The 57,671-nt window shown below is 39.6% G+C and carries 37 protein-coding genes, 3 tRNA genes and 1 other RNA gene (2 of these 41 cut by a window edge); 14 read left to right on the forward strand and 27 right to left on the reverse strand.

Features of this window, described 5'->3' with window-relative positions; translation table 11 throughout:
* From NYP65_RS02330 to epsC, 3 genes are all read left to right on the forward strand, one after another.
* Positions 1-605: the 3' portion of an energy-coupling factor ABC transporter ATP-binding protein gene (locus tag NYP65_RS02330; protein ID WP_415702661.1), read on the forward strand. 199 nt of this gene lie to the left of the window's left edge; 605 of the gene's 804 nt are visible here — the last part of the coding sequence; the start codon falls outside the window, past its left edge; it ends in the stop codon at positions 603-605.
* Between the two features lie 565 nt (positions 606-1,170).
* Positions 1,171-2,103 carry a cysteine synthase A gene (gene cysK, locus NYP65_RS02335; RefSeq protein WP_115793855.1) on the forward strand — a complete coding sequence of 311 codons (933 nt, stop codon included), beginning with the start codon at positions 1,171-1,173 and terminating at the stop codon, positions 2,101-2,103.
* Positions 2,104-2,243: 140 nt separating this feature from the next.
* Positions 2,244-3,101, forward strand: coding sequence for a serine O-acetyltransferase EpsC (epsC, locus tag NYP65_RS02340; RefSeq protein WP_473410548.1), 858 nt, complete (start codon positions 2,244-2,246; stop codon positions 3,099-3,101).
* A 7-nt stretch (positions 3,102-3,108) separates the two neighbouring features.
* Here epsC and NYP65_RS02345 read toward each other — a convergent pair whose 3' ends face one another.
* The 5 genes from NYP65_RS02345 to NYP65_RS02365 form a co-directional block, all read right to left on the reverse strand.
* Positions 3,109-3,531 (reverse strand): GNAT family N-acetyltransferase, encoded by a 423-nt coding sequence (locus tag NYP65_RS02345; RefSeq protein ID WP_018638233.1) that lies wholly within the window; start codon positions 3,529-3,531, stop codon positions 3,109-3,111.
* Positions 3,532-3,674: 143 nt separating this feature from the next.
* Positions 3,675-4,931, reverse strand: a complete 1,257-nt coding sequence (gene sstT, locus NYP65_RS02350; RefSeq protein ID WP_473410549.1) for a serine/threonine transporter SstT — start codon at positions 4,929-4,931, stop codon at positions 3,675-3,677.
* Positions 4,932-5,361: 430 nt separating this feature from the next.
* Complete coding sequence (locus NYP65_RS02355; protein WP_473410550.1) at positions 5,362-11,148, reverse strand: MiiA motif-containing surface protein; 5,787 nt, start codon at positions 11,146-11,148, stop codon at positions 5,362-5,364.
* Between the two features lie 186 nt (positions 11,149-11,334).
* Positions 11,335-12,639: an MFS transporter gene (locus NYP65_RS02360; protein ID WP_032816638.1), complete on the reverse strand. Its 1,305-nt coding sequence runs from the start codon at positions 12,637-12,639 to the stop codon at positions 11,335-11,337.
* A 560-nt stretch (positions 12,640-13,199) separates the two neighbouring features.
* On the reverse strand, positions 13,200-14,327 hold the full coding sequence (locus tag NYP65_RS02365; protein ID WP_050543289.1) for a hypothetical protein: 1,128 nt from the start codon (positions 14,325-14,327) through the stop codon (positions 13,200-13,202).
* Between the two features lie 627 nt (positions 14,328-14,954).
* Here NYP65_RS02365 and NYP65_RS02370 point away from each other — a divergent pair.
* On the forward strand, positions 14,955-16,049 hold the full coding sequence (locus NYP65_RS02370) for a Panacea domain-containing protein (protein WP_473410551.1): 1,095 nt from the start codon (positions 14,955-14,957) through the stop codon (positions 16,047-16,049).
* Positions 16,050-16,149: 100 nt separating this feature from the next.
* On the opposite strand, the gene ssrA is transcribed toward NYP65_RS02370, so the two are convergent.
* From ssrA to guaA, 7 genes are all read right to left on the reverse strand, one after another.
* Positions 16,150-16,546: a transfer-messenger RNA gene (gene ssrA, locus NYP65_RS02375) on the reverse strand.
* A gap of 155 nt (positions 16,547-16,701) precedes the next feature.
* Entirely contained in the window at positions 16,702-18,384 is a 1,683-nt protein-coding gene (locus tag NYP65_RS02380) for an alpha-amylase (protein WP_004132506.1), read from the reverse strand.
* Between the two features lie 240 nt (positions 18,385-18,624).
* A complete protein-coding gene (locus NYP65_RS02385) occupies positions 18,625-19,308 on the reverse strand; it encodes a Type 1 glutamine amidotransferase-like domain-containing protein (RefSeq protein ID WP_004132507.1) in 684 nt (227 codons plus the stop codon).
* A 268-nt stretch (positions 19,309-19,576) separates the two neighbouring features.
* Positions 19,577-20,620: a hypothetical protein gene (locus tag NYP65_RS02390; RefSeq protein ID WP_004132508.1), complete on the reverse strand. Its 1,044-nt coding sequence runs from the start codon at positions 20,618-20,620 to the stop codon at positions 19,577-19,579.
* Positions 20,620-21,696, reverse strand: a complete 1,077-nt coding sequence (locus tag NYP65_RS02395) for a YaaC family protein (protein ID WP_004132509.1) — start codon at positions 21,694-21,696, stop codon at positions 20,620-20,622. Before NYP65_RS02395 ends, NYP65_RS02390 begins: the two co-directional genes overlap by 1 nt.
* Positions 21,697-22,110: 414 nt before the next feature.
* Entirely contained in the window at positions 22,111-22,320 is a 210-nt protein-coding gene (gene mobC / locus NYP65_RS02400; protein ID WP_032842998.1) for a plasmid mobilization relaxosome protein MobC, read from the reverse strand.
* A 179-nt stretch (positions 22,321-22,499) separates the two neighbouring features.
* A complete protein-coding gene (gene guaA / locus NYP65_RS02405) occupies positions 22,500-24,062 on the reverse strand; it encodes a glutamine-hydrolyzing GMP synthase (RefSeq protein WP_473410552.1) in 1,563 nt (520 codons plus the stop codon).
* A gap of 373 nt (positions 24,063-24,435) precedes the next feature.
* On the opposite strand from guaA, the gene NYP65_RS02410 reads away from it, so the two are divergent.
* The 3 genes from NYP65_RS02410 (at position 24,436) to NYP65_RS02420 (ending at position 30,252) form a co-directional block, all read left to right on the forward strand.
* Complete coding sequence (locus NYP65_RS02410) at positions 24,436-26,913, forward strand: phosphoketolase (protein WP_473410553.1); 2,478 nt, start codon at positions 24,436-24,438, stop codon at positions 26,911-26,913.
* Positions 26,914-27,196: 283 nt separating this feature from the next.
* Positions 27,197-28,855 carry a phosphate acetyltransferase gene (gene pta / locus NYP65_RS02415; RefSeq protein WP_473410554.1) on the forward strand — a complete coding sequence of 553 codons (1,659 nt, stop codon included), beginning with the start codon at positions 27,197-27,199 and terminating at the stop codon, positions 28,853-28,855.
* Between the two features lie 167 nt (positions 28,856-29,022).
* Positions 29,023-30,252 (forward strand): acetate/propionate family kinase, encoded by a 1,230-nt coding sequence (locus NYP65_RS02420; protein WP_004574964.1) that lies wholly within the window; start codon positions 29,023-29,025, stop codon positions 30,250-30,252.
* 115 nt (positions 30,253-30,367) lie between these two features.
* Here the strand turns inward: NYP65_RS02420 and aroA are convergent, their stop codons facing one another.
* The 5 genes from aroA to NYP65_RS02445 all read right to left on the reverse strand — a co-directional run bounded on the left by aroA (position 30,368) and on the right by NYP65_RS02445 (position 35,416).
* Complete coding sequence (gene aroA, locus NYP65_RS02425; RefSeq protein WP_473410555.1) at positions 30,368-31,735, reverse strand: 3-phosphoshikimate 1-carboxyvinyltransferase; 1,368 nt, start codon at positions 31,733-31,735, stop codon at positions 30,368-30,370.
* A 62-nt stretch (positions 31,736-31,797) separates the two neighbouring features.
* Entirely contained in the window at positions 31,798-32,691 is an 894-nt protein-coding gene (locus NYP65_RS02430; RefSeq protein ID WP_473410556.1) for an energy-coupling factor transporter transmembrane component T family protein, read from the reverse strand.
* Between the two features lie 2 nt (positions 32,692-32,693).
* Entirely contained in the window at positions 32,694-34,283 is a 1,590-nt protein-coding gene (locus NYP65_RS02435; protein WP_116438550.1) for an ABC transporter ATP-binding protein, read from the reverse strand.
* A gap of 199 nt (positions 34,284-34,482) precedes the next feature.
* The gene (locus NYP65_RS02440) at positions 34,483-35,085 is read right to left on the reverse strand and encodes an ECF transporter S component (protein ID WP_016635674.1); all 603 of its coding nucleotides are present in this window, start codon (positions 35,083-35,085) and stop codon (positions 34,483-34,485) included.
* Positions 35,086-35,342: 257 nt separating this feature from the next.
* Positions 35,343-35,416 (reverse strand) — tRNA-Pro (locus NYP65_RS02445).
* A gap of 135 nt (positions 35,417-35,551) precedes the next feature.
* On the opposite strand from NYP65_RS02445, the gene NYP65_RS02450 reads away from it, so the two are divergent.
* Complete coding sequence (locus NYP65_RS02450; RefSeq protein ID WP_422112972.1) at positions 35,552-36,604, forward strand: ABC transporter permease; 1,053 nt, start codon at positions 35,552-35,554, stop codon at positions 36,602-36,604.
* 137 nt (positions 36,605-36,741) lie between these two features.
* On the opposite strand, the gene glgX is transcribed toward NYP65_RS02450, so the two are convergent.
* The gene (gene glgX, locus NYP65_RS02455; protein ID WP_016831856.1) at positions 36,742-38,865 is read right to left on the reverse strand and encodes a glycogen debranching protein GlgX; all 2,124 of its coding nucleotides are present in this window, start codon (positions 38,863-38,865) and stop codon (positions 36,742-36,744) included.
* A gap of 224 nt (positions 38,866-39,089) precedes the next feature.
* Here glgX and NYP65_RS02460 point away from each other — a divergent pair, with 224 nt between their 5' ends.
* The 5 genes from NYP65_RS02460 to NYP65_RS02480 all read left to right on the forward strand — a co-directional run bounded on the left by NYP65_RS02460 (position 39,090) and on the right by NYP65_RS02480 (position 44,940).
* Positions 39,090-39,557, forward strand: a complete 468-nt coding sequence (locus tag NYP65_RS02460) for a YraN family protein (RefSeq protein WP_016831858.1) — start codon at positions 39,090-39,092, stop codon at positions 39,555-39,557.
* Positions 39,557-41,242 carry a YifB family Mg chelatase-like AAA ATPase gene (locus NYP65_RS02465; protein ID WP_473410557.1) on the forward strand — a complete coding sequence of 562 codons (1,686 nt, stop codon included), beginning with the start codon at positions 39,557-39,559 and terminating at the stop codon, positions 41,240-41,242. The genes NYP65_RS02460 and NYP65_RS02465 overlap by 1 nt, the downstream gene beginning before the upstream one ends.
* Positions 41,239-42,774 (forward strand): DNA-processing protein DprA, encoded by a 1,536-nt coding sequence (locus NYP65_RS02470; protein ID WP_473410558.1) that lies wholly within the window; start codon positions 41,239-41,241, stop codon positions 42,772-42,774. The genes NYP65_RS02465 and NYP65_RS02470 overlap by 4 nt, the downstream gene beginning before the upstream one ends.
* A gap of 69 nt (positions 42,775-42,843) precedes the next feature.
* On the forward strand, positions 42,844-44,787 hold the full coding sequence (locus NYP65_RS02475; RefSeq protein WP_473410559.1) for an FAD-binding protein: 1,944 nt from the start codon (positions 42,844-42,846) through the stop codon (positions 44,785-44,787).
* Positions 44,788-44,853: 66 nt separating this feature from the next.
* Positions 44,854-44,940, forward strand: a tRNA-Leu gene (locus NYP65_RS02480).
* Between the two features lie 78 nt (positions 44,941-45,018).
* Here NYP65_RS02480 and NYP65_RS02485 read toward each other — a convergent pair.
* The 8 genes from NYP65_RS02485 to NYP65_RS02520 all read right to left on the reverse strand — a co-directional run bounded on the left by NYP65_RS02485 (position 45,019) and on the right by NYP65_RS02520 (position 55,373).
* A complete protein-coding gene (locus NYP65_RS02485; protein WP_473410560.1) occupies positions 45,019-45,876 on the reverse strand; it encodes a Nif3-like dinuclear metal center hexameric protein in 858 nt (285 codons plus the stop codon).
* A 58-nt stretch (positions 45,877-45,934) separates the two neighbouring features.
* Positions 45,935-48,961 carry a DNA polymerase I gene (gene polA / locus NYP65_RS02490; RefSeq protein ID WP_473410561.1) on the reverse strand — a complete coding sequence of 1,009 codons (3,027 nt, stop codon included), beginning with the start codon at positions 48,959-48,961 and terminating at the stop codon, positions 45,935-45,937.
* Between the two features lie 96 nt (positions 48,962-49,057).
* Entirely contained in the window at positions 49,058-49,846 is a 789-nt protein-coding gene (locus tag NYP65_RS02495; RefSeq protein WP_016799039.1) for an ANTAR domain-containing response regulator, read from the reverse strand.
* A 214-nt stretch (positions 49,847-50,060) separates the two neighbouring features.
* A complete protein-coding gene (menA, locus tag NYP65_RS02500; protein WP_473410562.1) occupies positions 50,061-51,161 on the reverse strand; it encodes a 1,4-dihydroxy-2-naphthoate octaprenyltransferase in 1,101 nt (366 codons plus the stop codon).
* 56 nt (positions 51,162-51,217) lie between these two features.
* A complete protein-coding gene (locus tag NYP65_RS02505; RefSeq protein ID WP_116286013.1) occupies positions 51,218-51,991 on the reverse strand; it encodes an energy-coupling factor transporter transmembrane component T family protein in 774 nt (257 codons plus the stop codon).
* 14 nt (positions 51,992-52,005) lie between these two features.
* Positions 52,006-53,886 (reverse strand): ABC transporter ATP-binding protein, encoded by a 1,881-nt coding sequence (locus NYP65_RS02510; RefSeq protein WP_473410563.1) that lies wholly within the window; start codon positions 53,884-53,886, stop codon positions 52,006-52,008.
* Positions 53,887-54,011: 125 nt separating this feature from the next.
* Entirely contained in the window at positions 54,012-54,593 is a 582-nt protein-coding gene (locus NYP65_RS02515) for a tryptophan transporter (protein WP_115757228.1), read from the reverse strand.
* 150 nt (positions 54,594-54,743) lie between these two features.
* A complete protein-coding gene (locus NYP65_RS02520; protein ID WP_115757230.1) occupies positions 54,744-55,373 on the reverse strand; it encodes a tryptophan transporter in 630 nt (209 codons plus the stop codon).
* A gap of 609 nt (positions 55,374-55,982) precedes the next feature.
* Here NYP65_RS02520 and NYP65_RS02525 point away from each other — a divergent pair.
* Positions 55,983-56,055: transfer RNA gene (locus tag NYP65_RS02525), tRNA-Arg, on the forward strand.
* A gap of 29 nt (positions 56,056-56,084) precedes the next feature.
* Here NYP65_RS02525 and NYP65_RS02530 read toward each other — a convergent pair.
* Positions 56,085-57,671: the 3' portion of an ATP-binding cassette domain-containing protein gene (locus tag NYP65_RS02530; RefSeq protein ID WP_473410564.1), read on the reverse strand. Its footprint extends 1,059 nt past the window's final position; only the last 1,587 of its 2,646 coding nucleotides appear in the window; the start codon falls outside the window, past its right edge; the stop codon is at positions 56,085-56,087.

Raw genomic sequence — 57,671 nt, forward strand, 5'->3', positions numbered from 1 at the left:
ATATTGCAGAATGTACTGTTCCCTCTCTTGCTAAAGATATTGGATTTGTATTCCAGAATCCAGATGACCAGATTTTTGAATCAACTGTTATACGCGAAGTAATGTTTGGACTTTTAAAAATTGGAATTGATAAGAGTCAAGCATTGATTCAAGCAAAAGAAAGTCTAAAACTTGTAGGACTTTTAGATAAAAGCGAGGTAAATCCTTACGATTTAAGTCTTTGTGAAAGGAAAATGGTTTCTATTGCGTCGATTCTAGCAATGGATACGCAAGTCGTTATTTTAGATGAGCCTACGATTGCTCAGGACAATTGCGGCAAAAATTGTATTGAATCAATTATTAAACACCTTGTTTTGCAAGGAAAAACTGTTATAGCTGTTCTTCACGATATGAATTTTGTGGCTAGAGTATTTAATCGAGTTGTTGTGCTTTCCAATGGCAAGGTTCTTTTTGACGGCACTGCGCGCGACGCATTTATGCAAGATAACATACTTTCTAGCGCACAACTAGATAAGCCAGATGTTGTTAAGCTGTGTGAAAAGTTGGGTTATGAAAATACGTTCCTATCTGTTGAAGAATTTGTGAACGACTATTACGAACAATAAAACTACCGACTATCAAATGAAGCAGCAAAGAAAGCAAATGCACAAATCGCGTAGTTTCTTAAAATTAGCATTTGTTAATAAACATTAGTATCAGCAAACACAAATCAAGTTTGACAAACACAAATCCATTCGCTATAGTCTTCACCTATCACCATTTCGACTAGTAAAGGAGTGCACATGTATCATGCAAATATGATGACAAATTGTTGTTGTAACGTATGCTGTTGCGCATTTCTTAATCGAAATGATGTTTGCAAGCACTAAGTATGCATAACATCTAGCCTGTGTTAAAAGCATTTACGTTAAAACACAGCAAATTACGATTCAAGAAACAGCGCGCTGTTTCTTTTTTTTTATGCCAAAAATCGAATATAACGTTAAAAAATAACAATTTAATACGTGTTAATGTTAAAACGAATAAATATTAAACGAATAATGGCATCTTTAGAAACAAATAATAAAACAGTAGTCGCTTTATTAATAAAAATTATTTTTAAAAATTAAAAACAAATTAAACAAAACAAAAACAAACAAGTAAAACAACAAACAAGTAAGGGGAAATATTATGTCTAATATCTACAAGTCCGTGCAAGAACTCGTAGGTCACACTCCACTTATGGAGCTTACGCACATTGAAAAAGAGTACAATCTAGCAGCAAAAATCCTCGTAAAACTCGAATACTTTAACCCAGCAGGCTCTGTAAAAGACCGCATTGCAAAGCAGATGATTGAAGAAGCAGAAGACGCAGGCACGATTAAACCAGGCTCAGTAATTGTTGAGCCAACTTCTGGAAATACTGGCATTGGTCTTTCAATGATTGCGCAAACAAAAGGATACAAAAGCATTATTGTTATGCCAGAAAGCATGTCTATTGAACGCCGAAAACTTATGAAAGCATACGGCGCCGAACTCGTGCTCACACCTGCTAAAGATGGAATGAAAGGCGCAATCGCCAAAGCGAAGGAAATCGTTGAAAGCACGCCAAACGCGTGGACTCCTGGGCAATTTACCAATCAAGCAAATGTGCACGCACACTACAACACAACAGGTCCAGAAATTTGGCAAGACACTGACGGAAACGTGGATATTCTTATTGCAGGCGTTGGAACAGGCGGCACAATCACTGGTACTGGCACATACTTAAAAGAGAAAAATCCGCATCTTGAAGTAATCGCAGTAGAACCAGCCGACTCCCCTGTGCTCGCAGGCGGAAAGCCAGGAGCGCACAAGATTCAAGGAATCGGCGCAGGATTCGTTCCAGATGTGCTTAACCAAAACATTTATAATCGCATTGTTCACGTAACAAATGAAGACGCAATCGAAAATGGCAGGCTTATAAGCAAAAAAGAAGGCGTCCTCGTTGGTATTTCTTCCGGAGCTGCAATTTGGACAGCAATCCAAGAAGCAAAAAGAGAAGAAAACAGGGGCAAAACCATCGTTGCAATACTGCCAGATTCAGGAGATCGATACTTGTCTACAGCATTATTTGAAGACTAACTAAATTTAGGAGCACTACTGTAAATACGCAAGTTTTGATTAAATAATATATGGATAATAAATGGATAATAAATAACATTATTAGATAATGATCAAAACTATAAAATAAAGGAAAATAATAAAAATAACGGGAGAAATGTATGAGTGATCGCCTTGACCTTATAAATCAACTAAACTCAATTAACGATTCAGACATAAGGCAAGCTACATTCATACCTAATTACCGCAATATTATTGCACTCATACATGCAACTCAGGCTCTACTTTTGCCTGAGTTGCATGTGCGCAATGAAAGCAACGAGACTACGCAACTCAACGCTAGTTTGAATAATAACGCTAGTTTGAATACAATTGCTTCAAACGCGTTAGATACTATAGAACGCATTATATTCCACGAACTTCAATGCTACACAAACAACACAATTAAAATTCGAGAAACTTGCGATCAATTTATAAATACTCTTCCTGCAATTAAAAAGCTACTTTTAACAGATATTCAAGCCATATACGAAGGCGATCCTGCTTGCACAAGTAAAGTAGAAGTCACGCTCGCATACCCTGGTTTTTATGCAATGCTTATTCACCGCACAGCGCACGCACTCTACGAACTTAATGTACCGCTAATTCCTAGACTTATGAGCGAATATGTACACAGAAAAACTGGAATCGACATTCATCCAGGAGCAAAAATTGGCGCACATTTCTGCATAGATCACGGAACTGGTATTGTAATCGGCGAAACAACTGTAATCGGCGAGCATGTTAAGCTTTACCAAGGCGTAACACTGGGTGCAAAAAGTTTTGCGCTAGATAATTGTGGAAATCCTGTAAAAGGCGGAAAGCGGCATCCGAATATTGGAGATAATGTTGTAATCTACGCAAACGCAACAATCTTAGGCGGAGAAACCACAATCGGCAGCGGAAGTATAATCGCAGCAAATGCATGGATTAACCGCAGCATTCCTGCAAACACAACCTACCACTTTCCTAAAGCCTAATACGCTATCATGCTCTGTCTTTTATAAAACCGCAGCACTCAATTTCTGCTAACTCAATAAAACCAGCAGATTTATAAAAAGCAATAGTTTTTTCGGTGCAATCCGTAGTCAATTGAATTTGACGAACATTAGGGTAACAATCCACAATCGCATTTAACAAAGCAGAGCCTATCCCCTGGCGTTGATACTCTGGCAAAACGAGAATATCTTGAATAAGAACAACCGTGTATCCATCGCCAACAGCTCTAGCAATGCCGACCAGCTCATCATTTTTATACGCAGCTAAAACCTTGAGCGAATTATTAAAGCCATTTTCCAAGGCGGGTAAATCATCTGTATATGAAGACCAACCAACAGAATCATATAGTCTTAAAATATCTTTGCTATTATATTTTTTATACTCTTTTATTTGCACGTCTGTTAAATTCATTTACAATAACACCTCGCAAAATATAGCAAAAGTACGCGATTCTAAAACGTAAAAATGTAAAAACATAAAACGTAAGAACGCGTACTTGTAAGAATACTTAGTAACCGCTACAACAGATGCAACGGTTGCAACAGCTACAACAGCTACTTGTTAAGTTGCACAGTCTCGTGATCCATGCCCATCTTAAATTTAAGACCTGCACGCTGCCACATGCGATATTCACCAACTGCCGTAAAGAGAACATCTGTTGAAGAGTTAAGAGCGGTTTCACACGAATCCTGAATCACGCCAATAATAAGGCCAATTGCAACTACTTGCATAGCAATATCATTTGAAATACCAAACGACGAGCACGCAAGAGGTATAAGCAAAAGCGAGCCACCAGCTACACCAGATGCACCTGCAGCACTAACAGCAGAGAGAGCAGACAGAATAACAGCTGTTGGAATATCAACATAAATCCCAAGAGTGTGAGCAGCGCACAAAGCCATAATCGAAATCGTTATAGCAGCACCACTCATATTAATGGTTGATCCAAGCGGTATGGAAACCGAGTAATTGTCTTTGTTAAAGCCAAGCTTTTCGCACAAATTCATATTTACAGGAATATTCGCCGCAGAAGAACGCATAAAGAACGCTGTAACTCCCGAATCGCGCAATGTTCTTAATACAAGAGGATACGGATTCTTGCCAGTAAGAACAAAAACCAAAATAGGATTTACAATCAAAGCAACAACAGCCATAGTGCATACTAACAAGGCAATAACGGAACCGTATTCACTAAAAATACGAAGACCATTGCTTGAAACTGTTGTATAAACAAGACCCATAATGCCAAAAGGTGCTGCGTTAATAATCCAGTGAACAATTTTTCCAATAGCAGAAGAAACGTTGTCAAAGAATGCTTTAGTGGAAGGCTCAGCCAAGCGAAGTGCTACGCCAAATGCGATTGCCCAGAATAAAATACCAATAAAGTTTCCCTTTGCAAGAGCATCTACAGGGTTTACAACAATATTTAACACAAGAGAATTAAGAACTTCGCCGATTCCTTGAGGAGATGGCGAAGATGCTGCTTCAACATGCGCAAAAGTGAAGTCAACAGGGAAAATCATAGCTGCGCAAACAGCTATAAGGCTTGCAATAAACGTAGAGAGCGCATACAACACGATTACAAGCTTCATGTTTCCAACACTTTTTGCTTTTGCAAGCGCGCCAATCACAAGGCAAAATACCAAAATCGGCGCAACGGATTTAAGTGCGCTCACAAACAGCTTTCCCATAAGATCTAGCACGTAAACGTGAGATGGCACAAAAAGACCAAGTGCAGCGCCTAGAAAAAGACCAATAACAATACGAAGAATAAGGTCAATGCTATTCCACTTTTGAAGAATCTTGTGCATGAGAGTCTCCTGTAATTTAGTTTGTGCAGAATATTTTATACTCTTTTATTTGTATTCATACTCGCAAGATTTTCTATTTTTACATATTATACACATGTATGCATATATATGCAAATCGTTAGGTTTTAGTTATTCAATAATTCAATAATTAAATGACTTAGCAACTCAGTAAATAAAGGCTTCAATAAGTGTTTATGATTAATATAACTTAAGATATAGTAAACATCTACAAGTTCCCATTTAATCGCAAATAAAATGACAAAATGCCTCACTTCGCAAAGTAAAGAAAAATGCAAAGTGAGGCACGTTTTTAATTAATTTAATTATTCTATTATTTAATACTGAGCAAACATACTGAATGCATTTAAGCCAACATTAAGAGGCTCTAAAGCTAGCCGATCTGCAATACCCAGACCAGCTAGCAAGTATTCTACTTATTGCTGTGACGATAAGCACCGCGACGCCTGCTGCCTAAAAGCGCAGCACCAGCAGCACTAATAGTTGCAGCAAGCAAGCCAAACACAGACACATTACTACCAGTATTACTAAGTTGATCAGCACGACCACTCTTCAAAACCTTAGAACGCACAGAAGCACGAACCTTGGCAGCATTAGACTTAGCATCAGCCAAAGCTTTACGAGCCATAGAAAGGTTGCGAACAGCAGCATCAACCTGAGCCTGAGTTGCATTAGGATCCGCAAGCACACGCTTAGCTTCCGCCAAAGCAGTATTCACAGTCGCCTGAGCCTTAGAAACTTGAACATCTGCCTGCTTAACAGCCTGGTTATTCTCAACAGAAGCATTCACATCAATAGAATTTGTGCCATTAGAAGTGTTATCAGCGTTGTTGCTAGAAGCGTTACCAGAGTTTGCGCCAGCATTATCGGCATTATTAGAACCAACGTTACCAGTCTGTGAATCAGACTCAGCATTCTGAATCTGAATATTCAACTCGCCCTTATCTGCAGTAGTAGGCGCATTATCATTCACACCAACACCAGATTCAGAACCAGTACCAGAGCCGCTATACTTATTCGCAATACTGTTCTTCGCAGCCTGAAGATCCTTCAACGCAGAATCAACTTGAGCCTGGGTAGCATTAGGATCCGCAAGCACACGATTAGCTTCCGCCAACGCCTTCTTATACACATCCAAATCATTAGGCTCACCAAGCGAGTATTCTAACGACTTGCTAAAGCGAGAATCATCATCAACTTCAGCTTGCAATACCGTCTTATTAACACCATTCAAAGCATCTTTAGCATTCTTCAGATTCTTTAACGAAGAATCAACAAGAGCCTGACGCTCTGATTGAGACTTACCAGCAAGATCTTTACTCTCGTCACCAGATCCAGCCAGTTTAGAAACAAGCTCCTTCGCATCTTGCAAAGCCTTATTATATTTTTGCTGCTTTTCAGCAGTATCATACACATACTTTACAGACTCTTTCACCCTATTCTCAAGAGCAATCTCAGCTTGCAAATCAGCAATATCAACACCATTCAATGCAGCTGCTGCGGTTTGAAGATGTTGAAGCGCAGTATCAACAGCAGTCTGCTTCTGATCAGGAGTCTTCATTGATTGAGCATTATTCGCATCAGCAAGAGCAGACTCAGCCTGCTGCAGAGCTGCACCAAACGCAGACTTCTTATCCTGAACAGCATTCGTATACTGTACGGACTTCTTCAAAGAATTAGCTTTGTTAACTTCAGCTTGCAACTTAGAAGTATCTACAGTTCCATTAAGAGCTCTAGAAGCAGTTTCAAGCTTAGTCTTAGCATCGTTGATTGCTTCCTTAGTCTTGCCCTGAGGATTATTCAAGATGTTTTGAGCAGCTTGCAAAGCCTTATCAAAATTATCTCGCTTATCTTTATCGGCGTTCTTATAAGCTACTTTAGACTTATTAATATTGGCATAATTAACAGCCTTCTGCAAAGCAGAGGTATCCTGACCGTCCAAACCAGTAACAGCATTTGTAAGAGCAGTGATAGCGTTAGTAATATCACCTGCTGTTGCACCAGCTTTCTCTACGATACCTTCTGCAGAGGTTATAGCATTGTCAAGAGCATCTTGCTTCTCCTTAGAAGCATTATTATAAGAAGCATCATTCTTCTTACCTTTTGCTTCTGTGAGTTTTGCTACCAATTGAGACTTATCATGACCATCAAGAGCATCAATCGCTTTGCTTAAATTATCTTTAGCATCATTAATAGACTGCTGTGAAGCATCTTTTTGGTCATAAACTCTCTTTGCATTAGACAGAGCAGTATCAAAATCATTCTTCTTATCATTAGAAGCATTCTCATACTTTGGATTCTTCTTCTTAGAAGAATCATCCTGGCCCTGCTTATTCTTGCCTTGCCATTCATAAGCTATCTCGATTTCATCCTGAAGCTTTGACTTGTCAACAGTATTACCACCGAGATCATTAACAGCTTTTTCAAGAGCTTTACTAATCTTGTCAACTTCATCAGCAGTCTTATTATCAGCAGAATCAGTCTTAACAAGATCTTCCGCAGCCTTTAACGCACTGTCAAAAGCAGTCTTCTTAGATGTATCATTGTACTTCTCAGACTTTTTAAGGTCTTCTTCCTGCTTCTTGACCAAATCAACAAGAGCCTTAAGATCTCCCATCTTTTTGTTAAGCTCTTTAGCCTTGGTAACAACATCAGTGATAGCAGCCTTAGCCTGATCAACAGTCTTCATATTCTCATTGGTCGGGTCAGTTTCAATATCATCAATCTCTGCTTTAAGCGCTTCCTTTTGAGCTTTGTTAAGATTGGTGAGATTATCTACTTCAGATTTAGCATCCTTCTTAGCTTTCTTTAGCTCGGCTTCCTCAAGAATACCCTCAACTTCTCGCAGATCTTTAGCACTGTCAATGCGACCGATTAAACCATTAGCTTCATCTTCAGTAAGATCACCTTTCTGCTTCAGCTCAGCAATCTTCTTCTTAGCAGCAGCTTTAGCATCAGCGGTATTGGCATTATCTAATATGGTTTCAACACTATCAAGATCTTTAGCGCTATCAATGTCACCCTGATACTTCTGCTTATCTCGTGCGTTGAGATTAGTCAACTCACCAATCTTCTTCTTAGCATCAGTCTTAGCCTTATCAAGACCTTCTTTATTACTGTTATCAGCAGCATTCTGATTCTGAGTAGCCTTTTCCGCAGCCTGTTGCTTTATAGTATTTATATCATTCTCATCAGCTGCATTCTGAATATTCTCAATAAACTGCTTCTTATCACCAGGCGTAAGATTTTTATAATCTTCACCATTGCGAATTTCATCAATAGCAGCCTGCTTTTTCTTCTCAAGCTCAGCATCCTTCTTGTCTTTTTCAGCTTGCTGATTAGAAGTATTCTCCTCTTGAGTAGCTTGCTGCTGCTTTTTGTCGACAGTACTATTATCAGTAGCTTGTTGAGTTTGAACAGCCTGCTTTTGCTGCTCTTCTTCCTTAGCCTGCTGATCATTCTTCTGCTTCTGATCCTCATCAGACTTCTTATTTTTAGCTTCATTAACTATGCGGTTAATCTCATCAGGATCAGTCTTACCCTTAAGCTTGTTCTTCAGTTCTTGCTTAGTTTTCTCATCTAAGCTACTAGTAGCATTCTCAATCTGCTTCTGAGCATCTTTCTTTTTCTTCTCATCTTTACCATGCTCATCAGCAGACTTAATAATATTGTCTACATCTCCTGGCTTAGCAATATTGTTGATATCGTTCTTATGATCTTCCTTAAACTTCTTAATCTCTTGATCATTCAAGCCATTTTTCTTAAGAATCTTGTCAATAAGATCATTAGCTTCATTCTTAAGTTCTTCAGGCTTAGGAGCGGCAGAATCTGAAACGAAGCAATCATCTGCAGAAAGCATAAAAGCAGTTTCCTGACCAAAGTTGCCATTCTTCTTAATCTCTATAGAACTACCTTGATATATTGAAACAATACCATTCTGACCAAAATTTCCATTGGATAACGTTAGATTTGAATCACTCTTGGTATGCCACTTATCTTTATAGTTGTAAAGTTGCATACCATTACCCTTATTATCGCCAGTAGCATTCAGCTTATCTAATAAACCGCTAGTGCCATTAATAAATTCATCAGTTATTGCGGTTTGTCCTTGATTAGCTTCCCAGTTATCTTGTACGAACTTGCGAACAAACTTATGCCAATCATCTGGAGTAAGCTTACTTTTATCTTTAACAGCAATCTTAGTGATATTATATTTGTAACCATTCCTGCTAGCGTTTTGCATCGTTGGCTTTTCTGGATTACCCTTTGTATACACCAACTCAGAATAGTCGAAAGTAGACGTTGAACCGTCATTAAACTTAACAGTCATAGTATGCGTATTATCATCAAATGTGATAGCGCTTTCATTATTATCTTTTAACTTGCTTTTAAGACCACTATTGGCTTCTAATATAGCTTGTCTAACTTTCTTCTGGTCTTCATCTTTTAAACTCTTAGCATTATCAACTGCTGTACGAGCTGGAAGCGTAATGTAAGTGGTCTCATTAAGCTTCTTCGCTTGATACACCATCTTGCTGCCATCGAGCTTATCAGTAGACTTATCAGTATAAGTGATAGTCACGTTGCCTTGAGTATCAACAGTAATAATGTTTTTAGTTTTAGCATCAGCAGCACTACTAGGGTTACCAATAGCATTCATGAAGTCAGCTTTAGTTTTATTCGCTTCATAAACTTTATTCACAAGTTCTGTTTGCTCACCTTGAGTCAATTGAGCTGGATTTCCAACAGCCATTGGAACTGGATAGTATGGCGTAAACTTATCCGCAAGCGAACGCTGCTTCTTTACAAGATACTTGCCTTCAAGCTTTTTAGTTGAAGGAGTACCAATCTTATCAGTGAAAGTAATAGTCGCATTGCCATTAGCATCAACAGTCAAATCTTTAATATGCTTACCAGTATTAGCTGCTAGAATAGCATCCTTTACAGCTTGTTTCTCTTCCTTGCTTAATTGAGAAGTATTTTTAACAGGAGTTAAATTGGTAGGATAGTTAATTTTCACCTTATCAGCAAAAGGAATATAGCGCTTAGTCAGATTCTCCTTAGAAATAGTATCCGTAGAGTTATCTTTATACGTTACCTTTGCACTGCCATCAGCATTAATAGTTACAGCCTTTTTGAAAGCCTCTTCAGTTTGAGTCTGTTCCATACCTTTAAGCTTGTTCAGCACATCGGTATTACTCTTATTAGCATCCCATAGCTTGCTGAGTATTTTATCTCGCTCAGACTTTGTTGGCTGTCCAAATGTAGCAATTTCTGTAGCCTGAGGATAATTAAGCTCTAATTCCTTGGAATAATCTGGCAAAGTCGGTGCAAGCTCAACCTTGCCAACGGTGTAATGCCAGTTACCCAGTACCTGATACACGCCACCAGCAAACTTCAAAGGTGTCTTTTTATCGTTCAGTTTAATAACGAAGCTAATCTTAGACTTTCTATTACCTCTACTCTCCCAGTTAATAATCAAAGCGCTAGTGGCTTCCTTATACTTCTTAGAAGTATCGAGAGTATCACCAGATTCGTCATAACCGCCAGCTTCACCGGTCATTCTTTCCCAGTTACTCTTAAATTCAGCACCTTGCGCTTTATTATTATCAAACCAGAAACGGCTTGCGGACTGATTCCAAGAATCCTTTGTATATGTTGCACCTGTCTGTTGAGAAGACAAACCACCAGTCAACTGTTCATGTTTGTACAAAGTAATGCTATCGTCTACAATTGTGACGTCCTTAGGCACGCTCGCCCACCAGAATGGTCTACCACCCCACCAATCGCCATTAGAATTAAACTGGTATTCAACCTTATAATATTGTCCGTAAGTTTTTCTGTCTGCCGTCTCCTTATTATCGTTTTGTTTATCATCGCATGGCACTAGTTTAATATCCACATACCTCTGCGCCTTTGTAGAAGAATCGCGATTCGCATACCTATAGCTACCATCAGGAAGATTAAAACCATTAGCCCAAGCTTGATGAGTTGGCAAACCAGCACCACAAGCAAGCAAGCTTGCTAACGTTGCAGTCACAGCAATCTTCGGTAAACGCGAAACAGCATACGACTTACATGCTTCTAAACGAGTTCCACTTATATCATTCGCCATTGAACGAAGTACACTCGGCTTCAAATACGCGTAATTCTTAGACACATGTAAAGCATTTTTAGCAGTTTGCGTTTTCTTAACCATTAGCAATCCTCACTGATAGATTTTCTCTTCCACTCGCTCTATATGCATAAATTCACATATTGTAAAAGAGCTTGTTAACAGAGCAGATGATACCCCCCCCCCCCATGCGGAAATTCAAGTATTATAGATAAAAACTACTATATGATTAAAGTCACAACTATATTGAATATTAAATATTACAAATAATCATTCGAGCGCAGCATAGCTAGTATTTGGTAATTGAGGCAAAACAACAAGCAATCCTGCTGTGAAAATCAGCGCGAGTATAGGCAAAAGCTGCCATTGGAACGTAGACGAGAATGCAAATCCAATCCAAGAACCAGTAGTAGCACCAATCGCAAACGCAAGGCGCGCCCAACCAGAAAACTTAGCGAGAGCACTTCCCTTAAACAGAATCTGACGCGCAACAATAATCGGCTCTACTAATAGCATTCCGCCAATCGCTTCAAGTAAGAATGCAAAGCACATTATTGGCAAAAGATTAGTAAACATAAAGCAATAAGCAGCTAAGCTCACAATAATGCCTAAAATTGCAACTTTTCTTAAACCGAGTTTTTGAGACGAGTGCGCATACAAAACGGATGCAAGCACGTTTCCTACACCAGTGAAAATATACAATATTGTTAAAGATTGAGAGCCATATTGCTTACCAAGACCTAGAAGAATATAAGAGACAGAGCATGCAGGAATAAAAGCAACCAAAAGAGATCCAGCAAGAAGCATGATTTTACTCTTTAGTAATGGATTCGCAGATTGCTTAACTGTGGATTTGTTGTCAACGTCATTTTCTTGCGATACTTGCGATACTTCTCCTTCTTCACTAATCGCTTGCGATTCATTCTCTACTTCTTGCAACTCTCCCTCTACTTCGTTAGATGCTTGCGCAATGTCTTGTTTCATAATAAATCGCGTAGCACAAGCCGCAAAAGAAGTGACGGACGAGAAAATCAAAACAGCAGGAATCGACCAGCTTGCAATCCACGAACCAAGCGGAGAGCCGAGCAAGGTTCCTGTAATACTTGCCAAAACGCTCACAATGCCGCTGTAGTTTACAATCATGCTGTCATCGCCGCCTGCAGCATCAACCTCGAAAACTTCGCTAGCAATATCAATCACTTGACCAGTAATCAGCAATGCGCAAGAAAGAGCCACCAGCGACCACTTCCACGCAGGAGAGCCAAGCATAAGAAGCGGTAGTAAACTAAGCACGCCTTCTACGCCTTCAGTCATTGCAAGAGCGCGAAAACCGCCAAGCTTATCAACAATCCAACCAGAGCATGGCGAAAGAAAATCGGCAACCGTCATAAAAGTCTTACGAAAACCAATCACCCAAGCCGGCAAGCCCACAATAATAATCGAAGGCAAAACCGAGCCTTCATACGCTTGATTGCCAAGCATAGAAAAACAGAAGCCAACCAAAGACCATCGCAATGCTGGACTAATAGATCTCATACGAATAAAAATATTATTCTTACTAAAAATTGACTTCACAGCAACCAACTCTCCCTTAAAGCTCTTGTAAAATCGCAAATCATAATGCAAGCTTCTGCAAATGCATAACTACTCGCAAATCACTATCAAACTTAAATAATTCACTACAAACTACACAAATCCAATAGCTTATTCTACAAATTTAGTAACACTATACTCTTGTTCAAGAAAAAACAACAAATAATAATACAAAATAACAAAAACGCTACAAAAAACAGTGGTTAGCTATAGACCAAAAAACAGTTTAGACAAAAAGTGAGGGTTATAGACCAAAAGTAAAAAACAAAAAGTGAAAAACAAAAAAGCTTTCGATTTTAAATGCCCCTAGTAGCAAACAAAACCGAAAGCAACACACTCAACACTCAAAACCCCGCAGCAGACGCCCTAACTCTGGGAAGAAAAGAAAATAATAGCAAACCAGAATTAAAACAAAAGTGCAAGAATCAAGAGCAAAACCAGTGTGGCATTTCCCTACAAAACACCACACCAGTCGTTAAGTGCAAACTCTAAAAGAGCATAAGCGCGCACTCACACACTTAGCATAAGTGCGCGCGCAATGCTTAGTGACGAGCCTTGCGAACAGCAGCACCCATGCCAGCAAGCATGGTGGCAGCCAAAGCGGTCAAAGTTACGCCAACACCAGTACCAGGCAACTTCTTACCGCCATCCTTCTTCTTCTCAACCACAGTGGTCTTAGCACCAGCAGCAGCATTAGCGCCAGCCTGGCCAGCAGCCTGACCTGGCTTGCCTGGCTTTGCAGCACCTGGCTTACCTGGCTGAACTGTTGTAGATGGAACAAAGTTGGTGCCATACTTGTAGTCAGTAGAAAGAGGAGCCAAAGAAGCTGGAGTTGGATACGTAGAAACATCAGCCTTAGAAGCCTGAGCATTCTTGTAAGCACCAGCATATTCGCTCAAAGCCTTATTGAACTTAGTAGCAGCCTCATTGAAAGCCTTATCTGCATCAGCAAACTTGGTCTTTGCAGCAGCCAAAGCTTCCTTAGCCTCATTGATTACCTTCTTCAAGCTCTCAACTTCAGCATTGTAAGCACGAGAACCCTTATCCTTAGCATTCTCATCCTGGTAATCCTTAAGAGCACGCTGAGCAGCCTTTAAGTTATTCTCAGCCTCATGCTTAGCGTTGAAAGCAGCATCAGCCTCAGCAAAAGCCTTATCCTTAGCTTCCTGAGCCTTACCCAAGTTTTCCTTAGCTTCATCCAACTTAGCAAGAGCAACACGCTTTGCATCCTTAGAAGGCTCAACTTTTGGAGTTGCAGCGTTTACAGCATCCTCAGCAGTCTTTACAGCCTCAAGTGCAGCCTTGTATGTGGCAAGCTTTTCACGATAGGTATTTGCCTTAGTAGCTGCATCATCTTTAGAATCATCAGCCTTCTTGACAACCTCACCTTTATCATTGAGCTTGTAGTCAGCCTTGTTCAAAAGATCACCATTTTCATCTACAATAGTTGCAGCAGCCTTGGCGTTCGTCTTTTCATTTTCGGCAGTATCAGCATCATCATAAGCCTTCTTCAAAGCTGCCTTCAAAGTCTTAAGAGCAAACGAATCATCCTTAGCTTCATCAGTACTGACAGTACGTGGAACAGCAGCGAATGCTGGGGTTGCCATTGCGAAGCCGGCAAGCAAAGTTGCGCCAGCAGCGAAAGCGGCGATAGCCTTCTTATTCATCATTTTATTTCCTTTCTTCTTCTCCCCCATTCACATCGCAGAAAACCCGCGATAGATCGGGGAAAATCTAAAACACGCGTTCGCGCATTTCCACCAACGGTTATCCACCGTGTGATGTTGCTATTAACATACCCCCCCCCCGTTTGAAAAAGTCAAGCCTCAGCCACACATGCCAAACCGAAAAAAATGATGTTATACACAAACTAATCCACAATTAAGGCCACTATTGCCGTAAAATTTGATGATAAACAACACTTAAACCGTAAAAATACGCATTTCAAGGTTTTTGAAGAATTTTCCCAGGTTTTTTTAAGAAAAGGATTTTCGGGTGTGTCGCGTCGCTTGCGAGGCCTAAGCGCTCAGGCAGGTCATGTCGTTCTCGCGTTACAGCGCGCGAACGTCTTCGCCGCATGTAAAGTCCACTGGACTTTACATTTGAGCCAAATCACGCTTTGAATGAGCTTGAAATGCGTTATGCAATTTCAAGTTCAGTCAAAACGCCCATGCAAGTCGATTCGCGACACGCCGCCAGTTTGTACCATACGCAACTCGTATGGTAACGTTTTCGCAAAATAAAAACCATTACCCCACCAATAGTCATATCTTTTCAACGGTGAAAGGAATACTAAAATGTCTACAATCAAACGCGTAGCATACGCAATACTACACAATTACGGAAAAATGAGCCACGAAAGACTAGAACTACTCACATACTACTGTCAAGCACAATACTTATCCACAACAAGCATACAATTATTCCCCAACTCATTCCAAGCATGGAAAAACGGGCCAGTATGCCTAGAACTATTTAACATATGCTACCTAACACAAGACGAAGTAAGCGAAAACAATATTATCTTCAGCCCAATCGAACTATACAAAACATTTAACCGCTCCCAACTACGCGTAGTATACGCTGTTTGCGAAGCGTTAAAAAACTACGCTACACAAGACTTAGCCGCCAGAGCGCGCAGTGAACTACCATGGGTTGACGCTAGAAGAGGCGTTGACACTAACAACGCATGCGATACTGAACTATCACATAAAATCATCCACGACTATTACGCGAAAAACCCTGTAATTGCCGAGGGGCGCGCGAACACAAGAAGTAGAAGCGTTGAAAACGCTATACGCCGTCTAAGAGACGCGCATCTTAAAAAATGCAAGCAAGCAGAAAAAGAAAAACTAGAAGCACAAAATCAAGCTCACGCGGTTAATAATCATTGTAAAGAACTCATAGACGCTGAAAACATGGTCATGCGTAAAATCAGCATGCTAAACGAGTTCAAAAACATGTCGGATAATAATATTAAAACTCGAGCACGCATGATAGCTAGAAGCCTAGGAAAACAATTATGCGAATACGAGAAGAACGAGATTAAACGCCAAAACTGTCAACATAACCTAGAAGCAGTAAAACAACAAAACACGACTCAAAACACGAGTACAAACAGTGCAAACACTGCAAACAACACAAACACTACGACTGGCTCTAGCAGCACTAATGCAGCCAGCAAAAACACTGCAACTAACGCAAACGTAGATAAGACTGGTAAAAAAGCTAAAACCAGCACAAACACTATGACTGGCGAAAAAGCTGCAGCCAGCAAAAAATCCAAAACTGGTGAAAAATCCAAGACTGGTGGAAAAACCAATACTAACGGAAAGAGTGAAGCCAACAGAAAAGACGAAGCTAGCGGAAAAGTCCGCAAAAAACGAAGCTAGTTAACGCATTTTGCGCGACTTTACAGCAATTCATGATATGTTAAACAATAGAACAACAACAAAAAAAAACGCCACTGTTTGAGCAGTGGCGTTATTGCGTTTGTGGAGTCGCGGGGAATTGAACCCCGGTCCGGAAACCGTACCCTCGGTCTTCTACGTGCGTAGTCTGCTGGCCATTCGGCAGTTTTTCTGCCCCCATGTTATCGCAGACAATTCATGGCGAGCATATCTACAGTAAAAGTCCCTGAACTACCCTGCAGCTCGGCAATTCAAGCAAGTCTTCTAATGACGTTTAGCACCACTCCGAAGACGTGAGTGGGTAAACGGAGCAGCTGCTCACTGGTTAATTCTGGCGCGAAGCTCAGGCAGCGAGAGCGAACTCAGTGCGATTAGATTTAGCACTTATTCTTTTGCGAAAGGACGTTTACGAGTGGACTTTCGCATTCTCGGCACGCTTCCCCGCGGCGAACAGATCACCGTCGAAACCGATCGACCCCTTTTGATTTATCAAACTATCATTTAAATACTGGCATAAAGCCAGAATAATCATTATAAATAAACGTTTTAACAGAGTCAACCTGTTTTAGAATATTGATTTATTTCAGAATCACTTAAAGCTCAACTAAAGCTCACCTAAAGATTTATTCCAGAATCACTTACCTTCAGTCTCACCTGTTTTAACACCATCACTATTGCCTTTAGCAAGCTTCTTCGATTTTTCAACAAATCTTCTATTAACAACAAACGCACAAATTGACACAGAAAACACGCAAATAAATATTGTAACGTTTCTAACTCTAGCGTTTCCAAGGCTTTTTACAGCATTAACATGAAGAGCAACAGCAGATTCCGCATCAATAGTGGTCTCTACTTTGCCGCCACTAACGCTCACAGTTTTATTGCAATATTTAGACTCATAAACATTGCAATATTCGCCATCTGGCAAGTCGGTTTTATAACTCACTTTTTGAGGCTTTTCCGTGTTGTTAATCGCAAGAAAACCCTTGTTTCCTCGGCTAAACGCAACGTTATTATCGTCATCATCTTGCCAATTAGCAACCTTAGTGCCCCTAACGGCGTTGTAGAACCCAATCATTCCGCGAATCGAAGTTAGCCTTTGCGTGCATTGCCACTTAGAATCCTTTGCACAACTCACGTCAGGAATCGAAGTCTGCGTAGATCCAGGCGCTCCCTCATCTCGTTTTGTAAACTCATAACCCGAAAACACATTTGGAGTTCCGTACGGGTATGCCAACATAAACGCGTTTGCAAGCTCATATTTTTTGCCATCTTTATACGTCAAAACTCTGCTTGCATTATCTCGCTCAGTATCCCAATTCGTAACGAAAATCGCAGCTTTTTTGCTTGGAATCAGCTTATCTGTAATATGTTTAAGATTCTCAATAGACCCATAAAAATAGTTTCTAAGCCTATAGGAGTACTCAAATTCGTTCACTTCACCAGTTTGCAGATACTGGTCTGGCTGAATTCTAGGGTCTTGCTCTGGGAACCCTATTGTTTCTTGCATCCACCAAATCTTATCTTGCGTTGTGCCAGCAGCCTCTGCAGCCGCAGCTTTTATGCCTTTTACATCTTGCGGAGACATGTGTTTTGCTGCATCAACTCTAAACCCAGCAACTCCAAGCTTTAGCATATGCGTAAAGTACTCTCCCAAAGTTTTTTGCACATGAGGATTAGAAGTGTCTAAATCCAACAGACCAACAAGTCGATGCGTCCAAACGATTTCTGCTTTTCTATACGTGTTTATATCTTCTGTTGACTTGTGAAAATCATCTTTTGTGTACCCTGCATCTGGGAACGATTGATTTGCAGCATCATATTTGCTTCCACCAACGCCAAGTGTGTCTTTGTTTGCAAAACCAGTTGTGTGGTTTATTACTGCATCTGCAATAATTCCAACACCCGAAGCTTTGCAAGTTGTAATCATCTTTTTAAACTCGTCTTCTGTGCCGAGTTTTGAATTTAGCTTATAGCTTACAGGTTGATAACTTGTCCACCATTGATCGCCCTTAATATGATCTTGCGGAGGTGAAACTTGCACGTATTTTACGCCCTCTGGGCCGTACGTTTTTTTGCATTCCTTGGCTATGCTTTTCCAATTTTGCTGGAATGCTGTTACGATTACGCCTTTTTCTGTAATTTTTTGAGATGATTTTACGCCAGCACTTGCAATCGCTGGGCTGCTTGCGACTACTGCTCCCGCCAAAATAGTAGCAGCACAAGATGTTATAGCCGCAACTCTTGCCAACACAAACTTTAACTTTACAAGCGCCTTTTTATTGAAGCTCGTAAATACTTCTATGCCGTGGATCATCGTTGTTCCTTTCTGCAAGAATTGCGGCTTTGCTTTGTTCTTACTTCACTCCTTATATATAGGACTATATTAGGACTATATTAGGCTCATCTATTCCCATTCTTCTTTTCCAAACGTACGATATATCCCAAACCATTCAAAATACTATGTTCTATTTTTTCTAATCTCACTAAATCCATCTAATTATAGGACGTTTTCAAATTTTTAGTCCCGTCTCAGTCCCAGTATCGGAGAATTTTTTTAAAATAAAACTTCTTTACTCAAACCTTTATCACTCCAAGAAAGTTTATATGCGTTCTTATTATGGTTAGATTTAATAACATTGATCTCGTAATTATCCCAAATAACTGCTACTTGATTCTCTATTGCTATAGCATCTGCTATCTGTCCAGAATAGAATTCATCAAAACCTACTCTTTCTGGCTCATCATAATGAGGACAATGTAAATAAGGAATAATGCCTAAGCCTTTAACCCATTTATGTTTTGGGTTTTCTACATCTTCTATAAATTCACTATCACTATGACCTGCAATAAACCAACATATAGAGCCTGCACTTAAGCCTGAGAGTATCTTTCCGCTTTTATAAGCTTTAATTAGTGCCTTATCTACAGAATATTTTCTCCAAACTTGCATCATATAAGCAGTATTTCCACCACCAACATAAATTATGTCTGCATTTTCTATCTTTTGATTAACCTCTTCCTTGTTTACTTTTGCGTTAGATAAATACAATGTATCAGTTTTACATCCCAAGCTCTCATATAAATTACTTATGGTTTCTATATAAGCATCAGCATCTTTACTCGCTGTAGGAATAAATAAAAAATGCGGGTTTTCTTTATTTGATGACTCAACAATAAATTTATCTATATCGTACGTTTGATTTTGATATACTTCTCCTCCTCCAATTGCTATAATCATAAATTTCCTCCTATGTTTAAAATCTGTTTCTTTAGTAAAAATCTTAAAATCCTTATATTTAAATAACTAACCAAATCCCCAATATAACAATTAAGATTTTCAAAAATTCTTATATAACATCCGTACTTACAACTTTAATACTACATAGCTTTGCAAATTAAATAAGGTAATTCCTACGCTAATCCTACATCTTCTTTCCACACTCTTTTTCTCAAGTAGCTTCCAAGTTTTTCTTCAATCAAATGTCATAGTATAAATTCTTTCTTACCTACCATATTTGTCTATCATACAATGATTCTATATAATTATAGGGATTCATTTCTTCATCAATCACACTAATTTTACACTCTAGAGTTGATCCATTTTCATTCATATAACTATGTCGAACCGCTGTACAATAACCAAATTCTTTTTTATTATATAAATTTTCCTCAATTACAACTAAATTACTCACAGCAGGATCTTTCTTCAAACCTGGGTAAATAATAAATTCCCTTCCTTCTCTAAGCATATTAGAAAAATTAGATTTAATAGAGATAACATTTTCTTCCCCTACTACTCCAATCTTTATCCCTTTAAATGCCATAGCTAAAAAGTCCGTGCTAATATCGATTATAGTTTTAATAGAATATAAAAGATAGAAAAACCTCAACACCCCTCTGCTATCTCGCTGAGAATATGGTTCATTATAACCTCGTAAATCTTTTAAACTGTTAGGGACATTTTTATATCCAGATTTATCAATATCGTTACCTACTGCATATAATAATTGGATTATTTGCTCAACCCCTATCTCATTTAATAGAGATTCATATTTAATTATTTCTTTCTCATAAATTCGTCTAAGATTACTTCTCTTCCAATAATTGAAGACGTCCTTAAAAATTTCTGTGTCTATGATGGTCGAAACATCTAAATCAGTCGAGTATGGAAGTTTAAAGTTGTATTTAGATGTTGGACTTAGTGCTACTTTTAAGTTTTCAGGTAAATTTCCTATCGATTTTAAACTTTGCTCATAAAAGTATTTCATAACATTATGTAACTGTTTGAATATTTCAAGCTCTTTTTGATTTAACGGGGTAACAGATCGTAGAAAATTATCTTTCGAATCAGTTTGTTTACTTAATTCATTCATTATTAATACAATATAAAAATCAGATTCATTTCGTATCCCTTGGAGAAGCAAAGATTGATTCGAAAAATATTCCCCAGTCTCCTTCATTTTTGAAATTTGTTCTTGAAGATCTTTAGAGAGATTTAGACTTGTAATATCTTGACATAGTTTAAACATATATTCTAGATAAGTACTCATCAATGTAACCTCCTCAAATTTAATTCCGCTTCAATTAGTTCTCTTATATCTTCTTCACTTAAATTTTTACACTTGTCCTCATTTAAGTCGAAGTGCATGTTATACATATTTTTTTCACCTGTTAATAAATCTAGCATTAAATTTGGAAGCTGTCGTCTAGATACTCTAATAAGCTTCTCTACAAAATTTCTTTCTCCACTATTATCTCTTTCTACAAATGGATTCCAAAATTCTGGGTTATATCTACATAACATTCCCAGCATAAATAACAACATTAAGAATAATGAAAAATATGGAAAAGAAATTTGTTTACCATCTTTCGTATAACCAGCAAGAAAAAAACTTTCTCCCATGGTTGTTACTTCATGTAGCTTCTGACCATGAATTTTCTTTCTAATAATCAATTCATTATTTCTATTTTTTTCGAAAGGAAAATAACTTTTACTAAAGTCTGGAATTGATTTTAATAGGGTCGTTACTTGTGTCTCATTAAAAATATCTAGATTAACTCTATACTGAACTTCATTATCTAATATAATTTCTTTTATTGGTATCGCATGAATATTCTCTTGTCCATAAAGATCTGAAAAGTCATTTGATAACTCAACAATCGAACCAGCAATTTCTTCAAAAGACCATTCGATATTAGATGAGAATTCTTGTTTATAAGGATTATACTCATTTATAAATATTGATAATCCACCAGTTTTATTATCATTGATATTTAATGTTACGTCTCCAATTTTATCTATTCCTGAAAGTTTTCTTAACTTCATTCCATGATTTGTAATTTTTAATAATTTACCATATACTAGACACAGAGTTCCATGAATCAGATTAGTAGAACCATAATATATTAATAAAGGAGAAACTTGTAAACTAGACTTTCTTGAAAGACTAAAATATTCATAAGCTTGTGATAAAGATCCAGAGATTATATTTATTAAATCATCTGATGGCTGGCTATTATGATTTTTACTGAAATATTTTTTTATATTTTCTGGGTAAGTATATTTTAATAAATTCTCCCAAATTTCAACTTCTGGTTGTTCTGAATAAATTCTTTTTATTTTCATTATTTTCCATCATTTTTATCAAACATTAACCTCAAGTTATTACATATTATTATATCAGATAAAATCTTTATTTCATTTAAAAAGTGTTGTATCTCTACTAAACCTTAGTTTAATTACTAGTCTTTTTTATGATAGGACTATTACAAAGTCCATTTTCATCCTTTAAAAAATAATAAATAAGCTTTTATGAAATTAAACTTTCATAAAATAAAATATTGTACTAGATTTCCAGACAAAACTGCAACTTTAGTATCATTATCCTCTCGTGTTTTCATAAATTGAATTTGGGCAGTAGATGGGTAGCATTTGAATGAAGATACCAAAATTTTTTAATCAATTTTTTCACTTTTAGTTGTATAGTCTATTGCCAAATTTAGAGTTGATTTTATAGGATGTATTTTTGTAATTGCTGTACTAATCACTAGATCTTTCTTTTGATCTATTAAGAAGTATGGAATGAATCTGCCATATTTCTTTTGATAATTTTTCTATTTTTTCTCTAATATAATCAATATCTTTCTTATAAATTACTCCCGTTGTATTGGTTACTTTTGCAATCTGGTTTATGTTATTTGTTACATTTGAAAGTAGCCATTGGAGATTTCTAAATAAATTAATCCTCATAATATGTACGCAAAAAGACCGCAGCCTAAAGACTACGGTCTAATTTTTTGTTCAAATCTAAACCACTTGGAACTATTATTTAGTTTATTCTTTTTTACTTCCAGTACCATTTGAGTACCAGTAGCCATTTTTCATTCTCTTTATAGCTTGTAATTAAGCCATTTCAGAAAATTTTGCGATTATTCCCACTCGATTGTTGCTGGTGGTTTAGATGTAACGTCTAACACAACGCGATTAATCTGACGGCATTCGTTTGTGATTCGAGTAGAAATCTTTGCCAATACATCGTAAGGAACTCGCGACCAATCAGCGGTCATAGCATCCTCAGAGCTTACTGGTCGAAGCACAATCGGAGAACCGTATGTGCGCTCGTCTCCTTGAACTCCAACAGAGTGAACATCTGCCAAAAGAACAACTGGGCATTGCCAAATATCGCGATCTAATCCAGCTGCAGAAAGCTCTTCGCGCGCAATAGCGTCTGCCTCTCTAAGCACAGCTAAACGCTCGCGAGTAATCTCGCCAACAATGCGAATTCCCAAACCAGGACCTGGGAACGGCTGACGCCACACAATAGCATCTGGAAGTCCAAGCTCCGTACCAATTGCGCGAACCTCATCCTTAAACAGCGTGCGCAAAGGCTCAATAAGCTTAAACTTTAAGTCCTTTGGTAAGCCACCAACATTGTGATGCGACTTAATATTTGCAGCACCGTCTCCGCCGCCAGACTCAACAACATCTGGGTAAAGCGTGCCTTGTACAAGGAACTTAACTTCTGCTCCAGTTTTATCAGCTTCTTCAATAACTTGACGCTGAGCTTTTTCAAATGTGCGAATAAACTTTTCTCCAATAATCTTGCGCTTACGCTCTGGCTCACTCACACCTTTAAGCGCATCTAAAAAGTCATCGTCTGCATCTACTGCAATAAGCTTGATTCCAGTTGCCTCAACGAAATCATGCTTAACTTGTTCGACTTCGCCTTTACGAAGAAGACCATGATCAACAAAAACGCAAGTAAGCTGATCTCCGATTGCTTTGTGCACAAGAGCCGCAGCAACAGCGGAATCAACTCCTCCAGAAAGTCCGCAAATAACTTGTGCATCTCCAACTTCGGCGCGAATCTTTGCAACCTGATCTTCTATAATGCTCGAAGGATTCCAATCATTTTCCAATCCTGCACATTCATGCAAGAATGTAGAAATAAGCTTTTGGCCTAAAGGCGTATGCTTGACTTCTGGATGCCATTGCACTCCGTAAAGCTTGCGACTTTTATCTTGCATAGCTGCAACTGGAGCGCCTTGAGTGTGCGCAAGCACCTCAAATCCTTCTGGCGCACTCTTAACTGCCACTCCGTGGCTCATCCAAGTGTTTTGCTCTAATGGAGAATTTGCAAGCAATCCTTCTGCTTCATCAACAGTTGCATGCGTTTTTCCATATTCACCCAATGCAGCTTTGTCTACAACGCCGCCAAGCTCGTGAGCCATAACTTGGAATCCGTAGCAAATTCCAAGCACTGGAACGCCTGCTTCAAAAATCTTTGTGTCAATTTTTGGCGCTCCTGGCTCATAAACAGAGGCAGGTCCGCCAGAAAGAATTATGGCTTTTGGATCTTTTGCCAGCATCTCCTCTACTGGCATGGAGTGTGGAACAAGCTCCGAATAAACGTTTGCTTCCCTCACTCTTCTAGCGATTAGCTGGGCATATTGGGCACCGAAGTCAACTACAAGTACCGGACCGTTTGCCATGATTCTCCTTATATATAAGAAACACATTTATAGGTGATTCAATTTATACTAATGGCGCTTTTAGACGTTGCGTTGTGCGAAACGCCGTAACTTAACAAATTATAAAAATTGTAAAAATAAACAACCTTGACATAACAAGAAAGTGAACATCAAACATAACATAATTGATACTTTTAAGGTGATTTTTGTTAACACTTTAACACATTTTTTCAACAAATTCGCACGTAGTAACTAATCAAACGCACAAAAGTCAAAAGCTGTTACTATACTGAAAAAGATGGAAAAAGAGGCGAATACATTTGTTTTTTGGCCTCTATAACCAAATGGTAATGATTAAAATCGCACTGAAAAGTGCTTGAGTACAGGAGTACACATGACGAGTCCTGTTATTGGCACCCCTTGGAAGAAGCTTAACACTCCAGTTTCCGAGGCGGCCATCGAAGGCGTAGACAAGTATTGGCGCGTTGCTAATTACCTCGCTATCGGTCAGATTTATCTTCGCAGCAATCCTCTAATGAAGGAGCCATTCACTCGCGAAGATGTTAAGCATCGTCTAGTCGGCCACTGGGGTACAACTCCAGGCCTTAACTTCCTTATTGGACACATCAACCGCTTTATTGCTGATCACCAGCAGAACACCGTGATTATCATGGGTCCAGGCCACGGCGGCCCAGCTGGTACTGCTCAGTCTTATCTTGACGGTACCTACACTGAGTACTATCCAAAGATCACCAAGGACGAAGCTGGTTTGCAGAAGTTCTTCCGCCAGTTCTCTTACCCAGGCGGTATTCCTTCTCACTTCGCTCCAGAGACCCCAGGCTCCATCCACGAAGGTGGCGAGCTTGGTTACGCTCTCTCCCACGCTTATGGCGCTGTTATGAACAACCCAAGCTTGTTCGTTCCAGCAATCGTTGGTGATGGCGAAGCTGAAACTGGTCCTTTGGCTACTGGTTGGCAGTCCAACAAGCTTGTGAACCCACGTACCGATGGTATTGTGCTTCCAATCTTGCATTTGAACGGCTACAAGATTGCTAACCCAACCATTCTTTCCCGTATTTCCGACGAAGAGCTTCACGAGTTCTTCCACGGCATGGGTTACGAACCATATGAGTTCGTTGCTGGCTTCGATGATGAGGATCACCTTTCCATTCACCGTCGCTTTGCCGATATGTTTGAAACCATCTTCGATGAGATTTGCGATATTAAGGCCGAGGCTCAGACTAACGATGTAACTCGCCCTTACTACCCAATGATTATCTTCCGCACTCCAAAGGGTTGGACTTGCCCGAAGTTCATCGACGGCAAGAAGACCGAAGGTTCTTGGCGTGCACACCAAGTTCCACTGGCTTCCGCTCGCGATACCGAAGCTCACTTCGAGGTTTTGAAGAACTGGATGAAGTCCTACAAGCCTGAAGAGCTCTTCGACGAAAAGGGTGCTGTTAAGGAAGACGTTCTTTCCTTCATGCCAAAGGGCGAACTCCGTATTGGCGAAAATCCAAACGCCAATGGTGGTCGTATTCGCGAAGATCTTAAGCTTCCAAAGCTTGAGGATTACGAAGTCAAGGAAGTTAAGGAATTCGGTCACGGCTGGGGTCAGCTCGAAGCTACCCGTCGTCTTGGTGTTTACACTCGTGACATCATCAAGAACAACCCAGATTCCTTCCGTATCTTCGGCCCAGATGAGACCGCTTCCAACCGTTTGCAGGCTGCTTACGAAGTAACCAACAAGCAGTGGGACGCAGGCTACCTTTCTGGCTTAGTTGACGAGCACATGGCTGTTACCGGCCAGGTTACCGAGCAGCTTTCCGAGCACCAGATGGAAGGCTTCCTCGAGGGCTACTTGCTCACTGGTCGTCACGGCATTTGGAGCTCTTACGAGTCCTTCGTACACGTTATTGACTCCATGTTGAACCAGCACGCAAAGTGGCTTGAGGCTACAGTTCGCGAGATCCCATGGCGTAAGCCAATCTCCTCTGTGAACTTGCTTGTATCCTCCCACGTATGGCGTCAGGATCACAACGGCTTCTCGCACCAGGATCCAGGCGTAACCTCCGTGCTCTTGAACAAGACCTTCAACAACGATCACGTAATCGGCATCTACTTCCCAGTGGATTCCAACATGTTGCTTGCTGTTGCAGAGAAGGCTTACAAGTCCACCAACATGATTAACGCCATCTTCGCTGGTAAGCAGCCAGCTGCTACTTGGTTGACTCTCGACGAAGCTCGTGAAGAGCTCGAGAAGGGTGCTGCTGAGTGGAAGTGGGCTTCCAACGCTAAGAACAATGACGAAGTTCAGGTTGTTCTTGCTGGTGTTGGCGATGTTCCACAGCAGGAATTGATGGCCGCTGCCGACAAGTTGAACAAGCTTGGCGTTAAGTTCAAGGTTGTTAACGTTGTTGACTTGCTCAAGTTGCAGTCCGCCAAGGAAAACAACGAAGCTTTGACTGACGAAGAGTTCACTGATCTCTTCACTGCAGACAAGCCAGTCCTCTTCGCTTATCACTCCTATGCACATGACGTTCGCGGCTTGATTTACGATCGTCCAAACCACGACAACTTCAACGTTCATGGCTACAAGGAGCAGGGCTCCACCACCACGCCATACGATATGGTTCGCGTGAACGACATGGATCGTTACGAGCTTACTGCTGAAGCATTGCGCATGGTTGACGCCGCTAAGTATGCCGACGAAATCAAGAAGCTCGAGGACTTCCGCCTCGAAGCCTTCCAGTATGCAGTCGACAAGGGTCTTGATCACCCAGACTACACCGATTGGGTATGGCCAGGCGTTAAAACCGACAAGCCAGGCGCTGTCACCGCTACCGCTGCAACCGCTGGCGATAACGAGTAGTTTTAAGCTATCAACGCTAAAATTGCTTAGCTGATTTTTAGGGAGTCAATCGAAAGGTTGGCTCCCTAAAAAATTAGTCGCACAAAAAAATTAATAATAAAACACATAAAAATCAAAATTTCCGCTTGTTGTTTTGCAAATAGTCTTAAAATAGCTAAGGATTCTTCGTTCGACATGCAATTTTCAACGTTGAAACACGAAGAATAGCAAAAACGAAAATGCAAAGCAAAATAAAATGCAACGCAAAATAGAATAAACACAGACGCATCAAAGGAGAAAAGTCGTGTCGTTAGTTAACGTAACTATTATTAGCGCAGATTGCGCGCAAAGTCGCAATGTTGTAGCACTAGGAGTTGCAAAAGCTCTCTCTAATCATTATTCAACAACTGTTTTTAGACCATCCGCAAAGCATGATGACGCGTTTACAAGCGAATTGATAGCTGCAAGCAACACAAAACCAACGCTGGAACAAGTAATCGCAGCATGCCCATGCGCAGTTCGTAAAAACAAAGACACACTAAGAGGAGACATTGTAGCTCATTACAACGAGCTGATTAGCGCAACAAACGCTCAAGGATGCGTTATTGTAGCAAGTGATTCTACTTCTGTATTTGATCCAGATTTATTCCGATTCGATGCAAGTGTGGCAGCTGATTTAGCTTCTCCTGTGTTCCTAAGCATTTGCGCAGAAGGCAGAGATAGCAAGCAAATCTTGCAAACAATCGAAGCGCAATGCGCAAGCGTCAGCAAAGAATACACAAAAGTATTCGGTGTGTTTGTAACTGATTGCAAAGAAGACTTAGCAAAAGAACTAAAAGAAGACTATACTCAAAGCAATAATGGCACTCCACTTTGGACTTTGCCTTCTATAAGCGAATCAGAATCAGATAAATTCAACGATTATGTTGCAGATGAAGAAATCATCAACGCTTTGCAGCAGCCATTTGCCGCTCCTACTACCCCATATGCCTTCCAATACAGCTTGCTTGGAAAAGCTAAAGCAAATAAGAAAACAATAGTACTTCCAGAAGGCGAAGAAGATCGCATTCTAAAAGCAGCCGATTACTTGCTAGAGCGGGACATTGTAAACCTCGTTATTGTTGGAGAACGCGAATCTATTCTTGCAAGAGCACAAGAGCTTGGATTAAAGTCTCTTAGCAAAGCAAGCTTCCAATCTATGAGCGACGAAGAGATTCTTAGCAAAATGATTAGCAAGCTTTGCGAATTGCGCGCAAAGAAAGGCATGACCGAAGAGCAAGCTAGAGAACAGCTTAAAGACGCAAGCTATTTTGGCACAATGCTAGTAGTACTTGGATTAGCAGACGGACTTGTTTCTGGCTCTGTTAACTCAACAGCAAATACTGTGCGCCCTGCTCTTCAAGTTATTAAAACTAAGCCTGGATCTAAGCTTGTTTCTGGCGCATTCATTATGTGCTTTAAGGATCATGTAGCAGTATTTGCTGATTGTGCTATTAATCTGAACCCAGACGCTGAACAATTGGCTGACATTGCTCTTCAATCCGCACAAACTGCTAAAGCTTTTGGCTTAGATCCTAAGGTTGGAATGCTATCTTACTCCACTCTTGGATCTGGAAAAGGCCCAGACGTTGATCTTGTAGAAGAAGCAACAAAGATTGTAAAAGAAAAAGACCCAGATTTGAAAGTTGTTGGATCTATTCAGTTTGACGCTGCATGGTCGGAAACTGTTGCTGCGTCCAAAGCTAAAGGCAATGATGTAGCGGGCCACGTAAATGTGTTTGTGTTCCCAGACTTATGCGCTGGAAACATTGGATACAAGGCCGTTCAGCGCTCCAGCGGCGCTTTAGCTGTTGGACCAATCCTGCAAGGCTTAAACAAGCCTGTTAACGACTTGTCTAGAGGAGCATTGGTTCAAGATATTATCAACACTGTTGCTCTTACAGCATTGGAAGCGCAGTTCTAATAATCGCAAGCAATAATATCAAGCAATAATTTAATAATTGCAAGTTCTTACAATGATTTGCAAATGTAATAATAAGTAAATACAAAAGCACTCATTGTAGGAACTTGCATGTAAACTTAAACATGGCAATTTACTAGCCTTATCAACACTTTATGGAGGATGCCCTCATGGCAAAAACCGTTCTTGTTATCAATTCTGGTTCTAGTTCTATTAAGTACCAGCTCGTCGATTTGGAAAGCGGCGAAGGTATTGCGTCTGGTATCGTAGAAAAAATTGGCGAACCAGTTGACGGACACTACAAGCACGTATTCAATGGCGAAAAGCATGAGTTTGACGAGCCAGTGCACGATCACGAGCAAGGCTTAAAGCGCGTACTCGGCTTCTTCGAGGAGTATGGTCCAAATCTTTCCAAGTCTGGAATCGTAGCTGTTGGACACCGCGTTGTTCAGGGTGGCTTAACATTCCCTAAGCCTGCATTAGTAAACAAAAAGACCATTAATAAGGTGAAGGATTTGGCTGTTTTGGCTCCACTTCACAACGGCCCTGAGGCTGTTGGCGCTGAAGTTATGACTGAACTTTTGCCAGATGTTCCACAGATTATGGTGTTTGACTCTTCGTTCTTCCACGATTTGCCACAGGTTGCTGCGACTTACGCATTGAACAAAGATATTGCAAACCAGTACCACATTCGTCGCTATGGCGCTCACGGCACTTCCCACGAGTACATTGGCTCTGTAGTTCCAAGCGTTGTTGGAAAGCCTGCAGAAGGCTTGAAGCAGATTGTTTTGCACATTGGTAATGGCGCTTCTGCTTCCGCTCAGATTTCTGGCAAGCCAGTTGAAACTTCTATGGGCTTAACGCCTCTCGAAGGTTTGATGATGGGCGGCCGCACTGGAGATATTGACCCAGCTGTAGTCTTCCACCTTATTCGCAACGCTCACATGAACGTAGACGAGCTTGATACGCTCTTTAACAAGCGTTCTGGCATGATGGGCATGACTGGCCACGGCGATTTGCGCGATATTCATAAGCTCATCGCAGAGGGCGACGAAGACGCTAAGCTTGCTCTTGGCGTGTACGTTCACCGCATTGTTGGCTACATTGGCAACTACACAGCTCAAATGGGCGGCGTGGACGTAATCACATTCACCGCTGGCGTTGGCGAAAACGACGAGATCGTTCGCGCTCGCGTATGCGAAAAGCTTGCTCCATTCGGCGTTAAGCTCGATAAAGAGAAGAACTTGGTTCGTTCTAAGGAGCCACGCATTATTTCCACTCCAGATAGCTCTGTGATTATTGCTGTAATCCCAACTAACGAAGAGTTGGCAATCGCTCGAAAGTCTGCACAAATCGCAGAAGCTGGAGTCGATTCTTACGGCAACAAGTTTGAGCGCTAAATCGTAGTGTAAAACAACGTAACGTAAAAACGTAACACATAAATAATCCCGAGTTAAAAAAACTCGGGATTATTTGTTATTTAAGCTCACTATTTAGTCTCACTATTTAAGCTCACTATTCAAGCATCTTATTCCACATACCAGGAAAATCAGGGATTGTTTTGCGCGTAGTGGCAATATTTTTTACTCTTATATTAGATATACGAAGACCTAACATTGATGCAAAAGTTGCCATTCTGTGATCCGCATAAGTCTCCATCACTTCCCCATGCATATTTTTGCTAGGAATAATACGAATTCCATCATCTAGCTCATCAGCGCCTATTCCAACGCGATTTAGTTCCGTAACTATTGCACTCAAGCGATTCGTTTCGTGGCCTCTTAAATGCGCAATACCGTGCAACTCGCTTACACCATCTGCAAGCGCAAGAATCGCAGCAATACTCGGCGCAACCTCGCCAGCAGCAGCCAAATCAAGCGACTTAATTGCGTGAATTTTGCCACTACCAGTTACGCACAATGTTGAAGAATCCGCAGCCGAATGCTCAAAAACAATTTCTGCGCCCATTTGCTCTAGAATCCCAGGCAACAATCCCCCAGGCTGAGTTGTTTTAAGCGGCCAATTAGGGATTTTAACGCATCCGCCAGCAATCAACGCTGCTCCAATAAAAGGCGCTGCATTAGAAAGATCTGGCTCTACAACAACTTCATCTGGCAAAGTCAAATCATGCTCTTTAATACGCCATACTCCGCTTTCTGGCATATCTACTACTCCGCCAGCTTTGCGCACATCTTCCATTGTCATTTGAATATGAGGCATACTAGGCAATTTGCTTCCAATATGCTCGATTTGTAATCCTCCTGGAATTCGAGATGCAATTAGCAGAAGCGCAGATATAAATTGAGACGATGAAGAAGAGTCAATGCGAATAACGCGATTATTGCAAGAATTTTGCGCACTATTTACACCATATGATTCAAGATTTTTGGGCGGAATAACGCTAAATGGTAAGAATCCGACTTTTCCGTGATATACGATTTTTGCGCCTAGCTGTTCCAATCCATCTAGAACAGGCTTCATTGGACGAGCATACGCTTGCTCATCTCCATCAAATTTCACACAATTATTTGCAAACAGCGCTAAAGCTGTTACAAAACGCATAACTGTTCCAGCCAAGCCACAATTAACAACCGCATTATCATCTACGCTAAAAACGCCATTTTTGGGCGGAATAACACAAACTGCTGTGCCGTCGCGGCTTAGCGAATCGCATTTAACTCCAAATACGCTTAGCGCGTTAATCATAAGTTCCGTATCTCTTGATCTCAGCAATCCCTTTAGAACAACTGGCTTTTTACCAAGAGCTGCCAAAATCAAGTATCGATTAGATAATGATTTGCTTCCAGGAATATTCACTGTTGCATTCAAAGGAGTATTGCATGATGGAGCTTGCCAAACATCATCATGATTATAAGAATTCATTATTCCGCTCATATTATGAATACTATCTATAAATATGTACGCATTGTAATTTTCACAATGCTTTACATATGAATAAACGCATTATGCCAATATCCTGTTTGTATTGAAGCATATAAAGCAATAGTAGGAACAGCAATGCAAATTGCATAAAATATCCAATCGTATGCTGTTAACTTCGATTTTCGTGCTGGAACACGTTTAATATTACTTCCAAAAGCCCTAGCTTCCATAGCTGTAGCAAGTTTAGTGCCTCTGCGAATAGATAACACGAGCAAACCAAAAGATTGCGAAAGCATACGCTGCAACGCTTTACCATCCGATATACCACGAGACCTTCGAGCTAAACCAAAAGCACGCCAATCATTTTGCAATAGACTAAACATTCTCAATCCAGCTAATGCTCCGTACACAAATCGTGGAGAAAAATGCAAAATCTGCACTAATCCGTCTGCTAAATCAGTTGGATCTAATCCAATGGCTAATATAACGCCTGGAACTGCTACAGATGCAACACGAACAAACGTACAAATTGCCAAATACAATGATCCTTGGCTTATATGCATCCAGCCAAACTTAAATATATCATCTCCAGAACTTTGACCATATAAAAGAACCGATATAAAACTACCCGAAGCAGCAATCCAAACTGGCCAAGTATGGCGTAAAACATACCAAGGAGTTACTCCAGCAATTGCAAATAACAGTATATCTAAACCGAATGCAATAGAAGCTGAAACAATATCTAATGTAACAAACATAGGTAAGCAAAGTAGCAGCGCTCCAATAAAACGGCTTATTGGATTGAGCCTACGAATAAACCAAGAAGGCGAAACTAGTCGTTCACTTTCTAAACGTTTAGAAGATGCAGTTACATCAATATGCGAAACTTTTAATAAATTTTCAAAGTCTTTAACTTGAATACTAGACGATTCTTCTACACTACTAGTTTTATTCACTTCTACTCATTCCCTTCACTATAGTTATGAGCGGATCCTGCGATTTTTCGTGACTCAACTCTTATTACTCTGGCATCTAAAGACTTTACAAGCTCATCATCGTGAGTAACAACAATCACCGCTGAGCCACTATCGCGTATTTGCGCAATAAGTTTCACCATTGCTGTCCAAGTTTTAAAATCTTGTCCAAAAGTAGGCTCATCCATAATAACAACGCGTGGAGCAGCAGCTAAAAGCGTAGCTACAGAAAGTCTACGTTTTTCTCCTCCAGATAATGTATAAGGATTAGCAAGAGCAAAACGCTTCAAATCCATACGTTCAAGCATGCTATCGGCAATATCGTAAGATTCCTTTTCGCTTTTTCCTTGCTTTTTAGGCCCTACAGCAACTTCGTCTCTTACAGACGATGTTATGAATTGATGTTCTGGCTCCTGAAACACCATGCCAACTCGCCCTAGTAATTCTTGACTTTTCCAAGTAAAAAGATCATTTTTACGTCGTTTTGGCACATACTTTTCCATCATGCACACGCTGCCAGCAATCGGCTTTAATAAGCCTGCAAGCGTTAACGCTAATGTGGTTTTACCAGCACCATTAGGTCCCATTAAAGCCGTTACTTCGCCAAAACGAAAAGCTACATTAACATGTTCCGATAGTGTCAGAGTTCTTCCAAAAGAGCAATCATTCGTATAGAGCGCAACAGATTCTTCCGTATCTTTGATCTCGTCTTTTATTTCGTCTTTGATCTCGTCATAGCAATGTTTAGGAGCAAAAGATTTAACTGTTCTTCCTGGAACCCAAGCACCACCTTTTGCAAGCATATCGCCATACTTTTCAAAAACATCCTCAGGCTTACCGTCTGCAATAACGCATCCTACATTTGAATCATTATTATTTTCATCTTTTCCAATAACAATAACTCTATCAATCAAATCCAGCCACACGTCAATATGATGTTCAACTACAATCATTGTAGAGCCTGTTTTTTTAAGAATATTCGCTACAGCATCATGAACTTGCTGAACACCTTTAGGATCTAGATTAGCTGTAGGCTCATCTAAAAGAAGCAATCCAGGATGCATTGCAAGCACTCCTGCTAAAGCAAGACGTTGCCTTTGACCTCCCGATAAAGATTGTGTTGAGCGTCTAAGACCCTGACTTCCTTGAGTAATATTGTCTAAGCCAACAGCTTTTATTGAAAGCTTTACGCGATTCCAAGTCTCTTCGCTGTTAACTCCAAGATTCTCACTTCCAAAAGCTACATCGTCGCCTACTCTTTCAAGAATGATTTGAGAATCTGGGTCTTGCATAACAAGTCCAACTTTTCCGCGAGCATCTCTAGCATGAACACCACCGACTAGAAGGCTACCTTCTTCCATACCTTCTGTTTCGTCACCTAAAACACCTGCTAAACCAGCCATAAATGTGCTTTTCCCAGCGCCAGAAGCGCCTAAAAGCAACACATGCTCACCAGGCTTAATATCAATATTTACATTCCTCAACACAAAATCTTTGCGAGTAGCGTGTCTCCAACCCCAGTCTTTAGCAACTACGCTCGCTGGAGTCCATTCAGTCTTATTCACAAATTGCATACAAACAAACTTTCATTGCATAGCAAAATTTTCATTGCATAGCAAAATCTAAAATATAAAAATTGCATAACACAATTTCAAAAAATATAAAGTAAAACAAATACGAAATATAAGCATCATACGAGTAAACTACCGTGTTTTTGCATTTTGCGCATTAAACACGATAGTTTACAAGTTGCAATTAGTACTTAGATATAACTCACACTAATGCTTGAGGACGGCCTGATTCAAAACGATCAAGCACACCCGTTGCAGCTAATGCCTTTTGAACAAACCACACTACAACGCCTGCAACAATAAGACCAGAAATAATAGAAGTAATGAGATTTGCAACAATATATTGAGCGCTCCAGCCTTGACCGCCACTAACCCAATTGTAGATAAAGCAAGCTACGCCTGCTAACGATCCAGATATTGCAGTGGAAAGCAGATTCCATGTTTTGTACATAAAGAAAATGAATGCAAGTTCAGCGCCAACGCCTTGAATAATACCGACGATTAACGATCCGCCAACACCCCATTGATTTCCTAACATAAGTTCCACAAAAGCAGCAAGCGTTTCGGCAAACAATGCAGCACCAGGCTTACGCACGATTATTGCAGCTAAAGGTCCAGCAAAAAGCCAAAAACCATTAGATAAACCTTCAGCACCAGGCAATAAGCTTGCAAAAAGATTAGTAGGAGCTGCGCACACAATATCCCAAGCCCAGAATAATACGCCAGATGCAACAGCGATAATAGCAGCTATGACGATATCAAGAATACGCCAGCGATTAGAATGTTCCATTGAAACATTAGTCATAATAAGTGCCTTTCTTCAATATTGAAAGATTTGGGCACGGGAAAAGAGCGACATCCGTTGCTAACATTACTTAGCACACGTTCAATCGGTCGAAGCTTTCGCTTCCTCTCAGCCAAAACGGCTCCCGAGTCAAATATTTATAATCACAGTGTAAGAATCTAACACAAATAATGCACCAAAAACTCACCTATACAAGAATACACATAGAGTGCTTTTTTGTATAGTAGATGTTCAAAAAACAAGCAGATATAAAAAAGTCGGGGTGACAGGATTCGAACCTGCGACATCCTGCTCCCAAAGCAGGCGCGCTACCAAACTGCGCTACACCCCGATGCTTTCTAGCTGATTACCAGCTCCAAGCACAATCAAATACAATAGCGCACATTGCAGACAAACGCAAATTTGCAACACGCGCGATAGAATAGAACAAGCATTGAAAAATAGGAAACGGATTTTAGAGGTTCATATGGGGCGTTTTCAACGTGCAGAAGCAGCTGGATTAATCGCTTTTCTAGCGTGCGCATTATTTGGCATGATTGTAATGTCTATATACATAAACACAATGCCAGCAATATGGCAAGTTACACAACGCTTGTTTACAATGGCATCTGGAGTGGTGGCCGCTTGCAGCATGTGCACTTTTGTAGTCGGATATTTAAGAACGCACAAAGGAATACTTAAAAAGAATTGGTTGCAAATTGCAAAACACGCTTTTGAAATAATCGCTCTTTCTACGATTTATGGCGCAACAATGCTACTTATGTCTTTTGCTCTTCTTTCTATAATCAACAGCATTATTGGAAGAAGTGCCGTAAACAATTATCTTCCTGTTCTTTGTTGCGCATTAAGCGGAATTGTTGGATATGCAACTCTTGTACAAGCAGAACTTTTAGAAGCAAAAACCGTTGCTTCACTTCTTCCACTATTTGTGATTTCTGGAGCTGCAACTGCTGGATTAACTTCCGACGACCCGTATTGGTACAACAATAACTTCTCTCAACTAGGAGACAGAACAACGTTTGCAGCAAGCATGTTTAATGCAACGCTAATTCTAGCTGGAATATGCATTATTATTACAAGCTACTTTGCTATAACCGAGTTTGTTGCAACACAGCACGAAATCTTGCAAAATAAGGGCACTAACACTACAAAGCATTTTAAAACTCGAACAACTATTATGGCAGCTTTGCTAATTCTTGGAGGAATAGCGTTTATTGGGATTGGAACGTTCCGCTACACTCCTCACCCAGTTATACACGATTTATGCGCTAGAGGCGTTACTGGTCTTATTTGCACAATGCTTATATGCCTTCCATGGCTTGCTCCTAGGCTTTCTAAAACATTCTACGTTGCTTCGGATTTAGCTGTTATTCTTACTGCTTGGGTTGGAAACCAATGGGTTCATGGTAATAACACTTTAACAAATGTAGAAGCTTTGTCTTGTTTACTATTTTTAGGGTGGATAATAGTGTTTTCAAGACAAGTCGCAGCTATGCAAAGCGACCGTTTAAGGTCTTAAGTCAAATCTTAAATAATGCATTAAATCAAGATATTAAATCAAAGTATTAAATCAAGATATTAAAAATGTGACCTACAACCAGCTAAAATCAGCAAAGCCATAGGTCACAATCAATTTAATTGCTTATTTCTTGCTTATTATTCTTGCTTCTCACTCATAAGAAGAAGGAAACTTCTAGATTGAGCAACAATATTAAAACCAGATTCGTAATGCAATTGCGGACCTTTTGGATTATGAGTGTCTACAACAAGAGTCCACTTTTCGCCATAACGCTTATCTGGCAAAGTGAAAGTTATAGGCTCGTAATGCGCGTTGAAAATAAGAATAAAGTCATTATCGACCATTCTACTTCCGTACCAATCGGTTTCTGGAATATCTGAACCGTTCAAATAAATCATCACCGAAAGCGCATGAGTATTACTCCAAGCTTCCATATCCATTACGGAACCTGTGTGATCAAACCACTCTACTTGCGGAATCTCTGAAGCATCATCCGAAGGCATACGACCAATAAAGAACCTACGCCTATGCAAAACAGGGTGATCCAACCTTAAATGAATAAGCTTAGAAACAAAGTCAAACATACCTTTTTGAGTGGAATCAAAGTCCCAATTAATCCAAGAAATAGCATTATCTTGGCAATATGCGTTGTTGTTTCCATTTTGAGTACGCATAATCTCGTCTCCAGCGCAAATCATAGGAATGCCCTGGCTCATTAACAAAGTGGAGAAAAGATTTCGCATTTGACGCTGACGAAGTTCGTTAACATCGTGAATATTTGTAGGGCCTTCTACCCCGCAATTCCACGAACGATTGTCGTTAGCACCGTCGTTATTGCCTTCCTTATTTGCTTCATTATGCTTTTCGTTGTAGCTCACCAAATCGTTCATAGTAAAACCATCGTGAGCAGTAATAAAGTTTACGGAAGCTACAGGCTTACGACCATTTTGCTCATATAAATCGGAGCTTCCCATAAGTCGGCTTGCAAACTCAGGCAAAGTCGAAGGCTGCGAGCGCCAAAAATCGCGTACACAATCGCGGTAGCGGCCATTCCACTCGGACCAGCTTGGAGGGAATCCGCCAACTTGGTATCCGCCAACACCAATATCCCAAGGCTCTGCAATAAGCTTTACGCTAGAGATAATAGGGTCTTGCTCAATAATGTCGAAGAATGCAGAGAGCTTATCTACTTCTTGGAATTGACGAGCAAGCGTTGCAGCTAAGTCGAATCTAAATCCGTCTACATGCATTTCGGTTACCCAATATCGCAAGCTATCTGTGATTAATCGCAAGGCTTTAGGAGATCGCATAAGAAGCGAGTTTCCTGTGCCAGTAGTGTCAAAATAATGACGCTGATCGTTGTCTACTAAGCGATAGTAAGCACGATTGTCAATTCCCCTAAAGCTTAAGGTTGGACCTCTATCGTTTCCTTCTGCAGTGTGATTGTAAACAACGTCTAGAATAACTTCCATTCCTGCAGCATGATATGCCTTAACCATTGCCTTAAACTCGTTTACTTGCTCACCGCGCTGACCAGAGCTTGAATACGAGTTTTGAGGAGCAAAGAAGCCAATCGTGTTATATCCCCAATAGTTGCTTAAGCCTTTATTTTGCAAGAAAGAATCGTTTACAAATTGATGAATAGGCATAAGCTCAATGGCAGTAATTCCAAGCTTTTTTAAGTAAGATATTACGCTTGGATGAGCTAATCCAGCATACGTTCCGCGTATTTCTGGAGGAACATTACGATTTAGATTCGTCATTCCTCTAACATGAGCTTCGTAAATCACGCTATCGTGATACGGAATCATTGGGTGCTGGTCGTTCCCCCAATCAAAATATGGGTTTATAACAGCAGCTTTCATAGTGTGATCTGCAGAATCCAAAGTGTTCATTGCTGCTAAATCATCTGGATTTGCAAACCAATAAGAAAACAGGCTCTCGTCGCCGTCAATATTGCCCTCAATCGCTTTAGCATATGGGTCTAAAAGCAACTTGTTTGGATTACACCACAATCCATGATTTGGATCATACGGACCGTGAACTCTATAGCCGTATCTTTGGCCTGGCTGTATTCCAGATATGTAAGTATGCCAAACGTAAGAATTCTGCTCAGTCATATCGATGCGCGTTTCGTTGTCTTGCTCATCAAACAAGCACAACTCAACATGCTTTGCTACTTCGGAAAACAATGCGAAGTTTACGCCCGCGCCATCGTAGGTAGCTCCAAGCGGATACATAGAACCTGGTCTAATTTGCATAATTCAAGTATTGCATATATTTATATAGTTTTCATCAATACATAAGGCGATTCTTAAAAAAGATTAAACTTTTGCATAATGCAAGCTTTTTTAGAAAATAAAAAAATCCTTTATTAAACAGTATGATTTTTCCCTAGATTAAAGGCAACACGCCGAAGTATAGCCTTTAACCACATTGCTCTAAAAAGCTAGAAAAAAGATTTTGAGCTTGATGAAATTGCATCATGATAAACGAAGAAGACATGATATTAGATATACAACAAGAAGATATACAACAAGAAGAGCTGCTAAGCCGCGTAGCAAAAGTCGAAGAACAACTATGCGACTTTTCAATACCAAATAAAACAATAGGCAGCCTTGGCGAAGAATACACGTCACTAAAACTAATGCTTAAAAATTGGATTTTGCTAGATAGAAATTGGCATAGCCGTTTTGGAGAACTTGATGTTGTAATGATGAACACAGAAGGAATAATCGTATTTATTGAAGTAAAAACGCGTAGAAGCATACGTTTTGGCACTCCTCTAGAAGCAGTAACAGAAGAAAAACGCATAAAAACGCATAAAGCTGCATTTAATTGGCTAGAAAATCACAAAATGTTTAAGCATAGAAGAATACGATTCGACGTTGTATCAATACTTATTTCCAAAAACAAAAACATTCAAATACACCACATTTTAGGAGCATTCTAATGATTATTGGAAACGCATTATCTGTAGGACTACTTGGGTTAAAGGCCTTTACAATACAATTGCAAGCATTTATATCTAGCGGCCTGCCTGGATTCTCAATTATTGGCCTTCCCGATACTTCTTTAAGCGAAGCAAGAGAACGAGTTAAATCGGCATACATGTCTTTGCGATGCGAATGGCCAGACACAAGGCTAACAGTAAATCTTTCTCCTGCTTCTATGCCAAAAAGTGGAGCATCTTACGACCTTGCAATCGCAGCAAGCATACTAAGCGCCAGAGGAATTATTCCACTTAGCGAGCTAGAAAACACTATTATTTTAGGCGAGCTTAATTTAGACGGATCCGTTTTACCAATTCAAGGAATGCTGCCAATCGCACTATACGCTAAGCAGAAAAATATTACAAAAATGATTATTCCATACGGAAATCTTGAAGAAGCAAAGCTAGTAAATGGGATTGAAGCAATTGGTATTAAGCATATTTTGGATTTAGTAGACGAGCTAAATGGAAAATTAGAAGACGAAGCTAGGCCGATTGCCGAAAAGAACAGAGAACGCGCACTAAATGCGATTAACACGTACGACCACATTAGAGTAGAAGAAAGAGAAAAAGCTGGCGATTTGCACAATTCTAATAGTAACGGCATTAAATACTCGAGCAAAAATATGGCAGATAGCGTTGAGCCTGTAAATAACGATAAACCATTAAACGAAATTGGTGATATGTCGGAAGTATTAGGCCAAGAGCACACAAAGTGGGCTTTGCAAGTGGCGGCAGCTGGAGGACACCATGTTATGATGATAGGCCCTCCTGGGTCTGGAAAAACAATGCTAGCTTCTAGAATGCCGAGCATAATGTGCCCTCTTAACGAGCGAGAGCAGCTAGAAGTGGCATCTATTAGGTCGCTTTGCGGAACACTTCCCTACTACGGAATAACGGACGTTCCGCCTTTTGAAGCACCTCATCACACTTCTTCTGCAGCATCTCTTATAGGAGGCGGCGCAGGTTTAGCCAAGCCTGGAATCATAACTCGCGCGCATTGTGGAGTTTTATTTATGGACGAAGCTCCAGAATTTTCGCCACGAGTTTTGCAAACACTTAGAGAACCATTGGAATCTGGGCATATTGCTGTTTCTAGATCTAAAGGAACAACGCTGTATCCTGCTAAATTCCAACTCGTTATAGCAGCAAACCCGTGCCCATGCGGATATGCGTACGGAAACGGAGAGCGATGCACTTGCAAAGAGAAGGAACGCATACGCTATTTTTCTAGACTTTCTGGCCCAATTTTAGACAGGATTGATATTCAAATGGATGTTCCGCCAGTAGAAAAAATCATAACCAGAAAAGCCATGTTGGAAAACGGATCAAGTCAAATGTCGGAAAAGATTTTGACTAGCGCAATGATGCGTGAAAACGTAAAGAACGCAAGACTTGTTGCACAAGATCGTTTTAAGAAACTTGGTTGGAGTTGCAACGCTCAAGCTTCTGGAACGTGGCTTAGAAAATACACATCTCAAAAAGCGATTGAGCTTATAAATAAGTCTCTTGAAAACCACAAGTTGAGTTTACGCGGCGCAGATAGAGCACTTAGACTTGCTTGGACTTTGGCAGATCTTTGTGGTCACACTTGCCCAGATTTAACCGATATGGCTCAAGCAATTAGCTTAAGGACAAGAATATGATTAACACAAATGATGTAAATAATGCAAACAGCACAAACAGTTTGACAACGCAAACAAGTGATATTTATGCAATAAATGACGATACTTTAGCGCGAGCAATACTAACGTTTTGTGTAGATGGAGCAGACGCAATAATGTACACGCTTACTATAGGAACTGTTAATGCTGCAAGCATTGTAGATGCGCTATATTCTATTTGCGAATCAATCACTAAAAACGCAAGCAAAATAAGCAATAAACAATTAGAGCTTGACTTTACAGCAAATAGTCATCAAAAAGATTCTAGCGAAAATAAACAGCAAGAAGGCAACACCGATTCAAGCACAAACGATTTAGACAATGTGCTTACAAACATTATAAAAAATCACCCACAAATCAAAGTTTTAGAAAAATGCTTTTTGGAAGGTCTTAAAATTTGGGGCGGTAAAAGTGCAAACAATAAAAACGAAGTAAATAATTTTGCTGTATTGCATAAATCTGTTAAAAAATGGTGCCTACGAATGAAAAAACTACCTTTTTGGGATGCAAACAAACTCAAAAAATGGTTTAGCTCAAGTGGATCGCAATGGATTATATCTCCAAAAAGCAAGTATTGGCCTAAACAATTACAAGATTTAGCAACAAAATGCAAGGTCGCTCCCCCACTTTGCTTATGGGGAATTGGAGACCCAAACGCTCTTATTCAATGCAAACAACCACTTGCAATCGTTGGATCTAGAGGATGCAATGACTACGGGTACGAGCTTAGCTTTACTTTCGCAAAATCGTGCGCTAAAAAAGGGCACACAATTGTTTCTGGCGGAGCTTACGGAATTGACGCTGCAGCACATTGGGGAACACTAGATGCATTGGATTGCCATGCAATAAACGCAAGCCCTGTAGGCAAAACAATAGTCGTTTTTGCTGGAGGACTAAACAATATGGGACCAAGCAGCAATGCTCAACTTTTTAACGCAATACTTGCAAGCGGAGGCGCATGCATAAGCGAACTTTGCCCAGAAACTATTCCAGAAGCACGCAGATTCTTGTTAAGAAACCGCCTTATTGCAGCACTTGCAAGCAAAGTCATAGTTTCTCAAGCTAGATTAAGGTCGGGAGCGTTAAACACAGCAAATTGGGCATTGGAACTAAACCGAGAATTGTATGCAGTTCCTGGAGATGTAACTTTGCCAAATAATGCTGGATGCAACATGCTTATTCATGACGGAAAAGCTATGATGATATGCTCACACCGAGATATAGAAGACATCTACCCTAATTCACATCATTATTTACCACATTCACTAAGTAACAACGAAAGCATTCCAGACACTTGCAATGATTTACAAAAGCTTATATTAAAAGCGATTCACAAGTGCAAGCACAACAAAGTATGTGCAAATATAGACAATATTCATGAAGTTATTGCAAAATCAGAAACAAATGACGATTTTTCAATATCGCAAATATCAGGAGAGCTTGCGATTCTTGAGCTAGATGGATTAATCAAAAGTCAAAATGGCGTTTTTAGCATAAATCGAAAAAAGACTTAAGTCTTAAAGTCTTAAATAAAAGTCTTAAAGTCTTAAATAAAATGCGAAAAATATGAGAAAATAAGTGTTATGCAACCAAACTTTGAGCAAAGCGAATCAAACGCAAAAAGTCAAGAAAAAAGCGAGCAAATAAAAATAAATAACTCGTTTTACAACGTTTTAATTATTGGAGCTGGAGCCGCAGGACTTTCAGCCGCATTAGGCTTAGTAAAGTCTAAAGAGTACCAAACGCTAAAAACGCACGGAAAACAGCCTAAAATATTAGTGATTTGCAAACTTCAAGCGTTAAGATCTCATACAGGCTCTGCCGAAGGCGGAATTGCAGCATCATTAGGAAACGTAGAAAAAGATTGCTGGCAATGGCACTATTACGACACTGTTCACGGAGGCGACTGGCTAAGCGATCAAGACGCAGCAAAAATGCTGGCAAAAGAAGCTAGAGACACAGTTATTGAACTTGAGCACTTTGGAGTTGCTTTTTCTAGAACAAAAGACGGTCACATTAATCAAAGATTCTTTGGAGGCCATACTGCAAACTTTGGAAAACAGCCAGTTAGGCGAGCTGCGTACGCTGCAGATAGAATCGGCCACCAAATTCTATACAGCTTGTGGCAAAAATGCTTAGAAGAAAACATTGAAATTAGCGAAGAAATTTACGTTACAGACATTGCAATAAATAGCGAAACAAACAGCGTAGAAGGAGTTATAGCGCTAAACGAAAAAACAGGAAACGTAGAAAAAATAAGCGCAAACAATGTTCTTATTGCAACTGGAGGCGCTGGCAGACTATTTGCAACAACTTCTAACTCCTGGGATTTAACTGGAGACGGAATGGCTTTAGCGCTAAATGCTGGATTGCAATTAGAAGACATAGAGTTTATACAATTCCACCCAACTGGATTAGCACACACTGGAATATTACTTTCGGAAGCTGCGCGCGGAGAAGGCGGAGTGCTTAGGAATTGCAAAAACGAAGCTTTTATGAAAAACTACGATAATACGCACGCGGATTTAGCACCAAGAGACGTAGTTAGCAGGGCGATTATAGCAGAAGTTGATGCTGCTCGAGGCGTAGAAGACACAACTAGCAACGTTGATAAAAAAGATTGCGTTTGGCTAGACATGACTCATATAGAAAAAGAGCATATGTTGGAGGCTCTTCCGCAAGTTGTTGAGACGATTGAAAAATATGCGCATTTAGATCCTTCAAAAGATCTTGTACCTATTAAGCCTACTGCACACTACACAATGGGCGGACTACCAATCACTCTTAACAGCCAAGTCTATAAGTTAGATAGAGGGAAAAAACAAAGTATAACGGGATTATACGCTGCTGGAGAATGCGCTTGCTCTGGAGTGCATGGCGCTAATCGCCTTGGCGGAAACTCGCTTCTTGACGCTTGCTTATTTGGAAAAATCGCAGGAAAATCTATTGCAAAAAACTTGCAAAATCAAGAAGAGACTAAAAATCAAAATAATTTGCAAAACAAAATCCAAAAAATAGACGAATTAGCTAAAAAGCGAATCCAAAAAATACTCGCTCTTATGCAAAGCGAGAACGATGCAAAAGATGAGCAAAATCCATACATGCTTTTAGATGCTCTAGAAGAGATTATGGAAACAGCTATTGCAGTAAGATGCAGCGAAAAGAGCATTAAAGAAGCTTTGCAAAAAATAGATACGCTTATTATTCCAAAAGCCAATATGCTTATTTTGCATTCTAAAAATCTTGTTTTTAATCAAGAACTAACAGCTATTTTGGAATTGAAAAACTTGATTACATTTGCAAAAGCAGTTTTGCAAGCATCATTAGCAAGGCATGAATCTAGAGGATCTTTTACAAGATTAGATTATCCGCAACATAACAACAGCCAAAATCCGCAACATTCTATAGTGGATTTAAGCGGAAAAGTGCAAAATATTCCAGTTGCAGTAGTGGATTTTGACCCAAATCATCCAATTAACGCGCAAAATGCTAGCGAAATTAAAGAAATTATTACAAAAATCAATTAATTTGCAACACGCCGAAGCAAAGAGTTGAAAAAAATGTTATAGTTCTATCTGTTGTCTAAAACACCCGTCCGGGTGGCGGAATGGTAGACGCGCTAGCTTGAGGTGCTAGTGCCTATTTGTACAGGCGTGCGGGTTCAAGTCCCGCTCCGGACACAAAATAAAGTCTTGTTGAGAAATCAGCAAGACTTTTTTGTTTCGTATTCGCAAACACTAATCACGTATCTAATCACGCTAGTTAATCACGTAATTCCAAGGGTCAAAAGCTCTACCAATCCAAGAAACGTCTAATGATTCACCAAAATTCTTATATATAGAATCGTGAATATCTTTAACAGCATACTTAAACCACAAAGACTCAATAGCGCTATGAGGAGTGTTTATAAGCATAGGCTTAATAATATTAGAGTGCGTTAGTTGCGATTCATAAATAGCTTGCTCATACGCGTCCGTTGCAGGATGATGCCTTAAATCACTTGTTACATACACATCTGCTCCGCAAGCGCGAACTTCATCGAATAAGGAATCGCCCGAACCTGGAAGAACAGCTATTTTACTAACCATTGCATCAACATCTCCGCACACTTGAACGCCTAGCTTAGTAGCAGGTAAAGCGTTAAAAACGCGCGTAGCAAACTCTTTAAGCGTAATTTTTTGCTCAAGCAATCCAACTCTGCCAAGACCAAGAGAAGTATCATTATTGCTTACTGGAACAAGAGGATGCAAATCCTTAAGACCAAAAGCATTAGCTGCAGCATGCGCCACTCCCCTAAAAGCCGCGTCCGCATTAGTGTGACCAACCCATAATCCACAACGATTTTCAATAAGAGTTTGAACTATTTTTCCGCGAACAGAAAAACCAGAAACTTCGTGAACCGACTTAAAAAACAAAGGATGGTGCGAAACAATCAAATCCGCTCCCATTTTGCACGATTCTTCAACAGCTTCTAAAGTTGGATCCGATAAGCAAATAATTTTATTAACTTTATGCGAAGGATTCCCAACGATTAATCCTGGGTTATCCCAAGACTCAGCAAGACTTAAAGGATATAAGTCTTCTAAAACATTAACAATCTCACCTAAAGTTGCCATTATTCCTATCCTTTACAACAAGCCTACAGTGGTCTTTACAATAATTCTCGCAAACACATCAATGCGCAGCAAGCTGCCAATCAGCACCAACTCCAGTAGAAACACTAAGCGGAACAGAAAGCTCAACAGTATGTTCCATAGCATTTTTAACAATGTTTTCTACAACATCCGACTCACCATGAGCAATCTCAAGAACAAGTTCATCGTGGATTTGCAAAATCACGCGACTCTTAACATTAGCTTTTCGCAAATCATCATCTACTCTAATCATTGCAAGCTTCATAATGTCTGCAGCGCTTCCTTGAATAGGAGCGTTTAGAGCAGCTCGTTCTGCAGCTTCTCTAGATGCTCTGTTCGTAGAATTTAACTTTGGGAAATATCTTCTTCTACCAAACATTGTTTGAGTGTATCCAAGCTTTCTAGCTTTATCTACTAAAGACTCCAAATAGTCGTGTACTGCACCAAAAGTATTGAAATACTTTTCTTTAAGCATCTCGGCAGCCGCAGGACTAATGCCTAGTTGCTTTGCAAGACCGTATGTGCTAAGTCCGTACGCTAACCCGTAGCTCATTGCTTTAACATGACTACGCTGATCTGCGCTAACTTGCTCTACTGGAATCCTATAAACTAAGCTCGCTACAAACTTATGAAAATCAACTCCAGACTGGAAAGCATCAATAAGCGTTTTATCTGCAGAAGCATGAGCCATAATTCTAAGTTCCACTTGCGAATAATCACAACTCATAAGCTGCTCATAGCCACTTCCTGGAACAAACGCCGCTCTAATCTCTCTTCCTGCAGCATTTCTATTAGGAATGTTTTGCAAGTTTGGATCCGAAGAACTTAGTCGGCCAGTAGCAGCAATCGTTTGCTCAAAAGTCGTGTGAATCCTACCATCTTTATATCTTGCAGCATCAATAAGGCTTTGAACGATTTGCTTTAACTTATTAGTTTCACGATACTTAAGCAAAGCGCCTAAAAATTGACTTGGCTTTTCATCTGGATCAATTTTTGAATACAACTCTTGTAAAGCCTCGGCATTAGTAGTATACGAGCCACTTTTTGTTCTACGAGTAGGCTTTAGACCCATGTCTTCAAAAAGTAATTTCTGAATTTGCTTAGGACTTTGCAAATTTATTGGCTTAGCCGCAACGTCTAGCGCCATTTTTTGAGCAAAGTTAGCTTCGCTTGCAAAATTATCTCTCATAGACGTAAGTCGTAGCATATCTACAGCAGCGCCCGTATCTTCCATCTTCCTTAAAACTCTAGAAACAGGCATTTCAACGTCTACCATTAAGCCAGTTTGCTTGCGCTCATCTAACTCTTTCGCATATTGTTTAGAAAGCAAACGTATAACCAGAGCTGTTTCTAGCATGCTTTTTTCTAATTCTTTGTTATCTTGACTTTGCGAATCTTGCTCTTTAGAATCTTGCTCTTTAGAATCTTGGCTGCTATCAATATCAAAATCAAGTTTGCCTTGCGTCGGTTCATCGTTTAACTGCGAAGAGCCTATATGAATATTCAAAACATGCTCAGCCATATCGCAAAGATTTTCGTTCTTAAAATCTGGATCAACTAAGTAAGATGCTAAGCGAGTATCGACTAGCGGGCTAAAAGAGTAATTATCTTCTACAATTTTTAAAGACTTTAAAAGAGCAATATGCTTTTTATAATCATGCAAAACTACTGAAGACTCATGCTTTTTTATAAAATCTCTTAGTTTATAAGCTATTGCGCTATTGGATTTAAGAACATTTGCATACACAATTGCAGCGTCGTTACCAGCTAGGATTATTAATGCTTTTGCAAAAATACCAAACTGATTAGTGTTGTTTTTTTCTTCTACAGCAAACACTACTAATTCTTTATGCTCTTTTATTGTTTTTGCGCATTCTAAGTCGTTTCTTATAAGATTTGCGCTATTTATATACGAGTCGGAAAAGTCGCAAGAATCCGCAACACAAGATTTTGCAATACTAATCCAATTATCTGCATCAGACTCGGAATTAATATTATGCACGTCTATTTTATCTAACAGAGTTTTAACGTCTTCTATATCATCTGAATCATTTGATTCCGTAGAACCACCATTTTCTGCATGCGCGCTTCCAGCAGAAATCATTGTTTTAATATTCTCATCTAAAAGCTCTTTGGTTCCGCGAGTAAATTCTTTTAGAATCTTTCTTCTAGTACGCGTACCAAACTCAAGACTTTCAAACAGCTCTCCAACAGACGCAGCGTTTACATTGCCAAAATCAAGATCGTTAACGCTAACTCCAAGGTCTAAATCTTTAACAAGAGTATTAACTTTTTTGTTTAATCGAATCTGATCAATGCTTTCTCGTAAAGACTCGCCTTTTTTACCTGTGATTTTACTTGCGTTTTCAATAATGCCTTCTAGGCTGCCAAATTGATTAATCCACTTAGCAGCATAACCATCTCCAACTCCTGGAACTCCTGGAATATTATCAGACGTTTCTCCACGCAATGCTGCTAAATCTGAATACTGACTAGGCGTAACATTGTATTTTTCAACAATCGCATTAGGATCCATTTGCTTTAGATCCTTAAAATGCCTGCCTGGGTACAGCACGTTAATAGTGTTATTAATTAGCTGAAAAGCATCGCGATCTCCAGAGAGCACAAGCGTTTTATACCCAGCATTAGCGCCCATAGTTGCCAAAGTAGCAATAATATCGTCGCCTTCGTAGCCCTGCTTTGTAATGTACTTAACACCTAACGCACTAAGCATTTTTTGAATAACGGGCAGCTGAGCTATAAGTTCTTCTGGAGCAGCTTCACGAGTACCCTTATATTGCGGCAAAAGCTTGTTTCTAAAAGTTCCACCTTTAACGTCGAAAGCAACCGCAAGCTTATCTGGTTTCTCTTTTTCTATGACTTGCGAAAGCATAGTAGCAAAACCCCATATTGCATTAGTTGCAAAACCAGATTTTGTGGAAAAATTATCTGCCGATATTGCGTAAAAAGCACGAAACGCAAGTGAGTGGCCATCTACCACCAACAACGTTCCCTTATAATCCTCATTATTCAAAGAATCCTCGTTTGCAACGATGCTGGTATTCACTTAACACCCACCTGCGTTTTTGTAAAATAAACTTTTGAAATTATTTATGCATAGCTCGCGCAAGAAACCGCGATTACCAAAATTATTTTGACTTTACTACGCTTCGTCAGATGGCTTTTCTTCGCCATACTTAGCGATAATAGCCAACGCAAGACGCTTCTTTGGAATACGCTGATCCATAGAAGTTTTTTGAATCCAACGGAAAGCACCCTGCTCCGAGAAGCCAGCTTTATCCATAAGCAAGCCTTTTGCTCTATCTACAAGCTTGCGCTCTTCGAGAGTATCTTCTGCTTTCTTAAGCTTTTCTTCTGCTTTACGAAGCTGATCTTGAGCATCTTGAAGCTTGTTTTCTGTGCGCTCAACACTATCAAGCAAATCGTTAATCTCGCTAAATCTGCCCATTGCAACTTCTAGAGCTGGCAAAAGCTTTGACTCTTCGTAAGGCTTTGTAACATACGCCATTGCTCCAGCGCCAGTAGCGCGCTTAACAAGATCTGTTTGCGAAAAAGCTGTTAGCATAACAACAGGCGCAATATTTTCATCGCAAATAGTAGCAGCTGCTTGAATTCCATCCACGCCAGGCATTTTAACATCCATGCAAACAACGTCTGGACGATTTTCACGAGTAAGATCAATAGCCTCTTGCCCATTAGCAGCTTGACCAACAACCTTATATCCGTTATCTTCCAGCATTGCTACAAGATCCATACGGTTTACTGCTTCATCTTCTGCAACAACAACAGTTTTAACGCCGTTTTCTTTTTGCTCACTATTTTTATTATTGCTTTCTACGCCATTCGACGATTCATATGCATTACGCAATTCATCATCCGTAAGCACAACAGACGCCTTCCCCATCTCTTCATCGCTGTTTTCAGCCGACATTCTAACCTCATTTCCTTACCAAAACACAAGGCAACAGCGCTATGCATTAACTAACACATACATTCGCACACTTAATACTCATACTCGCCATCTTTGCGTTTATTTTTTAGGCTAGCATCATGCAAGTTTTATGCACAAACACTAAAAGCACACTGTGCGCGTTGCCAATGATTTTACTCGCATGCGTGTATAAAAATACGCTCTAAACCGCTTTTTAATGCGGTAAAGCACATGCAAATAACGACAATACAAAAGTCAAAGCACCGAGCATTGCTAACTGTACGCACAACGGAAAAGCACTAGCATAATTCCCATTAATAACTGCGTATATTAGCGAGCACGCTTTTTTAATAAACATGCAAATAACCAATAGTAACAGAATGCAAGAAACAATAAACACACCTTTATTAAATAAGATATTGCTTAATGCGAAAACAGTTTTATTTGGATTATTAATACTTAAAAATACACCTATAAATCGAGAATCGAACACATATAAGAGCACGTATGCAAATTGTAAAATAGCCACTAAAACAGCAACACAAGTAAATACAACACTGCCCTTGTATTTGCCAAGCAAAGCCATTGCAGTAATCTTTTTATGTTGCGTATCGCTTTCTATATCTCTTAAATTATTAATCATCATAAGGCAAGCAGAAAATCCGCCTGGAATAAAAGATAATAATACGCAAAAAACAATTTGCTCAATGCTTGCTGCAGTTATTGAGTCTTTAGAAAAACCACTTGCATAAAAAAGAGCACACAATGTTCCTAAAAACGCTACTGGCCCAAAGAACAAAAACGCACTAAATTCTCCCCAACCCCTATATCCGTAAGGATGCAATCCTCCTGCATAAAACCAAGCTGCTATAACGCAAATTAATCCAAGAGGAATAAACATCCAAATTCCGCTTCTAATAGTAATAACTAATCCAAAAACACACGATATTAGAGCAGATATGCAAGCAGCATACAACACTGATTTTGGCTTAATACCAGCGTCTGCAAGCCTCCAAGACACATCGCACAACGCTTTGTTTTCTGCGCTTACATCTCGCTTAGACCTTTGATTATCTAATCCGCGCAAACCGTCACAATAATCGTTTGCATAGTTTACTGAAATTTGCATAAAAACAGCAACACACAAACACAAAAACGCTTGCAAAGCAAAATTTTCAACATTGTAAGTCTTTACAAGTATTTGACCGCTAAATAAATACCTTGCAAAAATCGAAATTGCCATAACAACTGGCACGATTCCAATTGGAAGAGTATAAAGTCTTGCACCTTTAAGCCAAAACTTAATATTAGTCATTAAAATCGCCTAAATTCTAGAATTTTTTAATTGATTCTAGATTAGTTTAGACTATTTTAGATTATTTGTGGAGCAAATATAGACACAAGTATTGGCAAAGCAATCATTAATGCAGACACAATAATAAGAACAAATCCACGCCAACCAAAAGGATACTTTCTAAAAGAAGACTTACGCGTTCGCAAATAGAATCCTCGCTCTTCTGCTGCCAGCGCACAGCTATCTGCTTTACGAACAGACAAAACTAAAAGAGGCACAATCAAAGGCATCATAAGCTTAATCTTTTTAAAAGGATTCTTAGTATCGAACTCCACTCCTCTTGCCATTTGAGCTTCTGTAATTTGAGACATCTCGTACGCAAAAATAGGAACAAATCGCACAGCTGTAGTGATTGTAAAAGCATAGCAATATGGAATGTGTAAGTATTGAACAACAGCATTAGCTAAATCGTTTAGCTTTGTAATGCTAAGCACGCTTACAAGAGGCAATGCAAAGCAAAAAAGTCTTAAAGATGCTCGCAATGCAACAGAAATTCCCTTTGTGCTAAACCATAAGAACATGTAGTTTCCACCTTGAGCAATAACTGTTTGCAAAAAGAACATTACAACGCCAAGAATAAGCATTGCGCGCACAAGAGGAAACAGCGCTTTAAGAATCCCAGCCATAGCCATGCCAGCAAGAATAAGAACTGCAATAAATACAAGAATGCTAAATTGTTGAGCTATAAAAGCCGATACAACAACGCTTATAGCTAATATGAGTTTTGCAATAGGATTTGCTTTGTGAAGAAAAGTTGAGCCTTCATTATACGTTAAGATTTTAGTTTGCATAATTACACCTTGCTTTACAAATTGCAACTCTTTTTAAGAGCATTAACCAACATATCCCTTTTATACAAGCCCTTACAAGCGTCAAAACCATTTTCGACTAAGCCTTGAGATACAGCACACAAAAGTGGAGCGCATAATGCAGCTTCTTTGCAAATCGCATTGTTTTCAAAAACGCAACTTATGCTTCCGTCTTCTAGAATTTTTCCATCGTTTACTACGATTAAGCGCGTTGCAAAGTCAAGAACCACTTCCATATCGTGGCAAACCATTATCACACAGCAACCGTGGTCTCTAAGGTCTTCTACAACTTGCATAATACGCAAGCATTCCATGTAGTCTAAGCCACACGTTGGCTCGTCTAAAACAAGAATCTTAGGTTTAGTTACAACAGTTGCAGCCAAAGCAACCATTTGACGCTGGCCTCTAGAAAGCATAAATGGGCTTGCTTTAGGGTCTAGATTTAGCTTTTCAATAACTTGCATAGCATGATCATTAGCATCTTTAACCGACTCACCTAAAAGAATGCAACTAAACGCTACTTCTTCTAAAACAGTATCTTTGCAAAGCTGACGATCTGGATTTTGGAAAAGCGTAGAAACATAATGCGCAATCTGACTAATCTTCATATTGCTAGTGTCTTTGCCATCAATAAAAATATTGCCGCCGCTCGCCTTAAGCAAACCATTGATTAGCTTAGTAACGGTTGTTTTTCCAGCGCCATTTCTTCCAACAAGAGTTACCAGTTCTCCAGCATAAGCTTCAAAAGACACATTTTTTAGCGCACTAACGCCACTTGGGTACGAAAAACTAACGTTTTTAAGCGAAAGACATGGAGAAGTGTTTTTTGATTGATTTTGCGCGGAAGATTGTGCAGAAGATTGTTCGGATACTTGCGATTCGTTGGAAAAATCGCCAGCAACCGCCGATGTGTTTGAATCGCATTCGCTATTATCAAATTCACCATGAGAATCACCATGAGAATTACTATTAGAAGTCAAAGATTTTCTACTATTAATCGTATTAACAATAGTATTTACTGTATCTTCTACAGACACAGGCAAATCGCTTTTAGAGCAAACATTCTCACGCTGCAAATCATTAACCAAATGCGTAGTGCGCGGATAATTTATTCCAATAGAATAAAGCAAATCCATGTTTTTTAGCGCTTTGCTAACAGGCAAATCAAGCGACAAAGTGCCATTAGAAAGCACAACTAAACGCTTGCAATACTCGCTTAAAAGTGCCACTTTTTGCTCAATTACAACAACCGTTATTCCAAAATTCTTGTTCAAATCTTTAAGAATCGAAAAAATCATTTTAGAAGAAACAGGGTCTAAAGCGCACGTAGGCTCATCTAACACCATAACTTTAGGCTTTAGCGCAAGAATAGCAGCAATCGCAACTTTCTGCTTTTGACCTCCAGAAAGAGTGTCTAAATCGCGGTTACGCAAGTCACTAATTCCAACAATTTGCAAAGCTTCATCTATTCGACCTGGTATTTCGCTATGCGCAACACCAAAATTTTCTAAGCCAAAAAGAATCTCATCTTCCACATTTGCAGCAACCATTTGCGCATCAATATCTTGAATAACAGATCCAATTAAGCAAGCAATGTTAGTTAAAGCAAGATTTTTAGTGTCTTGACCAGCAATCTTAACACTTCCTAAGAGTTCGCCAGAATAATGATGCGGAATCGCGCCAGAAAAAAGCGAAGCAAGCGTTGTTTTTCCAGACCCAGAAGGGCCAATAATACCAACGAATTCGCCAGACTCTATGCTAAGACTCACATCTTTTAGCGCAAAAGTGGAATCTTGTGCCTTTGAAGAGTCTAAAGAATCATCTTTATTCCGATTCACATACTTAAAAGACACATCTTTTAACTCAAGCAAAGGCACAATAATTCCTAACTCTTAAAACCAATAAATCGATTACTAATTATTGATTATTATCTAACGATTATATAATTTACCAAACATTCCTAACACATATTGCGTAGTACATATTGCAAACACAAACTGCGCTACTTGTGCAAAACGAGTCGAATTGGAGTGTAAAGAACTTCAACAACAACAGCATTAAACACAGCAGTTCCAAAAATGATTGGAAGCATAACAAGAATCGTCTTAGGAGAATGAAGAACAAAGAAAGATGCAGTAGAGGCAAATATTAAACCAGAAACAACTGTAGTTATAAAAGTTGCTATAAGTGGGAAAATACTGAACTTTCTAGCAGCATCCTTAGGGAAAACGTGAACATAAGCCATAATCATCAAAGTCATAACAATTGCTGCTGGAATATCGCAAACATAATTAAGACCAGGAATAGATGCGTTAAATTGCATTAAAGTAGCAGCCAAAGCACCAATAATCGCACCTTGAATAACATTTGGACGAACCAGCAAAATCGCAAGACAGAACGATGCGATTAAGAAGTTTGGTTTAATGTTTCCAATTGAAAGTGCTTTTGAAACTGTAAAGTCAAGAATACATCCTGCTGCAAAAAGAACAGCAACCAGCACTAAAGACGTAACATCTAAAGCGTGCTTTTTAACACTTACAGCATTGATCATGCTACCTGCATGTTCGTTAATTCCCTGATTCATAATCTTCTCCTTTATGTTGCGATAACCAAGTTTTAATTATCGACTTTTTATATTTATTTACGTTTACTTACATTCATTTACGTTTGTTTATATTTGCTTACGTTGATTCAAGTTAATTTATTTCTCTTTTCAATGGCGATTTATTTGTGCTTACTTGTGCAAAACGAGTCGAATTGGAGTGTAAAGAACTTCCACAACAACAGCATTAAACACAGCAGTTCCCAAAATAATTGGAAGCATAACAAGAATCGTGTTTGGAGAGTGAAGAATAAATAAGGATGCGATTGTTGCAAAAATCATTCCAGAAATAACAGTTGCAACAAACGTAGATATAAACGGGAACACGCTGAACTTTCTAGCAGCATCCTTAGGGAAAGCTTTTAGATATCCCATAAGCGCTAACGTCATAATAATTGCTGCTGGAATATCGCAAGCGTATTCAAGACCAGGAATCGAAGTGTTAAATTGAATCAAAGTAGCAGCTAATGCGCCAATAATCGCACCTTGAATAACATTTGGTCGAACAAGCAAAATAGACAAGCAGAACGATGCAATAACAAACTCTGGCTGAATGTTTCCAATCGAAAGCGACTTTGCAACTGTAAAGTCAAGAATGCATCCTGCTGCAAAAAGAACAGCAACCAAGACTAAAGACGTAATATCTAAAGCGTGCTTTTTAACATTTACGCCTTTTAGCAAAGTAGCTGCTTGATTAATTTCGGACTGTGCAGATGCTTGCTCTGTGTTGGTAGCTTCTACGTTAGTTGACTCTTGATTCATGATTTTCTCCTTTACGTAAATTTTTACGTTGTTTGTTTTCAACAATTTTGGTTTAAATTGTTGTTAGTTTGTAAATTGTTATTGGTTTTAGATTGTTTAGATTGTTTAGATTATTTTCGATTTGGATTAAATCCAAATGGATTCTTGCGTTTTAGGATATAAAAAAGACCCCTAGGTTTACCCTAGAGGTCTTTTATAAGCCTAAACAAGCAGCTTCTAAAACTTTAGAGTAAACTACGCCAAAGAGAAGTCTGCCACCACCACATACGAGCAGCATCAAAAGTATCGCGAGCTTGAGCATTCATGTTACGCATGATAGCCGCCTCCTTAAATACTTTAGCTGCAAAGCTAAATGCCTATGTGGTCAATCACAAACCTAACACCGTAAAATTTACGATATGCGTTTGTGTTGTGTTCGATGCTAACACTATAAAAGTACAAATGCAAACAAAAAGATAAAATTAGCAAAAAATCACACAAAACACGTAAAAATATCAACACTTAAATCGGCGCAATTCCAGGCAAAACGCCGTAAGCACATAAAACGCATGTCTAAGCTTATATAAAACAATCTCAATCCCTAGCAACGTGTATACTTTCACAAGTTGCGGGCTTGTAGCTCAGTGGATAGAGCGTCTGCCTCCGGAGCAGAAGGTCGTGGGTTCGAATCCCATTAAGCCCACGTTTTGCGTTAATTAACTTCCACAAAAATTAATTTCCGCCAAGAAGCGCAAACGTACCGTAGTAAACAGCTGCGATTAATGCAATTGCAGGAATAATTAAGCACACAACCATAAACACATAATCGCGCTTATTTACGTAACTTATGCGTGCATGAGATCTTGGATTTTCTCCTCCAAAACCGCGCGCTTGCATTGCTGTTGCCAAAGTACTAGACCTACGAATCGAAAGAACAAGAAGCGCAAAAGCTTGAGGCATAAATGCGCGAATCTTACTATCGTCTCCAAGACCGCGAGATCTTCTAGAAGCAGTAAGAGCTGCCCAATCGTCTTGCAAAACGCTAAAAAGCCTCATTCCCGCTAATCCACCATAAACAAACTTATCTGGCAAGTGCATAACTTGACTAAAAGCATCTGCTAAATCTGTAGCATCAATACCAATAACAGTAACAATTGCAGGAACACCAATCGCTAAAATACGAATAAACGTTGCAATTGCAAGAGTTGTTGAGTGCTCGCTTACGTGAATAATTCCCCAATCAAACAATGTTGCTCCGCCAGATTTACCGTATAACCACACTGCTAGAGCAGATCCAGGCGCACCAACCCAAACAGGCCAAGAAAGCTTAACAACGCGCCAAGGATTCATTCCAACAATCCATAAAATTATAAACTCTAAAACAAGTGCAATAGTCGAAGAAAGCCAATCAAGAGTAAACAGCAAAGGAATGGAAAGCATAAAAGCTCCAAGCATGCGGTAAACAGGATTTAGTGATGCCAAAAATGGCGAGCAACTTGCAACTCTTTCTTTCTCATCACGCTTATTTACAGCGCTAACTTTTATTCGAGAAATATTCGTTGAATTAGTTGTAGAAGACAAGCTTTGCGATGATTCTAAAGCTTCTTTTACTTGCGATTCTTGTAAATCTGATAAATCTCCAGAATCACTATTCTTAGCATTGCTAACTGGCAAAAGTTCAACCAAACGCGCGCCAAGAGCGTCTACTAGCTCTTTATCGTGAGTAACAACAATAACACTAACGCCGTCTGCCCTAAGACTTGCAATCAGCTTTATAATTTGCATCCACGTTTTTCGATCTTGGCCAAAAGTTGGCTCATCTAAAATCAAAACCCTTGGAGCTGCAGCCAAAGATGCAGCAACTGTAAGCCTGCGCTTTTCTCCTCCAGAAAGCGTGTACGGATTGGCGTTGGCATATCTGCCTAATCGGAATCGCTCTAGCAATTCTTTAGCTTTTGCTCGAGCATCCTCCTCGCTCATGCCTGTTCTAATAGGGCCTAACATAACCTCTTCTAAAACAGTTCCGCAAGCAAATTGGTGTTCTGGATTTTGGAAAACATACGATATTCTTTTAGCGAGTTCAGTTGACTTCCACTTTATAGGATCACTTGAGTCTAAATCTTTACAAAGTTCCTCGCTTGCTACAACTTCGCCTTCTATTGACGGAATTAATCCTGCCAAAGTTAGAGACAAAGTTGATTTTCCAGCACCATTTGCGCCAACCAAAGCCGTTATTTGGCCAGAATTAAATTCAAGATTAATGTTTTTAGCTATTGGAGTATCCGTATGACTAATCGCAAGGTTTTTTGTAGATAAAAC

The sequence above is a fragment of the Gardnerella sp. c12Ub_1 genome (assembly GCF_055804375.1).

What these genes read in the sequence shown, in the direction of transcription:
- NYP65_RS02515 (WP_115757228.1), bottom strand. Translation starts at nt 54,593, where the DNA reads ATGAATCAGGGAATTAACGAACATGCAGGTAGCATGATCAATGCTGTA.
- NYP65_RS02345 (WP_018638233.1), bottom strand. Translation starts at nt 3,531, where the DNA reads ATGAATTTAACAGACGTGCAAATAAAAGAGTATAAAAAATATAATAGC.
- NYP65_RS02410 (WP_473410553.1), top strand. Translation starts at nt 24,436, where the DNA reads ATGACGAGTCCTGTTATTGGCACCCCTTGGAAGAAGCTTAACACTCCA.
- NYP65_RS02520 (WP_115757230.1), bottom strand. Translation starts at nt 55,373, where the DNA reads ATGAATCAAGAGTCAACTAACGTAGAAGCTACCAACACAGAGCAAGCA.
- NYP65_RS02390 (WP_004132508.1), bottom strand. Translation starts at nt 20,620, where the DNA reads ATGAGTACTTATCTAGAATATATGTTTAAACTATGTCAAGATATTACA.
- NYP65_RS02485 (WP_473410560.1), bottom strand. Translation starts at nt 45,876, where the DNA reads ATGGCAACTTTAGGTGAGATTGTTAATGTTTTAGAAGACTTATATCCT.
- NYP65_RS02435 (WP_116438550.1), bottom strand. Translation starts at nt 34,283, where the DNA reads ATGCAATTTGTGAATAAGACTGAATGGACTCCAGCGAGCGTAGTTGCT.
- NYP65_RS02355 (WP_473410550.1), bottom strand. Translation starts at nt 11,148, where the DNA reads ATGGTTAAGAAAACGCAAACTGCTAAAAATGCTTTACATGTGTCTAAG.
- NYP65_RS02380 (WP_004132506.1), bottom strand. Translation starts at nt 18,384, where the DNA reads ATGATCCACGGCATAGAAGTATTTACGAGCTTCAATAAAAAGGCGCTT.
- NYP65_RS02385 (WP_004132507.1), bottom strand. Translation starts at nt 19,308, where the DNA reads ATGATTATAGCAATTGGAGGAGGAGAAGTATATCAAAATCAAACGTAC.
- NYP65_RS02440 (WP_016635674.1), bottom strand. Translation starts at nt 35,085, where the DNA reads ATGACTAATGTTTCAATGGAACATTCTAATCGCTGGCGTATTCTTGAT.
- NYP65_RS02450 (WP_422112972.1), top strand. Translation starts at nt 35,552, where the DNA reads ATGGGGCGTTTTCAACGTGCAGAAGCAGCTGGATTAATCGCTTTTCTA.
- sstT (WP_473410549.1), bottom strand. Translation starts at nt 4,931, where the DNA reads ATGCACAAGATTCTTCAAAAGTGGAATAGCATTGACCTTATTCTTCGT.
- glgX (WP_016831856.1), bottom strand. Translation starts at nt 38,865, where the DNA reads ATGCAAATTAGACCAGGTTCTATGTATCCGCTTGGAGCTACCTACGAT.
- NYP65_RS02465 (WP_473410557.1), top strand. Translation starts at nt 39,557, where the DNA reads ATGATTATTGGAAACGCATTATCTGTAGGACTACTTGGGTTAAAGGCC.
- mobC (WP_032842998.1), bottom strand. Translation starts at nt 22,320, where the DNA reads ATGAGGATTAATTTATTTAGAAATCTCCAATGGCTACTTTCAAATGTA.
- NYP65_RS02495 (WP_016799039.1), bottom strand. Translation starts at nt 49,846, where the DNA reads ATGTCGGCTGAAAACAGCGATGAAGAGATGGGGAAGGCGTCTGTTGTG.
- epsC (WP_473410548.1), top strand. Translation starts at nt 2,244, where the DNA reads ATGAGTGATCGCCTTGACCTTATAAATCAACTAAACTCAATTAACGAT.
- NYP65_RS02460 (WP_016831858.1), top strand. Translation starts at nt 39,090, where the DNA reads ATGATAAACGAAGAAGACATGATATTAGATATACAACAAGAAGATATA.
- NYP65_RS02395 (WP_004132509.1), bottom strand. Translation starts at nt 21,696, where the DNA reads ATGAAAATAAAAAGAATTTATTCAGAACAACCAGAAGTTGAAATTTGG.
- menA (WP_473410562.1), bottom strand. Translation starts at nt 51,161, where the DNA reads ATGACTAATATTAAGTTTTGGCTTAAAGGTGCAAGACTTTATACTCTT.
- guaA (WP_473410552.1), bottom strand. Translation starts at nt 24,062, where the DNA reads ATGGCAAACGGTCCGGTACTTGTAGTTGACTTCGGTGCCCAATATGCC.
- NYP65_RS02370 (WP_473410551.1), top strand. Translation starts at nt 14,955, where the DNA reads ATGTCTACAATCAAACGCGTAGCATACGCAATACTACACAATTACGGA.
- NYP65_RS02475 (WP_473410559.1), top strand. Translation starts at nt 42,844, where the DNA reads ATGCAACCAAACTTTGAGCAAAGCGAATCAAACGCAAAAAGTCAAGAA.
- aroA (WP_473410555.1), bottom strand. Translation starts at nt 31,735, where the DNA reads ATGAATTCTTATAATCATGATGATGTTTGGCAAGCTCCATCATGCAAT.
- cysK (WP_115793855.1), top strand. Translation starts at nt 1,171, where the DNA reads ATGTCTAATATCTACAAGTCCGTGCAAGAACTCGTAGGTCACACTCCA.
- NYP65_RS02470 (WP_473410558.1), top strand. Translation starts at nt 41,239, where the DNA reads ATGATTAACACAAATGATGTAAATAATGCAAACAGCACAAACAGTTTG.
- NYP65_RS02505 (WP_116286013.1), bottom strand. Translation starts at nt 51,991, where the DNA reads ATGCAAACTAAAATCTTAACGTATAATGAAGGCTCAACTTTTCTTCAC.
- NYP65_RS02365 (WP_050543289.1), bottom strand. Translation starts at nt 14,327, where the DNA reads ATGATGAATAAGAAGGCTATCGCCGCTTTCGCTGCTGGCGCAACTTTG.
- NYP65_RS02420 (WP_004574964.1), top strand. Translation starts at nt 29,023, where the DNA reads ATGGCAAAAACCGTTCTTGTTATCAATTCTGGTTCTAGTTCTATTAAG.